Below are 55,281 nucleotides of genomic sequence, written 5' to 3'. Positions count from 1 at the left end.
CGGGTGCTGCGGCACCTGGAGCGGCTGGACGAGGCGGTGGTCGGCCTCGCCCGGCCGCTGGACGTGCCGGTGGCGGCGCCGCGGCGCTGACCCCGGGGCGCCGGTGCGCCGGGGGCGGCGCGGGACGGGCCGGGGACCGGCGGGTCAGAAGTCGGTGGACAGTCCGCTGGCCTCGGCGATGCCGCGCAGTTCCTCGTTCTGGCGGTGGCGGTCCTTGAGGTAGTCGGCGATCTCGCCGAGGCGTTCGGGGTCGGCCGCGGTGGCGGCGTCGGTGACCACTCTGACCGGTCCGGTCTCGTCGGTGCTGATCTCGACGACCTCGTTGTCGAGCCGGCCGGTGACGGCGGTGGCGATGACCAGGGCGGCCTCGTCCCGTATCTCCTGGGGCAGGGTCTCGGCCCCGTCGCCGTCCAGCGAGAAGTCGATGGTCGGCATCTGGTGCTCGTCGATGGCCTGCAGCACGGGCTCCACGACGCTGAGCAGGAGCTGGTAGTCGGCGGTCTCCATGCGGATGCGCAGGAGGTCCAGATAGACGTCCACGGGACGTCCGTCCGGCGGAGGAATCTCGTGTTCGTTCATCCGTCCCGTGTTCCCCGTGGCGCGCGCCTCAGACCCCGCGCCCGCGTTCCGGCCCGACGGGAACCCGCGCGGGGGAAAGGCCCGCGGGGCGGGCGCGGGCGCGGCGGCGCGAAGCGGCCCGCGGCGGCGCCCGCCCCTGCGGGACCGCGCGGGCGTCATCGGGCCCCCGGCGGCCCGTCCGTCCGGGGGCGGTACGCCGTCAGGCCGTCGCGGAGCGGCCCGCCCCCGCTCGGCCGGCGCGCTGGCCCATCGCCTCGTCGCGCACCCGGGCGCAGCTCCGGCTGATCAGCCGCGAGACGTGCATCTGCGAGATGCCCAGGCGGTCCGCTATGCGGCTCTGCGTCATGTCCTCGAAGAAGCGCATGTAGAGGATGGCCCGCTCGCGCTCGGGCAGCCGGCGCAGCCCCTCCTTGGCGGACTCCCGGTCGATCACCACGTCGTACGAGGCGTCCGCCGAGCCGATCGTGTCCGCGAGGCTGTACCCGTCGTCGCCGTCGGACAGCTCGGCGTCCAGCGACAGGGTGCTGAAGCTCTCCAGCGCCTCCATCCCGGCGCTGACCTCGTCCTCGCTCAGCCCCGTGTGGGAGGCGAGCGCGGCGACCGAGGGCTCGGGGCTGCCGGGGCTCTGGGTGAGTTCCCGGCGGGCCACGCGCACCTTGTTGCGCAGTTCCTGCACCCGCCGGGGCACCCGCAGCGCCCACATGCGGTCCCGGAAGTGCCGCTTGACCTCGCCGGTGATGGTGGGCACGGCGTAGCTCTCGAAGGCACCCCGCTCCGGGTCGAAACGGTCGATGGCCTTGACCAGACCGAGGGCGGCCACCTGGCGCAGGTCCTCGATGGACTCGCCGCGGTCCCGGAAGCGTCCGGCGATGCGGTGGGCCATGGGGAGCCAGGCGGTGACCAGCTCGTCCCGGACCGCGTCACGCTCCGGTCCCTCCGGAAGTCCCGCGAGCCGGCCGAAGAGAGCCACCGTGTCGGGGGCGTCGTCGTGCCGGCGGCGCGTGGCGGACGGGGCGGAAGGGTCGGTGACGGTCCCGGGCTCGGTCCCGGACTGGGGGGAAGGGGATGCGGAACGAGTGGTGGGGGTTTCGATGAGCATGCGGATTCGCTCCTGAACGGTGGACTTCAGGGGACTGTCCGCGGGAACGGGCCTGCTCAGGACGCCCGGAGGGTCTACGCGGCCATACCGTTCCCGCTACTGCGCCTCCGGTCCGAAGCACGAGACTGCGACTGCCCCTGGGCCGCCGGACGAAACTTTGGACGGCGAAAAGTCCTCAGGACAGCGGAACGACGACGGTGATGCACTTGCCGCCGGCCGGAAGGTCTGCCACGCGCACCTCGCGCGCGAGCCGGCACACGATCGGCCAGCCCCTCCCGCCGAGCCGCCGGCGGCCCCGCGGACCGGCCCCTTCCACGACGACCGGCAGGGCGCTGCTGCGGTCGCTGACCGAGAGGCGCACGCCCGGTCCGACCACCTCGACGCGGAAGTCGGTGACGCCCCCGGCGTGCAGGATCGCGTTGGTGGTCAGTTCCGAGGCGACGAGCACGGCGTCCGAGAGGGCGCCCGCGTCGCACGGGGTGCGGCGGGCGTGACAGCACTCGGTGACCACGCGCTCCACGGTCCTGCGGGCCTCGGCGGGTCTGCGCGGCCGGGACCGGCGGCGCCGCTCGGCGCCGGGGTGGTGCGCGGCCGTTTCGGTGGGGTCGCTGTCGCTCATCGGTCGGCTCCCAGGTCGGTGGGGCGGTCCGGGTCCGGGCCGGGCCCGCGCCGCCGCGGGCCTGTCGTCTCCGGCTGACCGCGGCGGGCGGCGCCAAACCCGATGCCCTCCGTACGGCCCAACGGGCCTTCCGGCGGCCGAGCGGGGGTACGTGGAGGGCATGACGGATGTTGTGGACTCGGACGAACTGCTGCGCCGCCTGCACCGTGCGCGGGCCTGCGCCGTGGAACAGGAGCGGAACTGGCGGGAGCGGCGCGAGCAGTTGCGGGCGACCGATCCCGAGGCGGCCCGGGAGGCCGGGGTGCGGACCCTCGCGTACGAGGCGGTGCTGCGGGTGCTGGACGAGGTCGTCACCCCCGGCCGCCACGGCGGGCCGGCCTGAGAGGGCCCCGGTCCGGACGGGGGCCGGCGGCCTGTGCGCCCGCAGGGACCGGCCCGGGTGAGGCCGTGCCCGCGGGCCCGTGCGCACCGGTCCGTACGGCACCGCCCGCTCCGGCGGTGATTGACCGGGCCGATGCGGGGAACCGGGTCGGCATGGCGGTCGACCACACCCGTGCCCCGGTCCTGGAGGCCCTCGCCGACTACCGGCGCGAGGGACGCCTGTCGTTCACGCCGCCGGGACACAAGCAGGCGCGCGGCGCCGACCCGGCGGTGCGCGAGGTGCTGGGTGACGCCGTGTTCCTCGGCGACGTGCTGGCCACCGGCGGCCTGGACGACCGGCTCACCCGGGGGCGCGTGCTCCAGCGGGCTCAGGACCTGATGGCCGACGCGGTCGACGCCGAGCACACCTTCTTCTCCACCTGCGGCAGCTCCCTGTCCGTGAAGGCGGCCATGCTGGCGGTCGCCGGACCGCACGAGAAGCTGCTCATCGGCCGGGACGCCCACAAGTCGGTCGTGTCCGGTCTGGTCCTGTCCGGCGTGCAGCCGGTCTGGGTGGAGCCGAACTGGGACCCCGGGCGGCATCTGGCCCATCCCCCGTCGCCCGAGGCGTTCGAGCGGGCCTTCGCCGAGCACCCCGACGCCAAGGGGGCGCTGATCACCAGCCCCACGCCGTACGGGGCCGGGGCGGACCTGCGGTCCGTCGCCGAGGTCTGCCACCGGCGCTCGGTGCCGTTGATCGTCGACGAGGCGTGGGGCGCGCACCTGCCCTTCCATCCGGACCTGCCGTCCTGGGCGATGGACGCGGGCGCCGACATCTGCGTCACCAGCATCCACAAGATGGGCAGCGGGCTGGAGCAGGGTTCGGTCTTCCACCTGCGCGGTGATCTCGTCCGGCCGAAGCTGCTCGGCATGCGGGCGGACCTGCTCGGCACGACCAGCCCCTCGGCGCTGATCTTCGCGGGACTGGACGGCTGGCGCCGGCAGATGGCGCTGCGCGGCCGGGAGCTGATGGGCGCGGCGCTGGAGCTGGCGGCCGGGGTCCGGGCCGCCGTGGACGCCATCGCCGGGATGCGCGTCGAGGGCCGGGAGGACTTCTGCGGGCCGGGACGGGCCCACTCCTTCGATCCGCTGCCGGTCGTCATCGACCTGGAGGGGCTGGGTGTCTCCGGTTTCCAGGCGGCGGACTGGCTGCGCTCCGAGCGGGGCGTGGTGGCCCATCTGGCCGACCACCGCCGTATCGGCACCCAGCTCACCCACGGCGACGACCGGGAGACGGCGGAGGAACTGCTCGCCGCGCTGAAGGACCTGGCGCGGGCCGCCCCCTCCCTGGACCCGGCGCCGCCGGTGGCGGTGCCCTCCCCCGCCGAGCTGCGGATGGCGCAGGCCCGGCTGCCGCGGGACGCGTTCTTCGGGCCGGCCGAGGACGTGCCGCTGGACCGGGCCGCCGGGCGGATCGCCGCCGAGATGATCACCCCGTACCCGCCGGGCATCCCGGCGGTGCTGCCCGGGGAGCGGCTGACGGAGCCGGTGCTGCGGTACCTGCGCACCGGCCTGGACGCCGGGATGTACCTCCCGGACCCGGGCGACCCGTCCCTGGAGACGGTCCGGGTCACCGCCGAGGGCCTGGAGGGGTGACCATGCGGGCCGCCGCAGGACCGTCACGGACGGCGAGGGGCCGGTCCCCCTCCGGTGACGACCGGTGGTGGCCGAAGTGAAACAGGTCACGTGCCCTGGTTCCGGCTACAGGGAACCCTCACCAATGGTTTACCGTTCATCCATACGTGGCGACGGAGTCGACCCCCGCGTCCTCCGTACGTCACCGCAGACGGCCCTGGCTGGCTTCCCCCGTCCAGCCAGGGCTTTCTCCTGTCCGCGCGCACCCCCGCGAGGTCCGGCCCGCACACCCGCCCGCCGCCGAGGTGCCCGGCCGGTCGCGAGCGGCTGGAATGGGCGCAGGGAAAGCACCGGAACCGAGCCGTCGGCGAGGAGCCCCACGTCATGACCGAAGCGATCAAGCTGCTGTCCGCGCTTCCGCCGCCCCAGCGCGAACGCCTCATGGGACTGGCCAGGGAGGTGTCCTTCCCCGAGGACCACAGGATCTTCGAAGCGGGCGGGACGGCGGACCGCTTCTGGGTCATCCGCTCCGGGGCCGTCTCCCTCACCCAGGAGGTGACCCCCCTGCGGCGGGTCACCGTGGCGAGCCTCGGCTCCGGCGACCTGCTCGGCTGGTCCTGGCTCTTCCCGCCGTACGCCTGGGACTTCGGCGCCGAGGCGTTCAGCCCCGTGCGGGCCTACGAGTTCGACGCGACCTCGGTGCTCGCCCTGTGCGAGGCGGACCCGCAGCTCGGCATGGTGCTGGTGCGGAGCGTCGCCGAGATCCTCGCCCACCGGCTGGAGAACACCCGGGGCCGGCTCATGGAGCACTACGCGCTGCACGGCCGGGGCGTGCTGTGAGCGGTCAGACCCGGTAGCGGCGCAGGGCCGGCACGGCGGCGGCGAGGGCGAGCATCACGACGACCACGAGCAGCCCGCCTCCGGCGACCGCCTCGCGCGGCCCGTAGAGGGATCCGGCGCTGCCGTGCAGGACGTCGGCCAGGCGTGGACCGCCGGCCACGACCACCGTGAAGACGCCCTGCATGCGCCCGCGCATCTCGTCGGTCGCGGCGGAGAGCAGGATCGCGCCGCGGAAGACCATGGAGACCATGTCGGCCAGGCCCGCGAGGGCGAGGAAGGCCACCGCGAGCCACAGGCTGTCGCTGAGCCCGAAACCGGCGATGGCGGCGCCCCAGACGACCACCGCGCCGATCACCATCCAGCCGTGCCGGCGGGCCCGCGAGAACGTGCCGGAGAACAGACCGCCGGCCACGGCGCCGACGGGTATCGCCGCGAACAGCAGGCCCAGCGCCAGCCCCTCCCCGTAGGAGGGGTACGTCTCGGCGGCGAGCTGCGGGAACAGGGCCCGGGGCATGCCCAGGACCATGGCGACGATGTCGGCGAGGAAGGACAGGAGCAGCACCGTGTGCCCGGCGATGTAGCGGAACCCGGCCGCGATCTCGCGCAGGCCGGCGCGGCGGCGGCCTGCGGACGCCGTCAGCGGGGGCAGGGCGGGCAGCTTGTAGACGGCCCACACCGTGACGCACAGGGCGAGCGCGTCGAGGAGGTACAGCTCGGCGAGGCCGACGACCGGGATGAGCACGCCGGCCAGCAGCGGGCCGACGACCTGGCCGGTCTGCATGACGGTGGAGCCGAGCGCGTTGGCCGCGGGCAGTTCCTCCTCGGGCACCAGCCGCGCGATGGAGGCGTTGCGGGCGGGCGCGTTCAGCCCCCAGAACGCCTGCTGCACCGCGAGCAGCGCCATCAGGGTGCCGACCGACTCCAGTCCGACGGCGGCCTGCGCCCAGAAGAGCAGCGAGGTCACGGCGATGCCGGAGTTGGTGAGGAGCAGCAGCCTGCGGCGGTCCATGGTGTCGGCGATCGCGCCGCCCCACAGCGCGAACACGATCAGCGGCACCAGTCCGGCCATGCTCGCGGCGCCGACCCAGGCGGAGGAGCCGGTGATGTCGTAGACCTGTTTCGGCACGGCCACGGCGGTGAGCTGGCTGCCGACGGCCGTGACGATGGTCGACGACCAGAGCCGGCGGTAGGCGGGGCGGCGCAGGGGCCGGGTGTCCATGGCCCAGCGGCGCCAGCCGCGCGGGCGGGCCGGTTCCGGGGCGGGGTGCTGTTCCCGCGGCGGAGTGCTGCTCTCGCTCGTGTCCACGCGCTTCCTACGTGCTCGATACAACGGTCGGCTGCGGGGATCACTATCGCAGCTCCCGCCCGGGGCCCGGGAGGCCGCCCGCACCGTGGAACGCCGGGCCCGGCGCCCCGCCCGGCCCGAGGCACGCGCGATCCGCTCAGGCGCCGGCGATCAGCGTCACGCCGAGCACGATCATGGTGACGGCGACGAGGGCGTCCACCACCCGCCAGGCGGCCGGCCGCGCCAGGACGGCGCCGAGCCGGCGGGCGCCGAAGCCGAGCGCGGCGAACCAGCACAGGCTGGCGCAGGCGGCGCCGATCCCGAAGGCCCAGCGCAGCGGGCCCCGGTCGGCGGCCACCGAGCCCAGCAGGAACACGGTGTCGAGGTAGACATGCGGGTTGAGCCAGGTCAGGGCGAGGCAGGTGAGCACCGCCCGGCGGCGCGACCCGGCCGCCTCCCCCTCCGCCCGCAGCGCCCCCGCCGGCCGCAGCACGCGCCGCGCGGCCATCGCCCCGTAGGCGAGGAGGAAGGCGCCGCCGGTCCAGCCGACGACGGTCAGCACAGCCGGCCAGGCCACCACCACGGCACCGACGCCGGCGACGCCGAGGCCGATGAGGACGGCGTCGGACAGGGCGCAGATGACGACGACGGCGAGGACGGCGTCGCGGCGGATGCCCTGGCGCAGCACGAAGGCGTTCTGGGCACCGATGGCGACGATGAGCGAGAGTCCGGTGCCGAAGCCTGCGGCCGCGGTGGTCAGGGCGTTGGTCATGATCTCGACGCTACGGCGCCGATCACCGTGCGTACAGCTAAAGATTCTTACGTATCCTTAGCCTTCGTGATGACGACGGTGCTCGCGGGACTCCCGCTGGATCAGGTGCGGACGCTGCTGGCCGTGGTGGACGAGGGCACGTTCGACGCGGCGGCCACCGCGCTCCACGTGACACCGTCCGCGGTGAGCCAGCGGGTGAAGGCGCTGGAGAAGCGCGCCGGCCGGGTGCTGCTGACGCGCACCAAGCCGGTGCGGCCCACGGAGTCCGGCGAGGTGCTGGTGCGCCTGGCCCGTCAGGTGACGCGGCTGGAGCGGGACGCCGCGGCCGAGTTGGGGCTGAGCGGCGCCGGGGAGCCGACGCGCGTCTCCGTCGCCGTCAACGCCGACTCCCTCGCCGTCTGGTTCCTCCAGGCGCTGACGCGGGTGCCGCCGGAGGCGGGACTCTGCTTCGAACTGCGCCGGGAGGACGAGGGACACACCGCGGCCCTGCTGCGGGAGGGCGCGGTGATGGCGGCAGTGACGTCCTCGCCGGACCCGGTGCCGGGGTGCTCGGTGCGCGCGCTGGGCCGGATGCGCTATCTGCCCTGCGCCTCGCCCGGCTTCGCGGCCCGGTACCTGGACGGCCCGCCGGCCGAGGTGATCGCGGGGGCGCCGGTGGTGGTCTTCGACCGGCGCGACGACTTCCAGGACGCCTTCGCCCGCCGTCTGGGCCACCCCTCCGCGAGCCGCGCCCGGCACCACGTGCCCACCTCGGAGGGTTTCGTGGCGGCGGTCGTGGCCGGCCTGGGCTGGGGCATGGTCCCCGAACCCCAGGCCGCCCCCTTCCTCCGCTCCGGCCGCCTCGTGGACTTCGCCCCCTCCCTGGCCACCGACGTCACCCTGCACTGGCAGCAGTGGCGCCTCGACTCCCCCGCCCTCGCCACTCTCGCCGAAGCGGTCACCCGGACGGCCACCGAGACCCTCCGCCCCTGACGCCCCGCCCGGACGGCGACGCCACGGTCACGCGCCGTCGCACAGCGCCCGGTCGACCAGCTCGCGCAGGGCCCGCTCCTGGCGGGCCTCGGCGCGGGGGTCCGCGGAGCGGCTGTGGGCGGAGACGGTGAGGGAGCGGCGGCCGTCGGGGGTCGTCGCCGCCCGGACCACGTAGCCGAAGCCGTTGCCTCCGTGTCCGAGGTAGCCGCCGCCGCAGGACAGCGGGGTGCGGAAGAGGCCGAGGCCGTCCTCGGTGCCTTCCGGGTGTCCGCTGTCCCCGCCGACGGGGACCATCGTCAGCAGGGCGGCCTGTTCGGCGGGCTTCAGCAGCCGTCCGGCGGCGAGGGCGCCGAGGAAGCGGTTGAGGTCGCGGGCCGTGCCGGTCATCGAGCCGTCGGCACCGCTGTCGAAGGGGCGGTAGGGGATCGTGGTGTCGACCATCGGGCCGCCCGCCGTGAACTGCTGGTGGTCACGGGCGTGCGGACGCGGCAGGAAGGGGCGGGTGCCGGGCGTGTCGGTGTCCCGCAGGCCGAGGGGGCGCAGGACGCGCTCGTGGACCTGCCGCTCCCAGGTGTCGCCCGTGACCTCTTCGATGATCATCCCGGCCAGTACGTAGTTCGTGTTGGAGTAGGCCCAGCCGGTCCCCGCCGGGAAGGCGGGCTCGTGGCGCAGGGCCAGGGCGACCAGTTCCGCCGGCGCGTACGCCTGCCACCGGTGGGCGAAGTAGGTCCGGGCGGTGGGCTCGGGGAACACGTCGCCGACGTAGTCCGGCAGGCCGCTGGTGTGCCCCAGCAGGTCGCGGACGGTGATGGTCCGGCCGTCGTTGCCCGCTCCCGTCACGACGCCGGGCAGCAGGTCCTCCACGCTCTGGTCGAGGCCGACGCGCCGCTCGCCCACGAGTTGCAGGAGGACGGTGGCGACGAACGTCTTGGTGGTGCTGCCCAGCCGCAGGAACCCGTCCGCCGGGACCGGGCGGCGGGTGACCGGGTCGGCGACTCCGGCGCGGGCGGTGACCGTTCCGCGCGGGGTGTCGAGGCGGACCGCCACCCCGGTGACCCCGGCGGCGTGCAGCGCGTCGGCGCCCTGTTGCAGGGTCCGGGCCCCGGGGACGGGGCGAGGCGCGGCCGAGGCCGTGGTGGAGGGCAGACAGGCGAGGGCCAGGGCCGACAGCGCGGCCGGCCACCGTAAACGGCGAAGGATCATGGTCCGAGGCTAGGGAGGACGCGAACCGGCGGCCATCCGGCGGGCCCCCGTCGTGAAGGGGGGCCCGCCGCATGGACGGCACGCCGCCGGGCACCCGCCCCCGCAGCGCCCGAACAGACCCCGTCGCGGGGTGTCCTGCGGGGCCCGGCCGTAGGGTCGCGGGGAGCGGGGGCGTGGTGTGGAAGGGAGTGTGCCGTGGGTGTTCGTGTGCGTCGGATCTACGATTCGCCCGAGCCGGAGGACGGGGTGCGGGTGCTCGTGGACCGGCTGTGGCCCCGGGGCATGGCGAAGGACGCGGCCCGCGTCGACGAGTGGCCCAAGGGCCTCACCCCGTCGTCCGAGCTGCGCCGCTGGTACCACGCCGGTGAGGGCTCCTACGAGGAGTTCGCGCGCCGCTACGAGGCCGAACTGACCGAGCCCGAGGCGGCGCGGCTCGTGGACCACCTGCGGGAGCTGGTGCGCTCGGGCGACGTGACGCTGCTGACGGCGTCCAAGTCGCCCGAGCGCAGCCAGGCGTCGGTGTTGCGCGGGGTCCTCGACGGCGGCTGAGCCCCGCGGCGTCAGGCCGTCTGGCGGGCCGCCGCCCGGCCCGCCGCGCGGCCCGAGAAGAGGCAGCCGCCCAGGAACGTGCCCTCCAGCGCGTTGTACCCGTGCACCCCGCCGCCGCCGAACCCGGCCGCCTCCCCCGCCGCGTACAGCCCCTCGACGGGCGTGCCGTCGGCGCCCAGGGCGCGGGAGTCCAGGTCGGTCTGGATGCCGCCGAGGGTCTTGCGGGTGAGGACGTGCAGCTTGACCCCGACGAGCGGGCCGGCCTCCGGGTCGAGGACGCGGTGCGGGGACGCCACCCGTCCCAGGCGGTCGCCGAGGTAGCGGCGGGCGTTGTGGATGCCCTGCACCTGGGCGTCCTTGGCGTAGGGGTTGGCCATCTGGAGGTCGCGGGCCTCGATCTGACGGCGGATCGGGGCCGGGTCGAGGAGCGGCCGTTCGGTCAGCCCGTTCATCCGGTCGACGAGGGTCTCCAGGTCGGGCGCGGTCACGAAGTCGGCCCCGCGGCGCAGGAACGCCTCCACCGGGGCCGGCGCGCCCTTGCCGAGCAGCCGGCCGCGCAGCACCCCGGCGCGGTCCTTCGCGGTGATGTCCGGGTTCTGTTCGGAGCCGGAGAGCGCGAACTCCTTCTCGACGATCTTCCGGGTGAGGATGAACCACGAGTGGTCGTGGCCGGCCAGGTCCGGCGCGGTGCGCAGGTGGCGCAGCGTGCCGAGGGTGTCGTACCCGGGCAGGTACGGCTCGGGCAGGCGGCGGCCGAGCGCGTCGAACCACAGGGGCGACGGCCCGGGCAGGATGCGGATGCCGTGGCCGGGCCAGATCGGGTCCCAGTTGCGCACCCCCTCGGTGTAGTGCCACATGCGGTCGCGGTTGACCAGGCGCGCGCCCGCGGTCTCACTGATGCCGAGCATCCGGCCGTCGACGTAGGCGGGGACGCCGGTGACCATCTCGGCGGGCGGGGTGCCGAGCCGCGCGGGCCAGTGCCGGCGCACGGTGTCGTGGTCGGCGCCGATACCGCCGGAGGCGACCACGACGGCCTGGGCGCGCAGCTCGAACCCGCCCACCGCCTCCCGGCCGGAGGCGACCCCGCGGGGCGAGGGGTCCGCGGCCAGGAGCGTGCCGCGCACCCCCCGCACCGCGCCGCCCTCGACGACGAGCGCGTCGACGCGGTGCCGGTGGCGGAAGGTGAGCAGCCCCTCGCGGGCCGCCTCCCGGGCGTGGCGGACGAAGGGTTCGACGACGCCGGTCCCGGTGCCCCAGGCGATGTGGAAGCGGGGCACCGAGTTGCCGTGCCCGCCCGCGCCGAGGTCGCCGCGCTCCGCCCAGCCGACGGTGGGCAGGAAGGTGATCCCGTGCCCGGCCAGCCAGGACCGCTTCTCCCCCGCCGCGAACTCGACGTAGGCCCGTGCCCAGCGCACCGCCCAGGAGTCCTCGTCCTCGGTGCGGTCGAAGGCGGCGCTGCCCTGCCAGTCGCTCCAGGCCAGCGCGAAGGAGTCCCGGACGCCGAGGCGGCGCTGCTCGGGCGAGTCGACGAGGAAGAGCCCGCCGAAGGACCAGAACGCCTGGCCGCCGAGGTTGGCGGCGTTCTCCTGGTCGACGAGGACGACCTTGCGGCCGCGGCTGGTCAGCTCGTGGGCCGCGACCAGTCCCGCGAGTCCCGCTCCGACCACGATGACGTCGGCGTCCATGGCGCCCGTCCCTTCCTTGGCATCGGCGAATCGACATGTCGCTGTACCGCTGTGCCGCCCTCCCGGGTGGCGCCGTGCCGCCCTCCCGGCGCGTCGGCTCAGCGGGTTCCGGCCTCCTCCGGGCCCCCGGCGCCGGTGAGCAGCGCCGTGAGGAGCCGGCGCAGCCAGGCACGGGCGTGCCCGGTGTCCCGGTCCAGGAGGAGCTGGGTGGTCACCCCGTCGTAGGCGGCGACCACGGCGTGCGCGGCGCCGTCGGCGTCGCCGAGGACGGCGGGGAGCGGGAGGCGGTCGCGGGCCCGGTCGAGCCGGCCGGCGATCGCCCGCCGCAGCCGCGCCCGGTGTTCCAGGAGGGTGCGGGCGACGTCCGGGTCGCGGGCGGCGTGCACCAGGAAGTCGGTCTTGACCAGCAGCCAGTCCCGGTCCAGGAGCAGCACCTCGGTGACGCGGTCCGCGGCGGTGGCCACGTCCAGGTCGGGCCCGTCGACGGCGAGCGCGCCGGCCACCTGCTCGGCGATGAGGCCGGCGCGCTCCCGGTAGAGGGCGAAGAAAAGCTGGTCGAGGCTGTCGAAGTTGGAGTAGAAGGCGCCGCGGCTGTAGCCGGCGGCGGCGCAGATCTCCTCGATGGACACGCGCCCGAAGCCCTTCGCGGCGAAGACGCCGAAGGCGGCGGACAGCAGGTCGGCGCGGGTGCGGGCGCGGCGCCGGGTGACCCGGGGGGCCGGCGCCGCCGCGTCCGCGCGCTCGCCTCCGTCCACGGGGCACCTCCTCGTCCGTGTGCCGGTCACGCCCGCGGCCTGACCGGTACGCGAATGTATCCGATGCGCCGGCGTATCGGGAACACCCGTGACGCGGACACCCGGCGGGACGCCCCCGGGACCCCTTTATAGAACACCCATTCGATCCAGGAGTACGCTGGACGCATGGCCACGCACCACCTCCAGGGATCGCTCTTCGACCAGACGGACGAGATCCGGCTCGGCCCGCTCGACGGGATCACCCGCACCCCGCTCGCCTCCGGGGCCTGGATCGACGTCCTGCCCGGCTGGCTGAGCGGGGCCGACGCCCTCTTCGAACGACTCGCCGCCGACGTGCCGTGGCGCGCGGAGCGGCGCGCCATGTACGACCAGGTCGTCGACGTGCCCCGGCTGCTCGCCTTCTACGGGACGGACGACCCGCTCCCCCACCCCGTCCTGGACAAGGCACGCGACGCGCTGTCCGCCCACTACGCCGGCGAACTGGGCGAGCCCTTCCGCACCGCCGGCCTGTGCCACTACCGGGACGGCCGGGACAGCGTCGCCTGGCACGGCGACCGGATCGGACGCGGCGCCCGGCAGGACACGATGGTCGCCATCCTCTCCGTCGGCGCCGCGCGGGACCTGCTGCTGCGCCCGCTGCGCGGCGGCGGGACGACGGTGCGCCGGCCGCTCGGCCACGGCGACCTGATCGTGATGGGCGGCTCCTGCCAGCGCACCTGGGAGCACTGCGTCCCCAAGAGCACCCGGGCGGCGGGCCCCCGCATCAGCGTCCAGTTCCGGCCGTACGGCGTACGGTGACGCCGAGGGCGCGCGGCGCCGGCCCCCGGTCTGGTTGACTGACTCCCCTCGAAGCGGCGCCTGGAGCACGGGGAGAGCGATGCGCGCGGACGTACGACAGGTCGCGGACGGCACCTACCTGGTGCACCGCAGGGACGTCAACTGGGTCATCGTCACCGAGGGCGACGCGGTGACCCTCGTCGACACGGGCTACCCCGGGGACCGGCAGGCGCTGCTGGACTCCCTGGCCGCCGTGGGCAGTGCGCCGGAGGCGGTGGCGGCGGTACTGGTCACCCACGCCCACGCCGACCACCTGGGCTCCGCCGCGCACCTCCGCGCCGTCCACGGCACGCCCGTCCTGCTGCACGAGGCCGAGGTCCCGCACGCCCGGGGCGACTTCCTCCAGCAGATCACCGTCCCCACGGTGCTCCGCAACCTCTGGCGGCCCGGTGTGCCGCCCTGGGCGGTGCGCGTGCTCCGCTCCGGCGGCACACGCCGGGTCCCGGTGGCGGACCCGGCGCCCTTCCCCGCCGAGGGCGCGCTCGACCTGCCCGGCCGCCCCGTGCCGGTGCCCACCCCCGGGCACACCGACGGCCACTGCGCCTACCACCTGCCCGGGGCCGGCGTGCTGATCTCCGGTGACGCGCTGATCAGCGGCCACGCGACCTCCCGGCTGCGCGGGCCCCAGATGCTGCCCGACATGTTCCACCACGAGCGTGCCCGCGCCCTCGCCTCGCTGGACCGCCTCGCGGACGTCGACGCCGACGTGCTCCTCCCCGGGCACGGGCCGGCGCACCACGGCCCGGTGAAGGACGCCGTGCGCCGCGCACGGGAACGGGCGCGGTAGCGCGGCCCGTACCGCGGCCCCGGGCCCCCCTCCCTGATCCGGCGTGATCCCAACGAAAGGCCCTGGCAGCGAAAGGCCCTAGAGTCGGGGCCATGGCCTTGCAGATCAGTGCCACCAACCCCGAACACCCCGCGCTGCTGCTCCGGCTGCCCTGGCACCTGCCGCTCGAGGAGTGGCCGCCGGAGCACTTGGTGCCGCTGCCGCGCGGCATCTCCCGCCACGTGGTGCGCTACGCCCGCGCCGGCGACGAGGTCGTCGCCGTCAAGGAACTCGCCGAGCGGCCCGCCCTGCGCGAGTACCGGCTGCTGCGCGACCTGGACCGGATCGGCATCCCCGCCGTGGACGCGCTCGGCGTGGTCACCGGCCGCACCGACGACGCGGGCCGGCCGCTGGAACCGGTGCTGATCACCCGTCACCTGGGCGGCTCTATGCCCTACCGGTCCATGTTCGAGACGACGCTGCGTCCGGCCACCATGCACCGGCTGATGGACGCCCTGGCCGTGCTGCTGGTGCGGCTGCACCTCTCCGGGTTCGCCTGGGGCGACTGCTCCCTGTCCAACACGCTCTTCCGGCGCGACGCGGGCGCGTACGCCGCCTACCTCGTCGACGCCGAGACCGGGGAGCTGCACCCCCGCCTCAGCGAGGGCCAGCGCGCCTACGACCTGGACCTCGCGCGGGTCAACATCAGCGGCGAACTGCTCGACCTGGAGGCTTCCGGGGCACTGCACCCCTCCGTCGACCCGGTGGGCTTCGGCACCGAGATCTGCGTGCGCTACGAGCGGCTGTGGGAGGAGCTGACCCGCACCTCGGTGTACCCGGCGGGCAAGCACCACTACATGGAACGCCGCATCCGGCGTCTCAACGACCTCGGTTTCGACGTGGCCGAGATGCAGATCGAGCGCGCCCCGCACGGCGACACGGTCACCTTCGTGCCCAAGGTGGTCGACGCGGGCCACCACCAGCGCCAACTGCTGCGGCTGACGGGGCTGGACACCGAGGAGAACCAGGCGCGGCGGCTGCTGAACGACCTGGAGTCCTGGATGGCCACCCAGGACGACCACGCACCGCCCGGCGCCGCCCGGGGCGCCCGGCCGGAGGTCCTCGCCCACCGCTGGGTGCGCGAGGTCTTCCGGCCGACCGTGCGGGCCGTGCCGCCCGAGCTGCGCGGCACCATGGACGCGGCCGAGGTCTACCACGAACTGCTGGAGCACCGCTGGCAGCTCTCCGAGCGGGCCGGCCGGGACATCGGCCTGGAGACGGCCGTCGCCGACTACGTCGCGCACCTCCCGCCGGAGGCCGCCGCCGTCCCGGGCCAGGCGGGCGAACCGCACGGCTCCGGCCCCGGACCGGCGGCCGGCCCCACGACCGGGCGGCCCACGGCGGACCGTCCCCAGGGCTGACCGCCCCGGGCCGGGGCCGCGCCGGCCGCGCTCAGGCGTGCGGGACCACCGCCACCGGGCAGGGCGCGTGGTGCAGCACCCCGTGCGCCACGGAGCCGATCCGCGCGCCGACGGCCGTACGCCGCGCCCGGCGTCCGACCACCACCAACTGCGCGCCGTCGGCCACCGACAGCAGCACCTGCCCGGCGCTGCCCATCTCCACGTGCTCGACCACGGGGACCTCGGGGAACCGCTTCCGCCACGGCTCCAGCGCCTCGGACAGCGCCGTCCGCTCGTACGGCTCCAGGCCGCCCGCCTCGTCGAGCAGTCTCATCGACCCCGGGCTGTAGGCGAACACCGGCGGCAGCGTCCACGCCCGCACCGCGCGGACGGTGGCGCCCCGCGCCGCGGCGGCCTCGAAGGCGAAGCCGAGCGCGTCGGCGCTGTCCTGCGGCTCCCCCTGCTGGCCGACGACGACCTCACGCCCCCCGGCCTCGGCGTCGGCCCGGTCGCCGGCCCGGACGAGGACCACGGGCCGCTCGCTGCCGGCGATCACCTGGCGGCCGACGGAACCGAGCAGGAAGCCGACGAGGGCACCGTGCCCGCGCGAGCCGAGCACCAGCGTGCCGGCCGCGGCGGCCTCCTCCAGCAGCACGGCGGGGGCGTCGCCCTCGCGCACCCCGGTGTCGGTCCGCAGGTTCGGGTGGCGTTCGGCGACGGTACGCACCGCGGCCGCCACGCTCTCGCGCACCCACCGCTCCTGGGCCGCGCGGTCCCCGGCGTCCACGCCCTGCCGCGTCTGGAAGTGCCAGGCGTGCACCACCCGCAGCGGCGCGTCCCGGCGGACCGCCTCCCTCGCCGCCCAGGCCAGCGCGGCCAGGCTCTCGTCGGTTCCGTCCACCCCGGCGGTGATCGGGCGCGTCATCGGTTCCCTCCCTGTCGTCGCATCATGTCCATCGGGGCCAGTCTTCACCACCCGCGCCGCCCCGCCGCGCACCGGGAGCCCGCACCGGCCGCGGACGGGTGCGGCGCGGACGGGAACCCGGCCCGGCCGGCGGACGTTCACACGGCACACCCCCACCGCGGCGCCCCACCGCAGCAGCGACGACGACCACGAACGAGGGCGGCACTATGAGCGAGTTGGCAGCCGGTGGCAATCTGACGGTGCCGGACGGGCCCCTGGAGGTGCGGGTGCCCGGCGCGTTCGACATCTCGGCGCTCGTGACGGACGACGGCGGCAAGGTGGCGGGCGACGAGGACTTCGTCCTCTCCAACCAGCCGGCCGCGCCCGGTGTCCGGCTGCGGGGGGACACGCTCACCCTGGATCCCGCCGGGCTGCGGCCCGGCGCCACGCGGGTCACCGTCGCCGTCACCTCCGCCGACCCCGGCACCCCGCTCGCGGCCCTCCCCTCCCCCGCCCTGCGCGTGAGCGGCCCCGGCGGAGCGCGGGTGGCCCGGTTCACGCCGCCGGACGCGGGTGCGGAGACGGTGCTGCTGCTCGCGGAGTTCTACCGGCGCGGCGACCGGTGGAAGCTGCGCGCGCTCGGCCAGGGGTACGCCGACGGACTCGCCGGGCTCGCCCGGGACTTCGGCGTCGACGTCGGCGACGACGCGGAGCCCGCCGCCGGCGCCCCGCCGCCGGCCCCGGCCGGGCCCACCCCCACCGTCACGGCCACCGCCACGGTCGTCGACGCGGACCCCGACGGTTTCCTCCCCCTCGTCAACGCGGCTCGGGCCGCGGCCGGTTCGCCGCCCGTCACGCCCGACGCCCGGCTGGCCTCGGCGGCGCGGGCGCACGTGGAGGCGATGGCCGGGGCGGACGCGCTCGCCGTCGAGAGCCGCGACGGCGTCTCGGTCCACCAGCGCGTCGTCGCCGCCGGGTACGCGTACCTCACGGTCGGCGAGCACCTGGTCCTCGGCCCGCGCACCGCCGCCGAGTTCGTCGGCTCCTGCCGGGAGAGCGAGGGCGCCCGCCGCACCCTGGGCGAGCCCGCCTTCACCCACGCCGGGTGGGCCCGCGCCATCGGGCCCTCGGGCGGCACCTACTGGACGGTGCTGTGGGCGGTGCCGCTGACGCCGGACGGGCTGGACCGCGCCACGGCCGAGGTCGTCGCGCTCACCAACCGGGAGCGGTCGGCGGCCGGACTGCGCCCGCTCGCCCCCGATCCCCGGCTCACGGCCGCCGCGCGGGCACACAGCACGGCCATGGCCGAACGCGACTTCTACTCCCACACCGGTCCGGACGGGGACGGGCCCCGGGACCGCGCCGCCGCCGCGGGCGCCGCGCACCGCGCCGTCGGCGAGAACATCGCCTGCGGGCAGCGCACCGCCTCCGCCGTCGTGGAAGGGTGGATGAACAGCCCCGGGCACCGCGCCAACATCCTGAGCGGCGACTTCACCCACATCGGCGCCGGTCTGGCCGGCGGCGGGCGGGCCGCCACGTACTGGACCCAGCTCTTCGGCGGCTGACCGCGCCACGCCCCACTCGGCACGAGAACGGAAGCAGCCGCTCGAAAATGGGCACGGATCTTGGCAGAACCGGACCATCCAGGTCAGGATGCCCGCATGAAGGGTGACCTGTTTTCCAGCCGGCACATGGTCCATCCGGCCACCGCGCCGGGCATGACCGTCGAGAACCCCAAGTGCGTGCGGTACGTCGTGAACGGCGAGATGCTCGCCCGCCAGGGCGCGATGATCGCCTACCGCGGGGGCCTCCAGTTCGAGCGCAAGGGCCAGGGCGTGGGCGGCATGCTCAAGCGGGCGGTCACCGGGGAGGGGCTGCCGCTGATGACGGTGCGCGGCCAGGGCGAGGCGTGGTTCGCGCACGAGGCGCACAACTGCTTCATCGTGGAGCTGGAGCCGGGCGACGAGTTCACCGTCAACGGCCGCAACGTGCTGTGCTTCGACCCGTCGCTGTCGTACCGCATCTCCACCGTCAAGGGCGTGGGGATCGTCGGCGGCGGGCTGTTCAACAGCGTCTTCACCGGGCACGGCAAGCTCGGCCTGGTCTGCGAGGGCGACCCGCTGGTGATCCCGGTGTCCCACCAGTACCCGGTCTACGTCGACACCGACGCGGTGGTGGGCTGGTCGGCGGGGCTCGCGACGTCCCTGCACCGTTCGCAGTCCGTCGGCTCGATGCTGCGCGGCGGTTCCGGGGAGGTCGTGCAGCTCGTCCTGCAGGGCGAGGGCTTCGTCGTCGTGCGGCCGAGCGAGGCGACGCCACAGAAGCCGCAGCAGCACTGAGTCCACGCGCGGCGCCCGGCCCCGGATCCGCTGTTGACCTGGGGCGGTGCCGCGCGAAAGGCTGCCCCGGGGCGCGGAACACCGCCCGTGCCGGAAGGAAGACTGCCTTGATCGGGATCACCGGGATCGAAGCCGCGGCGGAGCGGATCGCCGGACATGTTCTACGCACCCCGACCGTGCCGAGCCCGGGCCTGTCCGCGCTGCTCGGGGTCCCCGTCACCGCCAAGCTGGAACTGCTCCAGCGCACCGGGTCGTTCAAGGCGCGCGGGGCGGTCGCGAAGCTGCTGACGCTCACGGAGGCCGAGCGGGCCGCCGGGGTCGTGGCGGTCAGCGGCGGCAACCACGGCATCGCCGTGGCCGTCATGGCCGCGGCGCTGGACGTGAAGGCCACCGTGGTCATGCCCCGCTCGGCGCCGGCCCGTTCCGTCGGCATCGCCGAGGAGGCGGGGGCCGCGGTGCGCCTGACCGACGGCATGGACGGCGCGTTCGCGCTGGTGGACCGGTTGCGGGAGGAGGGGCTGACCCTGGTCCACCCCTTCGACGACCCGGTGGTGATCGCCGGGCAGGGCACCGTGGGGCTGGAGTTCGCCGAGGACGCCGGCGAGCTGACCGACGTCCTGGTCAGCATCGGGGGCGGCGGCCTGATCGCCGGGGTGGCGGCGGCGCTGCGCGCCCGGCGGCCCGGGGTGCGGATCTGGGGGGTGGAGACCGAGGGCGCCGAGTCGATGTCCCGGGCGCTGGCGGCGGGCGGTCCGACGCCGGTGGAGCTGTCGTCGATCGTCACCACGCTCAGCGCGCCGGCCGTGTCGCGGCTGACGTACGGGATGGTGTCGGAGCTGGTCACGGAGGTGCTGGTGGTGCCGGACCGGGAGGCGGTCGCGGGATCGCTGGAGTTCGCGGAGCACGCCAAGCTGTGGACCGAGCCGGCCGCCGGGTGCCTGCTGCCCGCGGCGCGGCGCGTGGCCGAGCGGGTCGGGGAGGGCGCCCGGATCGGGCTGGTGGTGTGCGGGGGCAATGCGCAGGTCGCCGACGTGGCCGCCTGGACGGACCGCTTCGGCCTGCGCTGACGCCGGGCGGCCGGGCCGGACCCGGCACCGCCGCGTCCGCGCCTGCGGGCGGCCGTCGTTTCCGGGCGGCCGGGGCGGGGACTCGGCGGTGCATGGTGCGAATCGGATACACGATGATGACCGAGCACGCCGGTCCCCGGGAACTCGTGGACCAGGTGGTGGGGGCCGAGGAGGCCGGATTCGACTTCTCGGTCACCTCGGACCACTACTTCCCCTGGCTGCGCTCGCAGGGGCACGCGCCCTACGCCTGGAGCGTGCTGGGCGCCGCCGCCCAGGCCACGTCGCGCATCCCGCTGATGACCTACGTGACGTGCCCGACGTTCCGCTACCACCCGGCGGTGGTCGCGCAGAAGGCGGCGACCCTCCAGTTGCTGTCCCGGGGCCGCTTCCGGCTGGGCCTGGGCGCGGGCGAGAACCTCAACGAACACGTGGTCGGCGGCGGCTGGCCCTCCGTCGACGTGCGGCACGAGATGCTGCGCGAGGCCGTGCGGATCATCCGCGCGCTCTTCGAGGGCGGCCACGTCAACCACCGCGGCGAGCACTTCGACGTGGAGTCGGCCCGGCTCTGGGACCTGCCGGACACCCCGCCGCCGATCGGTGTCGCCGTCTCCGGCGAGCAGTCCTGCGCGCTGGCCGGCGAACTCGCCGACCTGGTCATCGCGACCGAGCCCCGGCCGGACCTCCTCGCCGCCTTCGACCGGCACGGCGGCACCGGCAAGCCGCGCGTCGGCCAGCTCCCCGTCTGCTACGACCCGGACCGGGAGGCGGCGATCGCCCGCGCGCACGACCAGTTCCGCTGGTTCGGCAGCGGCTGGAAGGTCAACGCGGAGCTTCCGCACCCGGACGCGTTCGCGGCGGCGACCCGGTTCGTCACGCCCGAGGACGTGGCCGCGTCGATCCCCTGCGGAGACGACCCCGCCGCCTTCGTGGAGGCCGTGCGCCCGTACGCGGAGGCCGGGTTCACCGAGATCGCGCTGGTGCAGATCGGCGGGGAGTCGCAGCCGGCCTTCCTGGACTGGTCGCGCACGACCCTGCTGCCCGCGGTGCGCGCCGCGCTGGGCGAGGGCTCCTGACACCGCCCGTGCCGGGGGGAATCACCCGGTTGCGTGAGCATCGGGCGGTCGGACGGGGTACCAGCCGCCGTGTGTCCGACCGCACCCGTTCCCCGGAGGTCTCCCCTCGTGAACTCCCCCGTGCGCACCACCCTGGTCGTGCAGCTCCAGGCGGGCGACAGTGAACGTTTCCCGGTCCTCGCCCACCTGGGCTACGACGCCGCCGACCCGTTCGCGCTGACCGTGGTCTTCGCCCACCACGGCCGGGTGCTCGCGCGGTGGACGCTGGACCGGGAGATGGTCGCCGAGGCGCTGTTGCGGCCGGTCGGCGTCGGTGACGTGCGGATGCGGCCGCAGTCGCGGGGGCTGTGGGAGGAACTGTGCCTGGAGTTCCTCGGCGACACCCGTCCCGGCGGGGAACGGCACCGGGCCGTGGTGTACGTCTGGGCGGCGCCCCTCGCCGCGTTCCTGCGGGAGACGCACGCGGTGGTACGTCCCGGGGAGGAGGAGGTCCGCCTCGACGACTTCCTCGCCCAGGTCATGGCCGAGGGCTGACGGCCCGGCGCGGGGCCGTCATGGTTTGGGCCCCGTGGGCGGGGGTTACACGGGGCGGGACCAGGCAGCGGCCGTAGGAGGTTGGAGCGGGATGACCGGCACTCAGCTCACCGTCACCCTCAGCGGGGGCGGCGTCGACGACGCGCGGGCGGTCGTCCGCGCCCTGGAGGCCGCCTTCGGGGCGGCGGACGGCCCGCCCGCGGACGACGGCGCCACGGTGCGCACCGCCACCTTCGCCGCGGGGGCGGCGGGGCGCGAGTCGCCCGGGCCGCGGGCGGCCGGGCGGCTGTCCGCGCCCGTGACCGTCACGGTGCAGGGCACCCCGCACGCCGTCGACACGGCGAGCGAGACGCTGGCCCGCGCCTTCACCGCGCGGGACGAGGGTGCCGCCTCCGGCGACCAGGAGCGGGAGAGGCAGTTGCTCCTGGTGCCGTGAGGCGGTGGCCCCGGGGCGGGGCGCCGGTCACCAGCGGTGCTCGACCTGTTCCCTGACACGCCGGTCGTAGAGGTCGCGGACGGCGTCCAGGGTCCGCGCGGACAGCTCCGGCAGCCGGGCGGCCCGCGTGTTGGCGCGGGCCTGCTCGGGTGAGCGGGCGCCGGGGATCACGGTGGTGACACCGGGCTGCTGCACGATCCAGCGCAGTGCGAGCTGGGCCGGGGTGTAGCCCTCGGGGGCGAGGGCGGCGAACTCGGCGGCGGCCTCCACCCCGGTGGCGAAGTCGACGCCGGAGAAGGTCTCGCCCTGGTCGAACGCCTCGCCGTGCCGGTTGAACGAGCGGTGGTCGTTGGCGGCGAAGACGGTGTCCGCGGTGTACTTGCCGCTCAGCAGCCCCGAGGCCAGCGGCACCCGGGCGATGATGCCGACGCCGGCCTCCCGGGCCGCCGGCAGGACCTCGCGCAGCGGCTTCATCCGGAACGGGTTGAGGATGATCTGCACGCTGGCCACGTTCGGCCGGGCGATGGCGGCCAGTGCCTCGGCGCAGGTCTCGACGCTGACGCCGTAGGCGGCGATCCGCTCCTCCTCGACGAGGGTGTCGAGGGCGTCGAACACCTCGTCGCTGGAGTAGACGGGGGTCGGCGGGCAGTGGAGCTGCACGAGGTCGAGGACGTCGACGCCGAGGTTGCGCCGGGAGCGGTCGTTCCACTCGCGGAAGTTGTCCAGTACGTAGTTCTGCGGGACCTGCTCGACCCGGCGGCCCATCTTGGTGGCGACCAGCACGTGCAGGTCGGGCCGGCCCCGCAGGAAGGCGGCGATGGTCCGCTCGCTGCGGCCGTCGCCGTAGACGTCGGCCGTGTCGAAGAAGGTCACCCCCGATTCGGCGGCGGCCTCCAGCACCGCGAGGGCCTGCTTGTCGTCGACGTCCCCCCAGTCGGCGCCCAGTTGCCAGGTGCCGAGGCCGATCACGGAGGCGTGCTGATCCGACCTGTCGAAAGTGCGCTCGTCCATGCGGGCCAGTCTGTCATCCCCGACGGCCCCGTCACCCCGCGGTGGGATGACGCGGGGTGACGACGTGCTGGGACACCGTTCGGCGGCCGGGAGGGGCTACCGGCGGTGGGTCAGGGCGCGGGACTGCACCGTACGCGCCACCCGGGGGCCCAGCCAGCGCTTGGCCCGCCGCAGGGGCTCCAGCCGTCCGGCGGCGCGGTCCAGCCGGTAGTACAGCCGGGGCGGGACGTACGGCAGCAGGGGCGAGTGACGCTGGCCGAGCAGGGCGAACATCTCGTGCGGCGGCAGCCCCAGATAGCGCGGCAGGTTCTCGTACCAGCGGGCGCTGTAGCGGGCCGCGCTCTGCACCGGGAGGAGGGCGGCCTTGCGCTCGCGTTCGTAGGCGCCGAGGGCGGCCGGCAGGCCGGTGTCGGCGCGCAGGGCGCCGGCCAGGGAGATGGCGTCCTCCAGGGCGAGGGTGGTGCCGGCGCCGATGGAGTAGTGCGTGGTGTGGGCGGCGTCGCCGAGCAGGACGAGGTTGTCCTTGGACCAGGTGCGGTTGGTGAGGGTCCGGAAGGTGAGCCAGGGGGCGGGCGGGGCGGTGGCGGTGGGCCGTGCGGTGAGCGGGTGGCCGTCCAGGACGCCGGCGAAGAGCTTCTCCAGCAGGATCAGGCCCTCGGCCTCGTCGGCCCGGTCCAGTCCGAGGCCGGTCCAGGTCTCGGGGGCGCACTCGACGACACAGGTGCTGCCCTCGGGTCCGTAGCCGTAGCCGTAGGCCCAGATCCAGCCGTGGTCGGTGTCGGCGAAGGCGAAGGTGAAGGCGTCGAAGACCTTCGGGGTGCCGAGCCAGGCGTAGTGGTTGCGGCCGGCCCGGATCTCGGTGCCGAAGTGGCCGGCGTACCGGGTGCGCAGCGCGCTGCGCACCCCGTCGGCGGCCACCACGAGGTCGGCGCCGGGCAGGTCGTCGCCGGTGACCTCGTGGCCGAACTCCAGGCGGACGCCGAGCGCGCGGGCGCGGGCGGCGAGGACGTCCAGCAGGCGGTGGCGGCCGATGCCGAAGCCCTCGTCGCCGCGGTGCCGGGTGGTCAGGTCGCGGACGTGGGCGACGCCGTCGCGCCACCGTACGGAGTGTTCCTCGACGGCGCGGGCGGACTCCGGGTCGTGTTCGTGGAGCCGGTCGAGGAGCCCGCGCCAGTAGGTCACGCCCCAGCCGTAGGTGCAGCCCTCCGGGTTGCGCTCGAGGACGGTGACGTCGTGGGACGGGTCCTGGAGCTTGAGCAGGATCGAGAGATACAGGCCGGCGGGCCCGCCGCCGACGCAGACGACCTTCACACACACCCCTGAATACGCTCAAAACGGTCATTTGATGACGCAGGACCGCAGAGTAGCAGTCAAGGGGTGGGGCGCCGGTGCGCCGGGGCAGCGCGATTCGCCCCCGCCCGGCAGCGGGGCGGGGCCGGAGGTGGAGCGGGCTCCGTCGTCGGCTACGGCTGTGCCGCGGCCACCGTGCGGCACTCCGGGTGGCCCCAGCCCCGGTCGTTCTTGGCGATGGTCTCGCCGGCCGCGTACGAGCGGCCGCAGACGCAGCGGCCGGGGAACTTCGCCTTCAGGGTGCGTGAGGAGGAGCCGTCGCCCTTGCCCGCGGGCTTGCGGCGCGGGGCCTTGCGCGCGGCGGGCACGTCCGGTGCCGCCGGGGGCTCGGGCGAGCCGAGCGCGCTGCCGGCCTCCTCCTGGGCGGTGGCCGCCTGACTGGCGGCACGGTCGGCGAAGTCGTTGAGGGGGTCGCCGTCGACCTGGTGGGCGGGGACGTAGCGGAACTCGACCGCGCGGCCGTCGAGCAGCCGGTCGATGCGCACGACCAGCTCCTGGTTGGCGACCGGCTTGCCGGCGGCCGTCTTCCAGCCGTTGCGCTTCCAGCCGGGAAGCCAGGTGGTGACGGCCTTCATGGCGTACTGGGAGTCCATCCGGACCTCCAGCGGCACCTCGGGGTCGGTCGACTCCAGCAGGCGTTCCAGGGCGGTGAGTTCGGCGACGTTGTTGGTGGTCCGGCCGAGCGGCCCCGCCTCCCAGCGGACCGGAGCCTGGGAGGCGTCGGCGACGACCCAGGCCCAGCCGGCCGGTCCCGGGTTTCCCTTCGAAGCGCCGTCGCACGCGGCCACCACACGTTCACGCATGGGACCGATCATGCCACGGCGTGGCGGGCACTCGGACCGCGCTCAGTCGACCTGGCGCAGCTTGGGCATCTCCCCCTCGGTCCTGGAGGTGTCGATCACCGAGAAGTTGGCGCCCTGCGGGTCGCTGATGGCGGCGAAGCGGCCGAAGGGGGTGTCCATCGGCCCGAACCTCAGCACGCCGCCCAGCTCGGTGGCCCGGGAGACCGCCGCGTCGCAGTCGGCGACCCCGAAGTAGACGTTGATGTAGGGCGGCATCCCGGCCGGGAAGTCGTCCGTCATCGCCATCCGGCCGATGACGGGCCGGTCGCCCAGCTCGAAGACCCGGAAGTCGACCGCGTCGTCGTCCATCTGCTTGGCCGCGTAGGAGAAGACCGTGGGGAAGAAGGTGTCCGACGCGCCGGTCTCACGGGTGAAGATCTCCGCCCAGCAGTACGCCCCGGGCTCGCCCATCAGCTGGAAGCCCTCATGGGTGCCGCCCTGCCAGACGCCGAAGAGCACCCCGCCGGGGTCACGGGCCAGGCACATGGTGCCGAACTCGCCGACCTGCATGGGTTCCATCAGCATCTCGCCGCCGGCGTCGCGGATCTGCGCGGCGGTCGCGGCGGCGTCGCGGGACGCGAAGTAGAGGCACCACTGCGCGTGGCTCTCCTGTCCCGGCATGGGCGGCACGACGGCGGCGACCGCCTTGCCGTCCTTGTAGCACTGGGTGTAGTCGCCGTACTCCGACGAGGACTCGCCGAAGGTCCAGCCGAGGACTTCCCCGTAGAAGTTCTTGGCCGCCTCCAGGTCCGGGAACATCGCGTCGGCCCAGCACGGGGCGCCTTCAGGTTGTACGGCCATGGCTGCCGCCTCCGTTCGAGGAATCGCTGTGCTCTGTCGGGGACTGGCCCCTCTTCTCACGCTAGCCATCCCGGCGCGGACGCGCGCGGGGACGGGATCCGGGCAGGACCGCGCGGGTGCGGGACGCCCGGCGGGCCGGGGCTCCCGTACGGGCGCGGGGCCGTCACGCGCCGGCGTAGGCGCGCTCCAGGGCGGCGATGTCGAGCTTGCCCATCGTCAGCATGGCGGCGGTCGCCCGGGCCGCCTTGCCCTGGTCGGGGTCGCGGACCATCTCCGTCAGGACCTGCGGGACGACCTGCCAGGACACCCCGAACCTGTCCTTCACCCAGCCGCAGGGCCCCTCCTCCCCGCCGTCCTCGGTGAGCCGCGCCCAGTGGTAGTCGACCTCCGCCTGGTCCGCGCAGGAGATCTGGAAGGAGATCGCCTCGGTGAAGCGGAAGTCGGGGCCGCCGTTGAGCGCGATGAACCGCTGTCCGTGGGCCGTGAACTCCACGGTCAGCACGGAGCCGGCCGGACCCGGTCCCGCCTCGGTGTAGCGGGTGACGGGGCCGAGGCCCGCGTCCTTGAAGACCGACACGTAGAACCGGGCCGCCTCCTCCGCCCGGCCGTCGAACCAGAGACACGTGATGAAGCCGTCGGTGGTCATGGGTTTCCTCCCGGAGAGTGGAACACCGTCACCCATGGAGACCCTCCGGCGCCCGGGAACTCATCGGCGGCCCGGGAAGCGGCCGGGGAAGCGGCCGGGGAACCGGGTGCGAAGGGGGTGGGGTGCGGGGGTGAGGGGCGGCGGCCGGACGGCCGGCCGCGCGCCGGGGCGACATGTCGCCGGGTCGCCGTGTCGGCATGACGCCGTATCGCCACTCTGCGCCCCGGAGGGGCTTCTTTCAGCCGGAGCCGCCGCCCGCCCGGGTGCTCCTCCGGTCCCCGGAGGCGGCCTGGGGGCACTCGTGCGGTCCCGGGCGGCGCGCGCGGGGTCGCGTTCCGGTCACCCGCGCACGCCGGGGGCATGGGCGGTGACGGTCCGGGTACCCGCACACGGGAAAGGCCCCGGCAGGAACGGGCGGACCGTGGATTTCGTGGGAGAGGCAATGGAGAGCGCCGTGATCCGGCCCAGCGCGCAGGTCGTCGAGGAGACCACCGGGAGCACCACGGGCGAGGGATCACTGCCGGGTGTCGAGGACCCCCGTGCCGTGGCGCCCCGCGACGCCCGGCACCTGTCCCGCCCCTTCTTCCACCGTCTGGCCGAACTCGAGGAGGGCACGCACGAGTACCAGTACGCGCGCAACACCCTCATCGAGATGAACATGTCCCTGGTCCGCTTCGCCGCCGGACGGTTCCGCGGGCGCGGCGACGACATGGAGGACATCGTCCAGACCGGCATGATCGGCCTGATCAAGGCCATCGACCGGTTCGAGCTGTCGCGCGAGGTCGAGTTCACCTCCTTCGCGCTGCCGTACATCGTCGGCGAGATCAAGCGCTTCTTCCGGGACACCACCTGGGCCGTGCACGTGCCGCGCCGGCTCCAGGAGCTGCGGGTGGAACTCGCCAAGGCCCGCGAGGAACTGTCCAGCCGTCTGGACCGCGAACCCACCGTCGCCGAGCTGGCCACCCTGATGAACATCGACGAGAGCGAGGTCGTCGAGGGACAGATCGCCTCGAACGGCTACAACTCCTCCTCCCTGGACGCCGCGTTGACCGGCGACGGGCCCGAGCACGGCGAGTCGGTCCTCGCCGACTTCATCGGCGTGGAGGAGGGGCTGCGGCTGGTGGAGGACTTCCACTCGCTGGCCCCGCTCATGGCCGAGCTGAGCGAACGCGACCGGCGCATCCTGCACATGCGGTTCGTGGAGGAGGCGACCCAGGCGGAGATCGGGGAACGGCTCGGCTGCTCGCAGATGCACGTCTCCCGGCTGATCAAGCGGATCATCACCCGGCTGCGGGAGGGCATGCTCGGCGAACTGGGCTGCGCCTGACCGGGGGCCCCTGCCCGCCCGCACGCGCGCGCCGGACGGCGCAGACCGCCGGAGGCACGGATCGGCGGCGGACGGCGCAGACCGCCGGAGGCACGGATCGGCGGCGGACCGGACGGCAGGGGGCCGGGGCCGGAGTCCGTCCCGGTGGCCGGTCGGCCCTTTCGCCGGCCGGGCCGGCCTTCCCGGCCGGTCAGCCGGTCGGGAAAGTCACTCGGCGGAGAGCCGCACCAGGGCGCGCACCCGCTTGCCCACCGGCACCCGTTCGACGACGACGGCCTCGGCCAGGGCGTGGACGATCTCCAGTCCGTGCCGGCCGACGCGCTCGGGGTCGCGGGGAAAACGCCGGGGCACCGACCCGCTGCTGTCGTAGACGCGCACCTCGACCGAGGTGTCGGTGCCCTCCAGCTCCAGGATGTACGGGCCGCTGCTGTGCCGGTCGGCGTTGGTGACCAGTTCGCTGACGACCAGGAGCACCGCGCCGTCGGAGCGCCGGCCGATCTCGGCGCACCATTCGGTCCGGAGCTGTTCGAGGAAGAGCGAGGCGAAGGAACGGGCCTCGGCGATGCTGCCCTGCTCGCCGGAGTAGTGCGCCGCCCGCCTCAGCGGTTCCACGGGTACGTCGAAGCCAGTCGGTATCACTGCCCCGTCCAGGTATTCGGTCATGCGTTTCTCTCTCGGAAGCCGGACTGGCCGGACGCTACTGCACCTGTCCTCGTACCCCGAGCGCGGCCCCCCAGTCCCCCCGCGCCGGCAGTGCGTGCATCGTCACAGCCGGACGGGGAACCCGGGGTCGCGGGAGGGTGCGCGATGGACGAACTCATGGCCGCGCGGAGCCTCGGCACCCGGCCGGTGGTGACCCTCGGCGGTGACGCGATCGCCCATGTGAGGGACACGCTCTTCGACGCGGACGCCCGCCGGATCACCGGGTTCACCCTGACCGGGCGGCGGTTGCTGTCCGGTCCGCTCCCCCACGCCCTGCCCTGGCCGTCGGTGCAAGCGCTCGGCCACGACGCCGTGATGATGCGGGACGCGCTGGGGCTGGTCTCCGAGGACGCGCTGACCGGCCCCCGGGGCAGTCTGCGGGCCCGGGTCCTGGGCGCGCGGGTGCTGACGGAGGCGGGCGAGACCGTCGACACGGTCCTGGACGTCGTGGTGGAGGGCGGTGCCAGCGGCCGGGTCGTCGGCTTCCGGATCGCCGCCGAGCCGCGGTTCGCGCCGGGCCGCTCCGGGCACCGGCGCCGGGTGTACGTGGTGCGCGGCCCGTCGCTCACGGTCGCCGGGCGCACGCTCGTCCTGCCCGGGGAGACCGTCCGGCACGTCGCCGACGACCTGGCGGGCCTGACCGCGCTGGCGCGAGGCGTCCCGGGGCCGGGGGCGCCGCCGTGATGCTGCTCACCGAGGTGCGCGGGCTGCCCGTGACGGGCCCGGACGGGCACACGCGGCTGGGTGCGGTGGCGTCCCTCTCGGTCGACGCCGCGGCGGGCACGGTGCGCCGGGTACGGGTCCGGCGGGGCCCCTTCCGCAAGGAGACCGAGGTGTCCTGGGACGCGGTGCGCTCGGTCGGCCCGGACGGCGTCCGGCTGCGGGCCGGCGCCGTTCCCGGCCCGCCGGGACGCCCGCGCGACCCGGTGGGCAGCCTGGTGCTGACGGAGGCGGGACAGGAGCGGGGCAGGGTGCTGGACGCCGCCTTCTCGCCCGGCACCGGCCGGGTGCTCGCGGTGTTCACGACCCGCGGCGAGCTGTCCCCGGCGCGGCTGCTGGGGCTCGGCGACCACGCCCTCGTCGTCCGCTCCGGCTGAGCCCCGGCCCGCCACGCGACCGGGAACGGCACCGGCTCGCCGGACCCCGCGGCACCCGGCGACGCGGACGGACCCACCGGGCGGGCGCGGCACCCGGCGACGCGGACGGACCCACCGGGCGGGCGCGGGGCGCGGAGGCTGCTTAGCGTGGCGGGGTGAGCGCGCGAACCCCTCTCCGCCCGGCGGTCGCCCGGCACGGCTGGGCGCAGGCCCTCGGCACGGTGCTGGCCGGGCTCGTCGCCATGGGCGTGGTGGCCGCGCTGGGCCTGTGGGCCGCCGGCGCAGGCGATCTGCCCGTCGGCGCCTTCCCCCGGGTCGTCACCGCGACCGTCGTGACCGCGGTCGGCGGCGCCCTGGAGGTGACCGGAAACGCCGACGCGCTGGTCGGCACCGACGCCGCGCTGTCGGTGCTGCCGCTCTCCGTGACGCTGACGGGCGCCCTGGTGATCGGCTGGGGTTTCCTGCGCCCGCTGCGGCACCGGGCCGTCGCCGGCGCGGGGGAACTGGCCGGCTGGGCCGGGCGGATCGCCTTCCTGTGGCTGCTCGCCCTGATCGGCATGGCGTACGCGGCCCACCAGACGTTCGAGATCTCCCTCGGCCAAGGGCTGCTGAACGACCTCGGGGACCTCCTCGGCATCCACCCGAGGATCGGCTTCACGACCGACCTCGGGGCGAGCGTCCTCTACGGGCTGCTGTGGCTGGCGGGGGTGCTGCTGCTGGCGCTGCTGGTGTCGCCGGGGGCGCCGCTGCCGGGGCGGCTGCTGCGCTACCGGGAGTCGGTGCGGCCGGCCGCGTTCGCGATGGTGGCGCTGCTGCTGGCCTCGCTCGTGATCGGTGTCGTCATCTGCCTGGTGGTCGCCGGGACGCGGGGACACGCCTCCCGGACGCTGGCGGTGCTGCTGCTCGGCCTGCCGAACGTGGCGTGGCCGGCCCTGACGATCGGCATGGGCGCGACCTGGGACGGGCGGGTGGAGGGGCCGTTCGGCTTGCCGATGCCGCACGTCCTCGACCAGGTGATGCGCACCCCGGGCCTCTCGACGGTGAACCTGGGCACGCTCGCCGAGCACGACGGGCGCGTCTGGTGGCTGCCGGCCGCCGACGTCGTCCTGCTGCTCGCCGCCGGCTTCCTGCTGGCGGCGCGGTCGCCGGCCCGGACGCCGCCCTGGCGCCTGGCCGTGCACATGGCCGTCGCGCTCGCGCTCACCGTGCTCATGATCGGCCTGCTCGGCCGGATCTCGGCGCACTTCGGCCTGTCGGTGCTCGGTATCGGGAACCTGGGCGGGGAGTTGTCCGGCCGGGTGTTCCTGCGGCCCCGGCTGTGGGGCGCGGTGGGTCTCGCCGCGGCCTGGGGGCTGGTCGCCGGGTTCCTGGGGGCGCTGCTCGCCCGCGCGGTGGGCCGGCGCACCGGCGCGGTGCGGGGCCGGGTGCCCGGACCGGACGCCTGAGCGGAGCGCGGCACCGGGTTCGCCCCGGGCCCGGCTCAGGCGACGGTGACGACCGGCGGCGGGGCGGCCCGCTGCATGCGCAGGGCGTCGACCGACTCGGCGAGCAGCTCGTACTCGGTGGTCTCGTCGCCGGTGGCGATGCGGACGAGCCGTCCGGCGGCCAGTTCCTCGGCGACCGATTCCTGTCGCACGACGTCGGCGCACCAGGCGCGCAGCACGGCGGGGACGTCGGGGGCGTCGTCCGCGAGCGGTGTCAGGGCGCCGCGCGGGAGGTGGGCGGTGTCGGGCTGGGGATCGAGGCGCTCGGCGATCCAGGAGGCGCGGTCGCGCAGCCACCACAGGGCGAGGGCGAGGGTGGGGGCGCGGTAGGTGCCGAGGGGGACGCCGATCCGCCGGCCGTCACAGACCCCGTAGGCGGTGACATGGCACAGGAATTCGTCGTGCACGGCTCCCCTCCCCCGTCGTCCGGCACGCCCGCCGGTCGGGCGGACGGCGGCCACGCGGCTCGTGTGCGGCGCGTGAGGGAGCTGTCGCGCGGTGTGAGACAGCCCTCAAGGTGAGTATGTTCACCGCTGAACGACTGTCACCATGAGTTTCCGGCCAGTCTCCTGGCATATTCCGGGTGATCACCGGGCCGAGACGAGGCGGGCCCCGGCCGCGGGGTGTACGGCGTGCGCGACGGGCTGTCCCCCGGCGGCCCGAGCGCCCCCGGCCCGCCGTCTCCCGGGGGAAGCGGCGGGCCGGACCCGGCGGGGTGCCGGCCGGTCAGCCCGCGACGACGCGGTCGATGCGGGCCAGCTCCTCGTCCGTGAACCCGGGCCCGCGCACGGCGGCGACGCTGTCCTCCAACTGCGCCGGGCTGCTCGCGCCGACCAGGGCGGAGGTCACCCTGCCGCCGCGCAGCACCCACGCCAGGGCCATCTGCGCCAGCGTCTGCCCGCGCGCTCCGGCGATCTCGTCCAGCGCGCGCAGCCGGCCGACCAGTTCGCCGGTGACGGCGTCGGAGCGCAGGAAGGGGCTGTCGCTCGCGGCCCGCGAGTCCTCCGGGATGCCGTCGAGGTAGCGGGAGGTCAGCAGGCCCTGCTCCAGCGGGGAGTAGGCGATGGAGCCGACCCGCAGTTCGTCGAGCGTGTCCAGCAGGCCCTCGGTCTCCGGGCGCCGGTCGAGCAGCGAGTAGCGCGGCTGGTGGATCAGGAGGGGGGTGCCGAGGCCGGCGAGGATGCGGGCGGCCTCGCGGGTCTGCTCCGGGGAGTAGTTGGAGACGCCCACGTAGAGCGCCTTGCCCTGCTGCACCGCCGTGTGCAGGGCCCCCATCGTCTCCTCCAGCGGAGTCTCCGGGTCCGGGCGGTGCGAGTAGAAGACGTCGACGTACTCCAGGCCCGTCCGGCGCAGGCTCTGGTCGAGGGAGGAGAGCAGGTGCTTGCGCGAGCCCCACTCGCCGTACGGTCCGGGCCACATCAGGTAGCCGGCCTTGGTGGAGACGATCAGTTCGTCGCGGTGGCCGCGGAAGTCGGCGCGCAGCGCCTCGCCGAACGCGGACTCGGCGGAACCGGGCGGGGGACCGTAGTTGTTGGCGAGGTCGAAGTGGGTGACGCCGAGGTCGAAGGCGCGGCGCAGGATGGCGCGCTGTGTCTCGACGGGACGGTCCGGACCGAAGTTGTGCCACAGGCCGAGCGAGAGCGCGGGGAGCCTCAGGCCGCTGTGTCCGGTGCGCCGGTAGGGCATGTCCGCGTAACGGTCGGGGTGTGCGGTGTACAACGCGACTCCTGAGGGGCTTGGTACCCGGGTACGGGTTGGGGAGGGACCGGTTCCCACTCTGGCGTGACCCGCGGGCAGTGGTCCAACAGAAGAATCCGATGGGATTCAGCGGATACGCTTCTCAATCATGGAACTGCGTCAGCTCCGGCACTTCGTGGCGGTCGCCGAGGACCGGCACTTCACCCGCGCGGCGGAACGGCTGCTGGTCTCCCAGTCCGGTCTGTCGGCGTCGGTGCGGGCGCTGGAGCGGGAGCTGCAGACGCCGCTGTTCGTCCGGACCACGCGGCGGGTGACGCTGACGGAGGCCGGGCGGGCGCTGCTGGGCGAGGCGCGGCGCGTCCTCGCCCAGGTGCGGGCGGCGCACGAGGCGGTGGCGGCCGTGCAGGGCGTCCTGCGCGGCACGCTGTCGCTGGGCACGGAGCAGTGCATCGCCGGCGTCCACGTGGCGGGGCTGCTGGCCGCGTTCCGCCGGCGCCACCCGGACGTGGAGATCCGGCTGCGGCAGGCGGGCTCGGGCGAGCTGGCGGAGGAGGTCGCGGCCGGGCGCCTGGACCTGGCCTTCGCCTACCGCACCCAGGCCGACACCGACCAGTTGTGCTCCACCTCCCTGGCGGCGGAACCGATGACCGTGCTGTGCCACCCCGGGCACCGCCTCGCGGCCGGCGGCGCGGTGCTCGCCCCCGGCGACCTCGCCGACGAGGTGTTCGTCGACTTCCACCCGGACTGGGGCCCGCGCCGGATCACCGACGCCGCCTTCGCCGCCGCGGGCGTCCGGCGCGGCGTCGCCCTGGAGGTGAACGACGTGCACGGGCTGCTCGACCTGATCGACGAGGACCTCGGCATCGCGGTCGTGCCGCGCCACTTCCGGCACAAACGGGCGTCTCTGGCCTCCCTCCCGCTCAAGGACGGCGCCGGGACGCTGTACGAGACGATCGCCCTGTCCCCGCCCCCGCCGGCCACCAGTCCGGCGGCGCGGGCCCTGTTGGCGCTGCTGGGGACGGGGAGCGACTGAGGTCCGGCTGCGCCATGGTGGAGGCATGCACGCCAAGGACATCCTCATCGAGGGCTACGGCCGCATCCGGGAAGAGGTCCACGCCGCCGTCGAGGGCCTCGGACCCGACGCGCTCCACGCCCGCCCCGACGGCCGCGCCAACTCCGTGGCCTGGCTGGTCTGGCACCTCACCCGGGTGCAGGACGACCACGTCGCCGACGCCTTCGGCCTCGACCAGGTGTGGCTCGCCGGGGGCTGGGCGGACCGCTTCGGGCTGGGCCTGCCCCGCCACGACACCGGGTACGGCCACACCCCGGCGAAGGTCGCCGCGGTGCGGGTCGGCTCCCCCGGCCTGCTGACCGGCTACCACGACGCGGTGCACGAGCGGACGCTGGGCGCGCTGCGCTCGCTGACCGCCAAGGACCTGGACGAGGTGGTGGACGAGGGGTGGGACCCGCCGGTCACCCTCGGCGTGCGGCTGGTCAGCGTCCTGTCCGACGACCTCCAGCACGTCGGGCAGGCCGCCTACGTCCGGGGGCTGGTCCTCGGCAGCGCCGCGTAGCCCGGCAGGACGACGTCCTCGATCAGCGCCCGGCGCTCGTCGTAGGGGATGAAGGCGCTCTTGAGGGCGTTCACCGTGACCGTGCGCAGGTCGTCCGCGGTCCAGCCGGCCTCCTCGACCAGCAGGGACATCTCGCGGGTCATCGTCGTGGCCGAGACCAGCCGGTTGTCGGTGTTGAGGGTGACGCGGAAGCCGAGGTCCTTGAGCGCGGTGATCGGGTGCTCGGCGATGGACGTGGCCGCGCCGGTCTGGAGGTTGGAGGTCGGGCACATCTCCAGGGCGATACGGCGGTCGCGGACCCAGCCGGCGAGCCGGCCCAGCTTGCCGCCGGCGAGGTCCGGGATGTCGTCGGTGATGCGCACGCCGTGGCCGATGCGCTGGGCGCCGCACACCTGGAGGGCCTGGTGGATGCTGGGCAGCCCGTGCGCCTCGCCGGCGTGGATGGTGAAGGGCACGTTCTCGCGCCGCAGGTACGCGAAGGCGTCGAGGTGGTCGGCGGGCGGGAAGCCGTCCTCGGCGCCGGCGATGTCGAAGCCGACGACCCCGGCGTCGCGGAAGGCGACCGCGAGCTCGGCGGTGGCGCGGGTGCGGTCGAACATGCGCATCCCGCACAGCAGGGTGCCGACCCGGACCGGCGTGCCCCCGGCCGCCGCCTTCGCCATGCCGGCGGCCAGCCCCTCCTGGACGGTCTCGACGACCTCGGCGAGGGTGAGGCCCCCGCGGAGCATCAGCTCGGGGGCGTAGCGGACCTCGGCGTAGACGACGCCGTCGGCGGCGAGGTCGAGGACGTACTCCTCGGCGGTGCGCAGCAGCCCCTCGCGGGTCTGCATCACGGCGAGGGTGTGCTCGAAGGTGGCGATGTAGCGCACCAGGTCGCCGGAGTTGGCGGCCTCGTAGTACCAGGCGGCCAGTTCCCCGGGGTCGGTGGTGGGCAGGGTGTGGCCGACGGCGTCCGCCAGCTCGACCACGGTCGCGGGGCGCAGGCCGCCGTCGAGGTGGTCGTGCAGGACGGCCTTGGGCAGGGCGCGGAGGGTGGCGGTGTCGATGCGGGGCGCGGTCATGCGGGGGTTTCCTCGGCAGGTCGTTCGGGGGTCTCGCGGCGGGGCCGGGCGGGGGTGGGGCGCCGGAGCCGTCGGGACGGCGGTGACGGGAGAGGTTATACGTAAAACTGCCTGGAGACCAGTCCGGGCCCCGGCCGTGCCCCGGCCGGAAACGTGCGGGGCGCGCCGCGGACGCGAGGGCGGCGCCGCCCGTCCACCGCGGTGGGCCGGGGCCCGAGCGGGGGACGGACGGCGCCGCCGGTGCCGTGGGCCGGGTCAGCAGTAGAGGTTGCCGCCCGGGTCGACACCGAGGATCTGCGCGAACCGCTGGTAGGTGCCGACGCGGCTCTGGACCTGCGCGGGGTTGCGGCCGTCGCACTCCAGGGAGCCGTTGATGGAGCGGATCGTCTGACCGAAGCCGGCCCCGTTGACCATGGCGTTGTGGCCGGTCATGCTGCCGGGCCCGGACTGGGTGTTCCAGTACCACAGCGCGGTCTTCCAGGCGACGGCCGAGTCGTTCTGGACCAGCCAGGGGTTGCCCAGCAGGTCGATGCCGAGGGCGTCGCCGGCCGCCTTGTAGTTGAAGTTCCAGCTCAGCTGGATCGGGCCGCGCCCGTAGTACGCGTCCTGTCCGGCCGGGCAGCCGTACGGCTGGCCCCAGTCGCAGTAGTGCGGGTAGTTGGCGGTGTTCTGCTCGACGACGTGCACGAGTCCGCCGGTCTCGTGGCTGACGTTGGCGAGGAAGGCCGCCGCCTCCTGCTTCTTCGTCACGTCGCTGCCGGTCTTGGCGAAGCCCGGGTAGGCGCCGAGCGCCGCGGTCAGCCCGCCGTAGCTGTAGAAGGAGTTCCGGCCCGGGAACATCTGGTTGAACTGGGCCTCGCTGACCACGAAGTCGCCGACCGGCGTCTGGGAGCCGCCGTCCTCACAGGCGTACGGCTTCCAGTACCAGGTACTGATGACCGGGTCGTAGCCCGGGTTCGCGTGCTCGGCGATGTACGCCTTGCCGTCCGTGTAGCGGACGATGTCGCCCGCGTTGTAGTGGGTGCCGGCCGACCAGTTCGGATAGCCGGAGCACGACGCGGCGGACGCCGGGGCGGCCGGCAGCAGCGCGGGCACGGCACCGGCGAGGGCGAGCACGGTCACCAGGGCGGAGATACGGCGTCTCGACACAGGTACTGCCTCCTTGTCGGAGCACGGTCGCTCCCGCGCCGGGGGAAGGGCGCGGCGACGGCCTCGTACGCACGGACCGGCCGGGCCGGCCACGGCGTGGGGCGACCGTGGTGGGGGGGTGGGGAGGACACTCAACCGCGTTGGTCTGTACCAGTCAAGGGTGTAGACCAATTCCGGCCGCATCGCCGGAGCGAGGCCGAACGGACCCCGCCACGGGCCCAGTTGGCCGACGATCCCCCCGACCGGTGCGCACCGGGGAGCGGGTGACCGTTTCGCACGGGATCACGGGCACCTCTCCTTATCCCCAGCTCTACACATAAGGGGTGAATAAGAGCACAATGGACGTGCGTGGCGTGAGTTCGGACCCTCCGCCGCGTCAGGCCCCGTACGTCACGAAGGAGACGAGTCATGGCCAACGTCTCGCACTCAAGAGGTGACATCGCCACTCATCCCGACGCCCCGGAGATGCGGGCCCGCTACGCCCGCATGCTCGGCGGCCGCGACGTGGCACTCGTGGACGGGCCGGTGTTCCTGCTCGGCCTCTACTGTGCCGTGTCCCCGTGGATCGTCCACTTCACGGCCAACCAGCCGTCACTGGTGGCACACAACCTGATCATCGGCGTCGCCATCGGTCTGCTGGCGCTCGGCTTCACCCGGGCCCCGGAGCGCATGTACGGCCTGAGCTGGGCGATGTGCGCGGTCGGCGTGTGGATGATCATCTCGCCGTGGATCGTCGGCACCCACCCGGACGCCGGCGTGATCTGGAACAACGCCGTCATCGGAGGTCTGGCCCTGGCGCTGGGGCTGGTCTGCGCCGGGACGGCCGCCAGGAGCGCCCCCAGGCACTAGGTGTATTGATCACGAGCGTTGTTGACACTGCTGGATCTTGAACATGGCGAAGACCTCCGGTGTGGTGGGAGCTGTCTAGGAACTCACCGCACGGAGGTCTTCGTGCCCCACCGTAATGCCCGGCTGACCGTCTTCGGTAGAAGACTGCTGGTCGAACGTGTCTGCTCAGGCCGTCCGGTCGCTCACGTGGCCGCCGAGATGGGTATCTCCCGGGCCACGGCTCACAAATGGATCCGCAGGTGGCGGGCTGAAGGCGAGGCGGGCCTGCACGACCGGTCGAGCCGGCCTCACACGACGCCGCACCGGACCGCGGCCTCGGTCGAAACCCGCGTCTGCGACCTGCGACAGAGCCGCAAGCTCGGGCCGGCCAGGATCGGCCCGATCCTGGGCCTGCCCGCCTCGACCGTCCACCGGATCCTGACCCGCCACCGGCTCAACCGCCTGGCCTGGCTCGACCGCCCCACCGGCACGCTGATCCGCCGCTACGAACGCGAGCGTCCCGGGGAACTCATCCACGTCGACGTGAAGAAACTCGGCCGGATCCCCGACGGCGGCGGTCACAAAGCGCTGGGCCGCCAGGCCGGCCGGGCCACCCGCAACAACATGGGCTTCGACTACGTCCACTCCGCCGTCGACGACCACACCCGCCTCGCCTACAGCGAGATCCACGGCGACGAGAAGACCGCGACCTGCGCGGGCTTCCTCACCCGCGCGGCCACGTTCTTCCACAGCCAGGGCATCACCCGGATCGAGCGGGTGCTGACCGACAACGCCTGGGCCTACCGCAAGGGCCTGGCCTGGAAGGCAGTCCTGGCCGAGCTCGGCGCGACCGGCAAGCTGACCCGGGCCTACCGGCCGCAGACCAACGGCAAGGTCGAACGCTTCAACCGCACCCTGCTCGACGAATGGGCCTACCTGCGGCCCTACACCTCAAACACCGAACGGACCGAAGCCCTGGCAGACTTCCTCCACACCTACAACCACCACCGCTGCCACACCGCACTGGACGGACACCCGCCCATCAGCCGTGTCAACAACGCTGCGGGTCAATACAACTAGGACCTCTCGCTTCAGACGAAAGACCCTGGGCCGGGTGCGCGCTCCCGGCCGCGGGCCGGTCCGGACCGCCGGGCCGGCCCGCGGCCCTTTCTGTCAACGGCCTTCACAGGCAAGCGGGTTGGACGTCGGCGGACTGCCGTCGCCGCCAGCGGGCACACGTCATCCCGCGGGGGTCTTGACGGAGAGGGGTGGAAGTGGAGATCGACGGCATCATCAGTGCCCTCGTCATCGGCGTCGTCATCGGTGTCCTGGGCCGGCTGGTGGTCCCGGGGCGCCAGCGCATCGGCGTGCTGTGGACGATCCTGGTCGGCATCGTGGCCGCGCTCATCGGCTCGTGGATCGCGAACGCCTTCGGGGTGGCCGACACCAAGGGCGTGGACTGGATCGAGTGGCTGATCCAGATCGGTCTGGCGGCGGTCGGCGTGGCCGCCCTGGACCGGTCCAGGGCGGGCGGCTGAGGGGCCCCGCCCTCGGGGAGGGCGCGACACGGTGCCTGGCGGCACGCCGGTCCGGCCGGCGTGCCGCTCGGCGTGTCCGGGTCTGCGGGCGGGCCGCGGGGGTGCCGGGGGCCGGCTCCGGTGCGGTGGTGCCGGGCGCGCGGCGCGGCGGGTCGGTGGTGCCGGGGGTTCGGGCGCGGCGGGTCGGTGGTGCCGGGGCCCGGGGGCCGGCACCACAGGACGTAGGGTTCGCGGCGGAGAACGACACCCCGAGGAGGGCCCTGCGCCATGGTCGTGAAGGACACCGAACTGACGTATCTGCGCCGCTGCGTGGAACTGGCCGCCGAGGCGCTGGAGGCGGGGGACGAGCCGTTCGGCTCGGTGCTGGTCGGTGCCGACGGCACCGTGCTGGCCGAGGACCACAACCGGGTGGCCTCGGGTGACCGCACCCGGCATCCGGAGTTCGAGCTGGCCCGCTGGGCGGCGGCCCACCTGAGCGAGGCCGAGCGGGCGGCGGCGACGGTCTACACGTCCGGCGAGCACTGCCCGATGTGTGCCGCGGCGCACGCGTGGGTCGGCCTCGGGCGCATCGTGTACGTCGCCTCGTCGGAGCAACTGGTCGGCTGGCTCGACGAGCTGGGCGTGGGACGGCCCCCGGTGCGGACGCTGCCGGTCGGCGAGGTCGCGCCCGACGTGGTGGTGGAGGGTCCGGTGCCGGAGCTGACGGCGGAGATCCGCGCCCTGCACCGCCGCTTCCACGGCGCCTGAGCCACGGGGTCCGGCACGGCGGCGGACCGGCGCGGGGGGCCGCGCCGTCCCGTGTGGGGCCGGGACCGGCGCGAGGGGCGGGTCGGTCAGGCCGCCGCGTGGGGGCGGAAGCGCCGGTAGAGGACGGCACCGCCGAGGACCAGGGCCGCGCCGCCCGCGAGCAGCGGCAGCGCCTCGTCCGCGCCGGTGTGGGCGAGCGACGCCGTGGTCTGCGGCGCCGCCGCCTCCGGGGCCGGCCGGGGCACCGCGCGGTGCTCGGCGGGCGCGGACGGCTCCGGCTCCGGACGCTCCGGTACGCGGGGCCGCTCGGGACGTTCGCCGGTGGTGTTCACCGACTCGTTGCCGAAGACCGGGTTGCCGATCCCGACCACGTTCACGCTGTTGCCGGTCGCGTTGACCGGGACGTGCACCGGGAGCTGCACCCCGTTGCCGGAGAGCACGCCCGGCGAGTCCTCGGCCGCGCCCTCGGCGACCGCTCCGCCGGAGCTGCCGCCCCCCGCCCTGGCGCCGCCGTCCGAGACGTTGGCGCAGCGGTTGCCCATGGCGGGGTTGAGCAGTCCCACCACGTCGACCGTGTTCCCGCAGACGTTCACCGGGATGTCCACCGGGAGCTGGACGGTGTTGCCGGAGAGCACTCCGGGGGAACCGGCCGCGGTACCGTCCGCCGAGGCTCCGTCGGCCGCGAAGGCCGCGCACGCCGGAAGCGTCACGGCCATGGCCCCGGAGGCGGCGACGGCGAGGACACCGGTACGGGTCACCCTTCTCATCAGGTCCCTGCCTTCCAGACTTGGCTCACGGGCACTCGCCCGCACCGGGTAAACGCCGGGGCCCGGCGCCGGGTTATGGCCCCTCGGCCTTTCACCCCATCGGGTGGCCGGCTTCGAACCTGCCGTGAAGACCGACCGGCGCGGGACGCCGCAGGGGACCGGCGCACGGGGCGGCCGGGACCGGCCGGACGGCCGCCTCGGACGCCCGGAGGCGGCCCGCGCGGGCCCCGCTTATGGTGAGCGAGGGCGTCGACGACCGGTCCGCGACGGGGCGCCCGGGAGGCATCGATGCCGGCCAAGCTGTCGATAAGGTCCTCGGTCCGGCGCCGCGCGGCCACCGGCGCGCTCGGCCTGGCCCTGCTCGGCACGGGCGTCGCGCCCGCCGCCGCGCGGGACGGGGGCCCCGATCTGTCCCGCTTCTACGACCAGAAGGTCCGATGGTCGGCCTGCCGGGGGCTGGAGGTGCCGAAGGACCTCCAGTGCGGCAAGGTCACCGTCCCCCTGGACTACGCGCGGCCCGGCGCGGGCACCCTCGACCTGGCCCTCGCCCGCTACCGGGCGACGGGGCCCGCGCGCGGCTCGGTGCTGCTGAACTTCGGCGGTCCGGGCGGTTCCGGGGTCAGCGCGCTCGCCTCCGCCGGCCAGGCGTTCATGCCGCTGACCAACGGCTACGACGTCGTCGGCTTCGATCCCCGCGGTGTCGGCCGGTCCTCCCCGGTGACCTGCGGCCCGGCCACCGAGAAGATCATGGAGGCCACCGACGGGGACCGGGACATGGCCGACGCGCGGGCCGTGCTGGCCCGGCTGCGGGACGCCGCCGCCGAGTGCGCCCGGCACTCCGGGCCCGTCCTGCGCCACATCGGCACGGTCGACTCCGCCCACGACATGGACGTCATCCGCGCCGCGCTCGGCGACGACCGCCTGACCTACCTGGGCTTCTCGTACGGGACGCGGCTGGGCGCGGTGTACGCGGCCCGCTTCCCCGACAAGGTGGGCCGGATGGCGCTGGACGGTGTGGACACGCTGACGGAACCGCTGGCCGAGCAGGGACTCGCCGGGGCACGGGGCCAGCAGACGGCGCTGGAGCACTTCCTCGACTGGTGCGTCGAGGACATCGGCTGCCCGTTCGGCCGGGACGCCCGCGACGCGCGCCGCCAGGTGGTCCGGCTGGTGCGCTCGCTCGACGCGGACCCGGTGCCGTCCTCCCTCGGCCGCGAGTTCACCGGGCAGGACCTGGTGGGCGCGATGGTGCAGGGCCTGTACAGCCGGGAGCTGTGGCCCTCGATGCAGCGGGCGATCGGACAGCTCACCGACGACGGCGACACCCGGGGGCTGGAGAACTTTGTCTCGGGCGGCGTCGGCTTCCCCGTCCGGGCCGCCGGGAGCGGGCGGGACGGCGGGCTCACCGACGAGGAGGACGTCCCCCGCGACAACCTGCCCTCCGCCCTGATGGCGGTCAACTGCGCCGACGATCCCGACCGGCCCGGCGCCGAGCGGGTGCTGCGCTCGCTGGGACCGCTGCGCGAACGGTACGAGGCGGCGTCCCCGGTCTTCGGCCGCTACCGGCTCACGCAGGTCCTCATGTGCTACGGACGCCCCGCGGGCACGGACTACATCCGCGAGCGGGTGAAGGACGTGGACACGGCGAAGATGCTGCTCGTGGGCACGCGCGGGGACCCGGCGACGCCGTACCGCTGGACCGTGGAGACCGCCGAGCGGCTCGGGTCCCCGGCCGTCGTCCTCGACAACCGCTCCGAGGGCCACACCGGCTACGCCTCCTCCCGCTGCGTGCACCGCAAGGTGGACGACTACCTGCTCTACGGCACCCTGCCGCCCGACGGCAGTTCGTGCGGGCCCGAGGACGCGCGGGAGGGCACCGGCTGACCCGCCGCCGGCCCCGCGCGCACGCCGCACCGCGGGCCGCTGCCGCCCCCTGCGCCCGCGGGCCCGCGCCGCAGGCCGCGCGGGCACCGGTCCGCCGGGCCGGACACCACCCGGCGACTGCCCCGAATGCCCGATACGTCCGCCCGGCCTATGGTGCTGACATGGAGCACGAGCTGAGTCCCGCCACCCTCGCCGAACTGCGCCGGCCGCGCCCCTACCCGGCGGTGTCCCTGCTGACGCCCACCCACCGGCGCGCCCCCGACAACTCCCAGGACCCGGTCCGGCTGCGCAACGTCGTCGCCGAGGCCAAGCGGCGTCTGGAGGAGGATCCGGCGGTCACCCGGGAGCGCCGCACCGAGGTCTCCCGGGAACTGGACCGCGCCCTGGCCGAGGTCGACCTGACGTACGCCGAGGACGGGCTGGCGATCTTCGCCGCCCCGGGCGAGCACCAGGTCTGGACCCTCACCCGTCCGGTGCCCGAGCGCGTCGTGCTCTCGGACACCTTCCTGACCCGCAACCTCGTCGCCGCGCACGCCGCGGGTCGCCCGTACTGGGTGCTGTCGGTCGCCGCCGACCGCGTCACCCTCTGGAGCGGGGGCCCCGAGCGGGTCGTCGAGGAGCACACCGCCGGCTTCCCGATGGACCGCCCGGATCCGAACTTCGACCCCGAGCGCGTGGAACGGATCGGCGACACGCCGAGCGCCTTCCGCGACGAGGACACCCGCGCCTTCCTGCGGGAGGCCGACACGGCGATGGACCGGGTGCTGCGCGCCGACCCGCGCCCGGTCTACGTCACCGGGCCGCAGCCCGCGCTCTCCCTGCTGGAAGAGGCCGGCACCGTCCTGCGCGACGCGGTGCCCGTGCCGCACGGCGGCCTCGCCCACGGCACGCCCGACTCCGTGTGGCAGGCGGTGCGCCCGGTGCTGGAGGCCGAGGCGCGCGGCGCGGCCGACGCGGTGGCCCGGGAGCTGGAGGCGGCCCGGGGGCGCAAGGACTTCGCGGCCGGCGTCGACGAGTTGTGGCGCAGCGTGCGCGAGGGCCGGGTGCGGCTGCTGGCCGTCGAGGAGAACTACCGGGTGACCGTGCGGGACGACGGCGACCACCTCGTTCCGGCGGACGACGGCGATCTGGACGCCCGGGAGGACATCGTCGACGAGATCGTCGAACAGTGCCTGGAGACCGGGGCCGAGGTCCGCTTCGTCCCGGACGGCGCGCTCGGCGCGGCCGACGGCATCGCCGGCGTGCTGCGCTACTGACGCCCGGCCGCCGGCCGTGGCATCCGGCCGGCGGCCGTGGCACCCTGTCCGCCACAGCCGCACCGCCGCCGCGGGCCCGCCGGACCGTCGCCCCGGCGCCCCTGACCGCGCTCTGCCGCCCGGCGTCACCGCATCCGGGCGGGCCGGGAGGCAGCGGCGAACACCCGTACCCCGAACGCGTGAACGAACCCGGCCGCCGCCTGCCGCGCCGACGTCATGTCGCGTAGGCCGCCTACGCCGTGACGGGCTTCGCGCGTACGCCGTTCACGCGCGGAAGTCACTCCGGGGAGACGGTGGCATATGCCGAAAGCACCCCCGTATCGTGTGTCGCCAAATCCCTTACAGGGCGTCGGGGGCTGTGCCACAGTCGTAGCGGCCCTTCCGCCAGCACCGGTCCCGCCCTGGTCGTACCCTCAGCACATCGGAGTGCGTCATGCCGTCCCACCTGTCCGCGGACCGTCCGGCCGCCCAGCCCCCGGGGCGCGGCTCGGTCGAGGCCCTGATATCGCAGGCGCGGCGGCTGCGGGGCGAGGTGGACGCCGTACGGCGGGACAGCCAGGGCGACGGTACGGACCCGCGCGGGCGCTGGCAGCGCGCCCTGTGCGATCTGGCCCTGCACCACCTGCGGGACCTCGACGACCACCTGGCCCGGCTGCGTGACGGTCCAGCGCCCCTGCCCCGGCCCTCCTCCCTGCTCAGCCGGGTCGGCAGCGCCGAGTGGAACCTGCTGACGGACGAGGCCGACTGGTCCTCCGAGCTGTACCTCATCCTCGGCCGTGACCCCGCCGAGGCACCGCTCAGCCTGGACGCGCTGCCCTCGCTGGTGCTGCCCGAGGACCGGCCCCGGCTGACCGCGATGGTCACCGACTGCCTGGTCGACGCCCGGTCGATCGAGGGCGAGTTCCGCATCGTGCGCCCCGACGGCGCCGTACGGACCGTGCACATGATGGGCGAGCCCGTGCTCGACGCCGACGGCGGCACCGCCTCGATGTGGGCGGTGCTGCGGGACGTCAGCGAACTGCGGCTGACCGAGCGGGCGGTGAGCGAGACCCACGCCTCGCTCCACCTGCCCGCGGCGCCGGTGCCCGACGCGGCCGGTGCCGAACCGGCGCCGTGGCAGGGCCTGCTGCCCTTCCCCGAGGACGGGCGGCCGGGCCTGGAACTGGCCGCCGCCCGGCTGCCGGGCCCGGCCGGCGTCACCGGGGGCACCTCCTGGTACGACGCCTGCGCGCTCACCGGCGACGACACCCTGCTGGGCGTGGGCCGCCTGGCCGCCGGGGCCGGACACCCACCGGGGCCCGCCCTGGCGATCGGGGCGCTGCGCGGCATGGCGCTGGCCGGTGTCCGGCCCGAGGAGCTGGCGGACCGGCTCGGCCTCCTGCTCGGCACCCCCGCCGGGCCGGCCCCCGGCACCGCCCTGTGCTGCGGCTTCCGCCCCGGCTCCCGCAGCCTGGTGTGGGGGCACACGGGACACCCCGCCCCGCTGCTCTTCCGCGGCGGAACGGGGCGGGTGCTGGACGGGCCGGCCACGGCCCGCCTCCACCCCGGTGACCTGCTGCTCCTGCACAGCGGCGGACCGGCGGCGGAGCATCCCGGGCACGCCTCGGCCGCCCTCGCCCACCGGCTGCTCGCCCTGGCCCCCCGGCTCCGCGGGGCCCGCTCGGCACGGGAGGTCGTGCGCTCGGTGACGCGGGAGCTGGGCGGCACGGGCGGCGGCACCGGCGGCGCGGTCGACGCCTGTGTGCTCGCCGCCCGGGTGACGGCCTGACGGACCCGGCGGCCGGCCCGCGGGACGGGGCCCGGAGCCGGCGTCCCGTCCGGGGACCGGTCACGCCGGGTCAGGCCGGGGCGGTACTGCCGCTCCCCCCTCCCCCGGGCTGCCGGGTCCTGGGCAGCGCCAGCTCGATCTCCTCGCGCAACTGCCGGATCCTCGGGTACCCGGCGTACTCGGCGGTGAGCCGGTACATCTGGCGCAGCCGGTCCCAGGTGCGCTGGGAGGAGTTGGAGCCCATCGACACCAGGGCGAGCCGCGCGTACCGGTCCGCCTGTTCGGGATCGTCGGCGATGAAGCAGGCGGAGGCCATCGACAGGTAGTCGAAGATCTTCGACCGCTGGCGGCCGTCGATCCGCAGGGCCAGCGCCTTCTCGGCGAAGTGCCGGGCCTGCGCCGCGGCCGCGGGCTCGAACTCGGCGAGCGTCCGGTAGGCCAGGGCCTGCATGCCGTAGAGGTCCTCCTCCTTGAAGGTCTGCATCCAGTCGGGGGCGGGTTCGTGCGGCCGGTCGGAGACGAAGAGGTCCTCGGCCTGGCCCAGGGTGCGGCGCATGGCCTGGCCCTTGCCCATCGACGCCTGCGCCCAGGCCTCGATGGTGAACAGCATCGCCCTGGTGCGCGGCAGCACCTCGTCGCCGGAACCGGAACGGGCGAGCTTCATCAGGTCGAGGGCGTCGTCGGGCCGGCCCAGGTGCACCATCTGCCGGGCCGCCCGCGACAGGGCCTCCCCGGCGCGCGGCCGGTCGCCCCCCTCGCGGGCGGCGTGGGCGGCGATGACGAAGTACTTCTGGGCCGTGGGCTCCAGGCCGACGTCGTGCGACATCCAGCCCGCGAGGACCGCGAGGTTGGCGGCGACACCCCACAGGCGCCGCTGGAGATGGGGCGGGTGGTGGTAGGCGAGCATGCCGCCCACCTCGTTGAGCTGGCCCACCACGGCCTTGCGCTGGAGACCGCCGCCGCGGGCGGCGTCCCAGGCGCGGAACACCTCGACGGAGCGCTCCAGTTCCTCGATCTCCTGCGACCCGATGGGGGCGGCCTCGTAGCGGTCGAACCCGGCGGGGTCGGCGTGCAGGGAGCGATGGATGTCGAAAGCGTCGGCGACCGGGTCAGGGTCGGTGTGCAGCCAGTCGTGCATGGCACTGGTGAGTGTGGAGCCCGCGGCGAGCGCGGCGCCCGCGCCCACCAAGCCGCGTCGGTTGAGCATGAGGTCCATTCCCGTGAATTCGGTGAGGACCGCGGCGGTCCGTTCGGGCGCCCACGGCACACCGTCGGGGCGTTCCTCGCCCCCGCCGCCCTGCCGTTTCCCCGCACGCCCGTGCCGGACCAGACCGAGGTCCTCGATGGTCACGACACGGCCGAGACGCTCGGTGAACAGCACCGCCAGCACCCGCGGCACCGGATCGCGCGGGATCTCCCCCATGTCGATCCACCGCCGCACCCGCGAGGTGTCGGTCGCCAGCTGGGGGTGGCCCATGGCCGCCGCCTGCCGGTTGACCAGCCTCGCGAGCTCGCCCTTGGACCAGCCGGCCAGGCCGAACAGGTCCGACAGGCGGGTGTTGGGTTCTCTGCTCACGTCAAGCCCCCAGGTTCTCGGCTGAGTTGACAGTAGCCCGGGGCAGGTTGCCGGGCGACTATTCGCCACCGTTCGCCAGGGTGCGCCAGATGGTGTGCCAGGGGCTCAGGGGTGTCAGGTAGGAATGCGCCACCCCGGCCCGGTCGCCGGGAGCCACTCCCCAGGGTGGCCGCCCGTCGACCGGCCGGGCAGCGCGACGCCTTTCGGACAGGCACCGCTTTTCAGGCAGGCACAGCAGGCACACGAAGGGATCTGTTCCGCCCATGTACGCAGCATCGTCCTCCGTGTCCGCGCCGCCGCGGCCGCCGCACCCCCGCCAGCCGGCGGCCGGCGGCCCCTACCTCGCCCCCGCGCGTCCCGCGGCCCCGGTGCTCGGGGCGGGCAGGGCGCGGCGCGGCCCCGGCGCCCAGCCGCCCAGCGGCCGGATCGACATGTCCGGCCCACAGGGGGCACCGTTGCGCGCGGCGATCGCCTCCGTGCACCGGATCTGCCCGGAGTTCGCCCCGGTGCAGGTCCTGCGGCGCAGCGCGCGGTCCGTGCTCCTGGTGGGCACGACCGGGCGCAGCACCGCGGTCGCCAAGTGTTTACTGGACCACTCCCCCGTGTGGACCGAGCGGATCAGGCACGAGATAGCGGCCTACCGCTCCTTCGTCCGGCACCGCCCGCCGGTCCGCGCGCCGCGGCTGATCGCGGCGGACCCGGACGACTGCACACTGGTGATCGAGCGGATGCCGGGCCGGCCGACGGCCCTGCAGCGGCACCCGGTGGAAGCCCCGCCGCGGGCGGACATCCGGGCGGCGCTCGGTGCGATCTGCCGGCTCAACGCCTGGCGTCCGCCGGCGGGCACCTTCGACGCCCCGCTGGACTACGCGGAGCGGATCTCCCGCTACCACGAGCAGGGGCTGTTCACCGACCGGGACCTGGGCGACCTGCAGAAGCTGCTGCACGGGATCGCCCACACCTCCGGCCGCCAGGGCATGGGCCAGTTCTGCCACGGCGACGCGCTGCTGTCCAACATCCTGATGTCGCCGGCCGGGCCGGTGCTGGTGGACTGGGAGCACGCGGGCTGGTACCTGCCGGGGTACGACCTGGCGACGCTCTGGTCGATCCTCGGTGACGCGCCCGCGGCCCGCCGCCAGATCAGCCAGATCGCCCAGTCCTCGGGTCCGGCCGCCCGCGACGCGTTCCTGGTCAACCTGATGCTGGTGCTGACCCGGGAGATCCGTACGTACGAGACGGCCGTGCAGCGGTCGATGCGGGACACCGCCCCGCCGGCGCCCGCCCACCCGGGTGCCGTGGCCACCGGTGAGGAGCAGCGGCTGCTGCTGCGGCGGCTGCACGACGACTGCCAGACGGCCCGGCGGGCCGTGCGCGCGGCGGTCGGCACGCGCTGACGGACGGACGCGCGCGGGCACGACCGCGGGGCGCCCCCTGGGAACGGGGGGCGCCCCGCGGTCTTCCGCGTGCGGGGCCGGTCCTCGGCCCGCCCCCGAACGCGCCCCGGGGCCGCGCGGCACCACGGGAATCCGGTGCCGCGTCGGCATGATTGACGGATCGTCGGATGCCGGGTACCACTGACGCACGCTCGGCCCCGCACGCCCCGCTCCGCCCCGACCGTCACTGGAGGCCGCATTGCGAGGATCCGTCACCGTCACCGAGCCCACCCCCGCCGGCCGGCGCCTGCGCGCCCCGGCCACGGCCCTCGCCGCCGCCGCGCTCCTGGTCCCGCTGCTCGGCGCGGCCCCCTCCACTGCCCGCCCGGCCGCCGGGCCCGCCGGCCCGCCGGACCGGCTCCAGCGGGCGTTCGCCGCGGCGGCGGCCGAGTACCACGTGCCGCAGAGCGTGCTGCTCGGCGTCTCCTACCTCCAGTCCCGCTGGGACGACCACGGCGGAGCCCCGAGCGTGACCGGCGGCTACGGCCCGATGCACCTCACCGACGCGCGGACCGCGACGACCGCCGGCTCCCACCACGACCGGGGCGGCGAGGACCCGCGCGGCGACGACGCCCGTCCCCGGCTCAGGCCCCGTGCCGCTCCGCTCCCGGCCGACCTGCCCGCCCGGCTGACCACCCTGCCGAGGGCGGCCGGGCTGACCGGCCGGGACCCGGCCGAGCTGCGCACCGACCCGGCCGCCAACGTGGCGGGCGGCGCGGCGCTGCTCGCCGCCGCCCAGCGCGAACTGGGCCGGGAGCCGAGCGGGGACCCGGCCGACTGGTACGGGGCGGTGGCCCGGTTCTCCGGCGCGGACGACACCGCGTCGGCCGCCGCCTACGCCGACGAGGTGTACGCCGTGATCCGCGCCGGGGAGCGGCGCACCACCGACTCCGGCCAGCGCGTCGCCCTGCCGGCCCGGCCCGCGCTCGCCCCCGACACCGCGCAGCTCGCCCGCGCGGGGCTGCGGGCGGCCTCCCGGGCCGGGACCGAATGTCCGGCATCGGTCTCGTGCGAGTGGGTCCCGGCGCCGTACCAGGAGCTGGGGGGCGACGACTACGGCAACCACGACCTGGGCGACCGGCCCGCCTCGCAGCGCATCCGCTACATCGTCGTGCACGACACGGAGGGCACCTGGGACGGCGTCCTGAACATGGTGCGGGACCCGTCGTACGTCTCCTGGAACTACACGCTGCGCTCCACCGACGGCCACGTCGCCCAGCACGTCAAGGCGAAGGACGTGGCCTGGCACGCGGGCAACTGGTACGTCAACGCGCACTCGATCGGCCTGGAGCACGAGGGCTTCCTCGCGGAACCGGACTCCTGGTACACGGAGGCGATGTACCGTTCCTCCGCGCGGCTGGTGGCCTACCTGGCCGGGCGGTACGGCATCCCGCTGGACCGGCAGCACATCATCGGCCACGACAACGTGCCGGGCCCGACCGCCGCCACCGTCCCCGGCATGCACACCGACCCGGGACCGTACTGGGACTGGCGGCACTACTTCCGGCTGCTGGGCCGTCCCTTCGAGGCGACCGGCGGCGGGAACTCCGGCGTGGTCACGATCCGCCCCGACTACGCCGCCAACCGCCCCGAGTACACCGGCTGCGAGACGGCCGGCGAGCCGTGCGCGCCGCACGGCTCGGGCGCGGTGCGGCTGCACACGGACCACGACGCGTCGTCGCCGCTGGTCGAGGACATCGGGTTGGGCAGCGCCCCCACGACCGACGTGAACGACCTGTCGTCCCGGGTGTCCACCGGCCAGCGGTTCGCGGTGGCCGACCGGTGGCGGGACTGGACGGCCATCTGGTACCTCGGGCAGAAGGCGTGGTTCCGCGACCCGTCGTCCCGCCCGGCGGCCGTGCCGGGCACGGGCCGCACGGTGACCCCGCGCGAGGGGCTGGAGAGCGTCCCGGTGTACGGGCGGGCCTACCCCGAGGCGGCGGCCTATCCGGCGGGCGTCCCCGTGCAGGAGGTGGCGCCGCTGCCCTACACCCTGCCCCGGGGCCAGCGGTACGTGGCCGGGGACAAGGTGCCGGGCCAGTACCTCTGGGCCGCCACCTTCGATCCGGCCTCCCACCGGGTGGTGACCGGGAAGGACCTCTACTACGAGATCCAGTTCGGCCACCGGATCGCCTACGTCCGCGCCGCCGACGTGCGCGTGGTGGTGGGCGGTGCCTGAGGGCGGTTTCCGAGGTGGTGCCTCAGCCCTGCTGGAACAGCTCCGGCGGAAGCGGCTTCAGCAGGGCGTACAGGTCGTCGGTGATCGGGCGGTCCCAGGCGGCGATGGTCACCAGGACGTCGTCGCTGCGGTCGAACTGCACGCAGGAGACACGGCTCTCGGAGAGTTTGAGACGGCGCACGATCAGCAGGTTGTCCCCCTGCATGACCGGCACGTCCTCGGAGCCCACGACGGTCACCTCGTCGTCGTTCTCCAGCGCCAGCAGGAGCTGGCCGACCTCGAAGGGGGCCTCCCCCTCGGGCAGGTCGCGGGCCGGTGACCCCTGCGGCAGATTGCCGATGATCATCGCGGGTCCGCGCCCGCCGAACAGGTCGTAGCGCAGGAAGACGCCCTGGCAGCTCCCGTCGGGCGCCGGCAGCAGACCGGCGCCCAGATTCCCGGGCCAGTCACCCGGATCCATGGCCAGTACGTCGAAGTCGGGCCCGGCGGGGGTGGCGCTGCGGCGGCGGAGGAACGACATGCCGCCATGGTACGTGGCCGGGCCCGGCGCGCGGCGTGCGGGCGGCGCACTCGGCGGACGTCTTCCGCGCCCCCCGGGGAGGCCCGCCGGGAGGACCCGGCGGGCCGTCGCGTCACTCCTCCGCGGGGGCGGGCGGCACGACCGCGATCGGGGCCGCCGCGTGCAGCAGGACGGCGTGGGTGACCGAGCCCATCATGCGGGCGGGGGCCAGCAGGCGCCGCCGGTGCCGGCCGACGACGACCAGGTCGGCGTCGCGGGACGCCTCGACGAGGTGGCCGGCGGCGTCGCCGGGCACGGGCAGCGCCTCGGCGCGCACCTCGGGGTGGCGTCCGCGGTAGGGGGCGAGGAGTCCGTCGGCGAGGGTGCGGGTCTCGCTCGCGAGGGAAGCCTCGTCGACGGCCGGGGCGACGATCTGTCCGGCGGCGGCCCAGCTCTGCACCGGCCAGGGGTAGGCGGCGACGACCTGGAGCCGGGCGCCGCGCCGGGACGCCTCCTCGAAGGCGAAGGTGAGGGTGGCCTCGTCGGGGCTGTCGACGTTGAGGCCGACGACCACCCGGGGGCCCTCCTGGGCGGGGGCCTCGCCGTGCACCTCGCGGCCGGGGCGGGGCACGACGACGACCGGGCAGGCGGCGTCGCGGGCGGAGGCCAGGCCGTTGGAGCCGAGCAGGAGGCTGGCGAAGCCGCCGCGGCCCCGGGAGCCGAGGACCAGCAGTTGGGCGCCGGCGCCGAGTTCCGGCAGGACCCCGCCCGGGACGCCCTCCAGGGCGATGTACTCCATCGGGGGGAGCCCGGTGCGCTCGGCGAGGTGGTGGCGGGCCTCGTCGAGCACCGGGTCCTCCCCGGTGTCCGGCGGCCCGGCCACCAGGACGTCGGCCTGCGGCCAGGCCGCGTACTGGCGCACGTGCACCACCCGCAGCGGCGCCTCGCGCAGCAGGGCGCCGTCCACGGCCCAGTCCAGGGCGCGCAGGCTGTCGTGCGAACCGTCGACCGCCGCGATGACCGGCAGGGTGCTCATGGGGTCCTCACCTCCGGAGTGCGTTCTTCCGTTCATCATCCCCCGTCCGGCGCCGCCCCCGCTCGGATGCGGGCACGCCGGGAGGGTGCCGAGGAGCCCGTGTCCGCGAAGCCCGCGGCGACACCCCTCGGGTGAGGTCGCAGCCGCCCTCGCACACGCCGGACACGACGGCGCCCCTCGTCCGGCGTGAAGATCGGGGACGGTGCCGCTCAGGCGCCGGCCAGGCCGTCCCGCAGCGCGCGTTTGAGGATCTTGCCGCTGGCGTTGCGGGGCAGCGCCTCGGCGAACAGCACCCGCTTGGGCGTCTGGAAGGCGGCGAGCCGGCCGCGGACGTGGGCGATCAGCTCCTCCTCGGTGACCTCGCCGCGCGGCACGACGACCGCGGTGACGGCCTCGATCCACCGTGCGTCGGGCAGGCCGACCACGGCGGCCTCGGCGACCGCCTCGTGGGTGTAGAGGACGTCCTCGACGTGGCGGGAGGCGACCAGGACGCCACCGGAGTTGATGACGTCCTTCACCCGGTCGACGATGGTGAAGTAGCCGTCGGCGTCCCGGACGGCGAGGTCGCCCGAGTGGAACCAGCCGTCGCGGAACGCCGCCGCCGTCTCCCCGGGCAGGCCCCAGTAGCCGTCGCACAACTGCGGGGAGCGGTAGACGATTTCGCCGGGGGTGCCGTCGGGCACGTCCGCGCCGTCCTCGTCGACCACGCGGGCGTCGACGAAGAGGACGGGCCGGCCGCAGGAGTCCATGCGGCCCTCGTGCTCGTCGGGTCCGAGGACGGTGGCCAGCGGGCCGATCTCGCTCTGGCCGAAGCAGTTGTAGAAGGCGAGGTCCGGCAGCCGGGCGCGCAGCCGCTCCAGGACCGGGACGGGCATGACGGACGCCCCGTAGTACGCCTTGCGCAGGCCGCCGAGGTCGCGGCTGTCGAAGTCGGGGCGGTTGGCCAGCCCGATCCACACCGTGGGCGGCGCGAAGAGGCTGTCCACCCGGCCGGACTCGACGAGGTCGAAGAGCACGTCGCCGTCGGGCGCGTCGAGGATGACGCCGCTCGCCCCGACCGCGAGGTAGGGCAGCAGGAAGACGTGCGTCTGCGCCGAGTGGTAGAGGGGCAGCGCGTGGGCGGGGCGGTCCCCGGCGCTCAGGTCCAGGGCGGTGATGGCGCTCAGGTACTCGTGGACCAGGGCCCGGTGGGTCATCATCGCGCCCTTGGGCAGGGCGGTGGTGCCGGAGGTGTACAGGAGCTGGACCAGGTCCTCGCCGCCCGGCTCGGGGCCGTCGTAGGGGTCGGCGCCGGCCTGCCGGGCGAGCAGCGAGTCGTCGGTGTCGCGCAGCGCCAGGGCGCGGACGCCGCCGGGCAGGCGTCCGGCGAGGGCGGGGTCGGTGAGGACGAGGGAGCTGCCGGACTGGCCGAGGATGTGGGCGAGGTCGTCGCCGGTGAGGTTCTGGTTGACGGGCACGTGGACGAGGCCGGCGCGGGCGCAGGCGAGGAAGGCGATGAGGTAGGCGTCGGAGTTGTGGCCGTAGGCGGCGACGCGGTCCCCGGGGGACAGGCCCCGCCCGCGCAGGACGGTCGCCGCGCGGGAGACGGCGGCGTCGAGTTCCTCGTAGGTCCAGGAGCGGTCGCGGTACTCGATCGCGACGCGGGCGGGGGTGCGGCGGGCGCTGCGCCGGAGCACCCCGTCGACCGTGCTGCGGTGTCCGGGCGTCATGCCTGCCGATCTTCGGTGGCCGCGGGCGCCGGGTCAAGGGATGTGCGGCGCGCGGCGCGGCCGGGGCTCCCGCGCCGCACCGCCGGGCGGGCGCGGCGGCCCGGGTGTCATCCGCCGGTGGTCTCCAGGACGGCCATCGCCGCGTTGTGGCCGGGGACGCCGCTCACCCCTCCCCCGCGCACCGCGCCCGCGCCGCAGAGCAGCACGTTGGGCCGGTCGGTCTCCACGCCCCAGCGGCCGGTGCCGTCCCCGGCGTGGGGCCAGGACAGTTCGCGGTGGAAGATGTTGCCGCCGGGCAGCCGCAGATCGCGTTCCAGGTCGAGCGGGGAGCGGGCCTCGACGCAGGGGCGGCCGTCGGCGTCGGTGGCCAGGCAGTCGGCCAGCGGCTCGGCGAGGTGGGCGTCGAGCTGGGCGAGGGTGGCGGCCAGGATGTCCTCGCGGACCCGGTCGTGGTCGTGGGCGAAGAGCCGGGCGGGGGTGTGCAGTCCGAAGAGGGTGAGGGTGTGCAGGTCCCGGGCCGTGGGGCCGAGGATGCCCGGGTCGGTGAGCGAGTGGCAGTAGATCTCGCTCGGCGGGGCGGCGGGCGGGCGGCCCGCCGACGCCTCGGCGTGGGCGGCGGCGAGGCTGCCGTACCCCTCGGCGACGTGGAAGGTGCCGGCGAACGCCTCGCGGGGGTCTGCGGCCGGGTCGCGCAGGGCCGGGAGCCGCCTCAGCACCATGTTGACCTTGAGCTGGGAGCCCTCGGCGGGCGGGGGCGGCTCGCTGCCGGTCAGGGCGGCCAGTTCGTGCGGGGAGGCGTTGACCAGGACGTGCCGGGCGGCGGCGACCCCCTCGCCGGCCGCCGTGCGGAAGGTGACCTCGGCGGTGTGCCCGTCGCTGTCGATACGGACGGCCTCGTGGCCGGTGGCGAGGACCGCGCCGGCGGAGCGGGCCGCGTCCGCGAGGGCGTCGGTGACCGCGCCCATGCCGCCGACGGGCACGTCCCAGGCGCCGGTGCCGCCGCCGATGACGTGGTAGAGGAAGCAGCGGTTCTGCCGCAGACCGGGGTCGTGGGCGTCGGCGAAGGTGCCGATCAGCCCGTCGGTGAGGACGACGCCGCGCACCAGGTCGTCGGCGAACCGTTCCTCGATCGCCCTCCCGAGCGGTTCCTCGAACAGGGCGCGCCAGGCGTCCTCGTCGTCGACCCTGCGGCGCAGCTCGGCGCGGGTGGGCAGCGGTTCGGTGAGGGTCGGGAAGACGGCTCGGGCGACGCGGCCGGTCATCGCCTGGAAGCGCCGCCACGCCTCGTACTCGCGGTCCGATCCGGTGAGCCGGGCGAAGGACTCCCGGGTGCGCGCCTCGTCGGCGCCGACGAGCAGTCCGGTGGGCCGGCCGCCGCGTTCGACGGGTGTGTACGAGGAGACGGCGCGGGCGCGCAGCCGGACGTCCAGTCCGAGGTCGGCGAGGATCTTCCGGGGCAGGAGGCTGACCAGGTAGGAGTAGCGGGAGAGGCGGACGTCGATTCCGGGGAAGGGCCGGGTGGACACGGCCGCGCCCCCGGTGTGGTCCAGCCGCTCCAGCACCAGGACGGAACGTCCGGCGCGGGCCAGGTAGGCGGCGGCGACCAGGCC

Annotated in this window: 55 protein-coding genes (2 of these 55 running past the window's edge); 30 read left to right on the top strand and 25 right to left on the bottom strand. The window is 75.0% G+C overall.

Features of this window, described 5'->3' with window-relative positions:
* A protein-coding gene (locus tag VM636_RS28440) for an FUSC family protein (protein WP_030419229.1) crosses the window boundary here: on the top strand, positions 1-90 show its 3' end. It extends 2,157 nt beyond the left edge of the window; 90 of the gene's 2,247 nt are visible here — the last part of the coding sequence; the start codon falls outside the window, past its left edge; it ends in the stop codon at positions 88-90.
* 54 nt (positions 91-144) lie between these two features.
* On the opposite strand, the gene VM636_RS28435 is transcribed toward VM636_RS28440, so the two are convergent.
* The 3 genes from VM636_RS28435 to VM636_RS28425 all read right to left on the bottom strand — a co-directional run bounded on the left by VM636_RS28435 (position 145) and on the right by VM636_RS28425 (position 2,297).
* Complete coding sequence (locus VM636_RS28435) at positions 145-579, bottom strand: hypothetical protein (RefSeq protein ID WP_030419228.1); 435 nt, start codon at positions 577-579, stop codon at positions 145-147.
* Between the two features lie 199 nt (positions 580-778).
* Complete coding sequence (locus VM636_RS28430) at positions 779-1,678, bottom strand: SigB/SigF/SigG family RNA polymerase sigma factor (protein ID WP_030419227.1); 900 nt, start codon at positions 1,676-1,678, stop codon at positions 779-781.
* A 175-nt stretch (positions 1,679-1,853) separates the two neighbouring features.
* On the bottom strand, positions 1,854-2,297 hold the full coding sequence (locus VM636_RS28425; RefSeq protein WP_030419226.1) for an ATP-binding protein: 444 nt from the start codon (positions 2,295-2,297) through the stop codon (positions 1,854-1,856).
* A 160-nt stretch (positions 2,298-2,457) separates the two neighbouring features.
* Here VM636_RS28425 and VM636_RS28420 point away from each other — a divergent pair, with 160 nt between their 5' ends.
* The 3 genes from VM636_RS28420 (at position 2,458) to VM636_RS28410 (ending at position 5,132) form a co-directional block, all read left to right on the top strand.
* Positions 2,458-2,679: a hypothetical protein gene (locus tag VM636_RS28420; protein WP_030419225.1), complete on the top strand. Its 222-nt coding sequence runs from the start codon at positions 2,458-2,460 to the stop codon at positions 2,677-2,679.
* Positions 2,680-2,831: 152 nt separating this feature from the next.
* Complete coding sequence (locus tag VM636_RS28415) at positions 2,832-4,313, top strand: ornithine decarboxylase (protein WP_030419224.1); 1,482 nt, start codon at positions 2,832-2,834, stop codon at positions 4,311-4,313.
* A 363-nt stretch (positions 4,314-4,676) separates the two neighbouring features.
* Positions 4,677-5,132, top strand: coding sequence for a cyclic nucleotide-binding domain-containing protein (locus VM636_RS28410; protein ID WP_030419223.1), 456 nt, complete (start codon positions 4,677-4,679; stop codon positions 5,130-5,132).
* Positions 5,133-5,136: 4 nt separating this feature from the next.
* On the opposite strand, the gene VM636_RS28405 is transcribed toward VM636_RS28410, so the two are convergent.
* A complete protein-coding gene (locus tag VM636_RS28405) occupies positions 5,137-6,438 on the bottom strand; it encodes an MFS transporter (RefSeq protein ID WP_030419222.1) in 1,302 nt (433 codons plus the stop codon).
* Positions 6,439-6,574: 136 nt separating this feature from the next.
* Positions 6,575-7,189 carry a LysE/ArgO family amino acid transporter gene (locus VM636_RS28400; protein ID WP_030419221.1) on the bottom strand — a complete coding sequence of 205 codons (615 nt, stop codon included), beginning with the start codon at positions 7,187-7,189 and terminating at the stop codon, positions 6,575-6,577.
* Positions 7,190-7,258: 69 nt separating this feature from the next.
* Between VM636_RS28400 and VM636_RS28395 the strand changes: the two genes are divergently transcribed.
* On the top strand, positions 7,259-8,161 hold the full coding sequence (locus VM636_RS28395) for a LysR family transcriptional regulator ArgP (protein ID WP_030419220.1): 903 nt from the start codon (positions 7,259-7,261) through the stop codon (positions 8,159-8,161).
* Between the two features lie 27 nt (positions 8,162-8,188).
* Here VM636_RS28395 and VM636_RS28390 read toward each other — a convergent pair whose 3' ends face one another.
* Positions 8,189-9,364 (bottom strand): serine hydrolase domain-containing protein, encoded by a 1,176-nt coding sequence (locus VM636_RS28390; protein ID WP_030419219.1) that lies wholly within the window; start codon positions 9,362-9,364, stop codon positions 8,189-8,191.
* Positions 9,365-9,559: 195 nt separating this feature from the next.
* Here VM636_RS28390 and VM636_RS28385 point away from each other — a divergent pair, with 195 nt between their 5' ends.
* Positions 9,560-9,913, top strand: coding sequence for a DUF488 family protein (locus VM636_RS28385; protein ID WP_030419218.1), 354 nt, complete (start codon positions 9,560-9,562; stop codon positions 9,911-9,913).
* Between the two features lie 11 nt (positions 9,914-9,924).
* Here the strand turns inward: VM636_RS28385 and VM636_RS28380 are convergent, their stop codons facing one another.
* Both VM636_RS28380 and VM636_RS28375 read right to left on the bottom strand, forming a co-directional pair.
* Positions 9,925-11,598: an FAD-binding dehydrogenase gene (locus VM636_RS28380; protein WP_030419217.1), complete on the bottom strand. Its 1,674-nt coding sequence runs from the start codon at positions 11,596-11,598 to the stop codon at positions 9,925-9,927.
* Between the two features lie 98 nt (positions 11,599-11,696).
* Positions 11,697-12,353, bottom strand: coding sequence for a TetR/AcrR family transcriptional regulator (locus VM636_RS28375; protein WP_030419216.1), 657 nt, complete (start codon positions 12,351-12,353; stop codon positions 11,697-11,699).
* A gap of 165 nt (positions 12,354-12,518) precedes the next feature.
* Here VM636_RS28375 and VM636_RS28370 point away from each other — a divergent pair, with 165 nt between their 5' ends.
* The 3 genes from VM636_RS28370 (at position 12,519) to VM636_RS28360 (ending at position 15,377) form a co-directional block, all read left to right on the top strand.
* Positions 12,519-13,151 (top strand): alpha-ketoglutarate-dependent dioxygenase AlkB, encoded by a 633-nt coding sequence (locus VM636_RS28370; protein WP_030419215.1) that lies wholly within the window; start codon positions 12,519-12,521, stop codon positions 13,149-13,151.
* A gap of 79 nt (positions 13,152-13,230) precedes the next feature.
* Entirely contained in the window at positions 13,231-13,977 is a 747-nt protein-coding gene (locus tag VM636_RS28365) for an MBL fold metallo-hydrolase (protein WP_338485971.1), read from the top strand.
* Between the two features lie 92 nt (positions 13,978-14,069).
* Positions 14,070-15,377, top strand: coding sequence for a DUF4032 domain-containing protein (locus VM636_RS28360; protein WP_078962859.1), 1,308 nt, complete (start codon positions 14,070-14,072; stop codon positions 15,375-15,377).
* A gap of 31 nt (positions 15,378-15,408) precedes the next feature.
* Here VM636_RS28360 and VM636_RS28355 read toward each other — a convergent pair whose 3' ends face one another.
* Complete coding sequence (locus VM636_RS28355) at positions 15,409-16,281, bottom strand: universal stress protein (RefSeq protein ID WP_338485968.1); 873 nt, start codon at positions 16,279-16,281, stop codon at positions 15,409-15,411.
* Between the two features lie 206 nt (positions 16,282-16,487).
* Here VM636_RS28355 and VM636_RS28350 point away from each other — a divergent pair, with 206 nt between their 5' ends.
* From VM636_RS28350 to VM636_RS28325, 6 genes are all read left to right on the top strand, one after another.
* Positions 16,488-17,825 (top strand): CAP domain-containing protein, encoded by a 1,338-nt coding sequence (locus tag VM636_RS28350; RefSeq protein ID WP_053914783.1) that lies wholly within the window; start codon positions 16,488-16,490, stop codon positions 17,823-17,825.
* Positions 17,826-17,921: 96 nt separating this feature from the next.
* Positions 17,922-18,599 carry an AIM24 family protein gene (locus VM636_RS28345; RefSeq protein WP_030419210.1) on the top strand — a complete coding sequence of 226 codons (678 nt, stop codon included), beginning with the start codon at positions 17,922-17,924 and terminating at the stop codon, positions 18,597-18,599.
* Positions 18,600-18,706: 107 nt separating this feature from the next.
* Positions 18,707-19,666: a threonine/serine dehydratase gene (locus VM636_RS28340; RefSeq protein ID WP_053914784.1), complete on the top strand. Its 960-nt coding sequence runs from the start codon at positions 18,707-18,709 to the stop codon at positions 19,664-19,666.
* A 92-nt stretch (positions 19,667-19,758) separates the two neighbouring features.
* Positions 19,759-20,739, top strand: coding sequence for an LLM class F420-dependent oxidoreductase (locus tag VM636_RS28335; RefSeq protein WP_338485966.1), 981 nt, complete (start codon positions 19,759-19,761; stop codon positions 20,737-20,739).
* A 108-nt stretch (positions 20,740-20,847) separates the two neighbouring features.
* Positions 20,848-21,273, top strand: coding sequence for an SsgA family sporulation/cell division regulator (locus VM636_RS28330; RefSeq protein WP_030419207.1), 426 nt, complete (start codon positions 20,848-20,850; stop codon positions 21,271-21,273).
* A 91-nt stretch (positions 21,274-21,364) separates the two neighbouring features.
* Entirely contained in the window at positions 21,365-21,709 is a 345-nt protein-coding gene (locus VM636_RS28325) for a hypothetical protein (RefSeq protein ID WP_053914786.1), read from the top strand.
* A gap of 27 nt (positions 21,710-21,736) precedes the next feature.
* Here the strand turns inward: VM636_RS28325 and VM636_RS28320 are convergent, their stop codons facing one another.
* The 5 genes from VM636_RS28320 to VM636_RS28300 all read right to left on the bottom strand — a co-directional run bounded on the left by VM636_RS28320 (position 21,737) and on the right by VM636_RS28300 (position 26,359).
* Positions 21,737-22,720, bottom strand: coding sequence for an aldo/keto reductase (locus VM636_RS28320; RefSeq protein WP_030419205.1), 984 nt, complete (start codon positions 22,718-22,720; stop codon positions 21,737-21,739).
* A 96-nt stretch (positions 22,721-22,816) separates the two neighbouring features.
* Positions 22,817-24,037, bottom strand: coding sequence for an FAD-dependent monooxygenase (locus tag VM636_RS28315; protein WP_338485965.1), 1,221 nt, complete (start codon positions 24,035-24,037; stop codon positions 22,817-22,819).
* 146 nt (positions 24,038-24,183) lie between these two features.
* Complete coding sequence (locus VM636_RS28310) at positions 24,184-24,885, bottom strand: ribonuclease H (RefSeq protein ID WP_053914789.1); 702 nt, start codon at positions 24,883-24,885, stop codon at positions 24,184-24,186.
* A 30-nt stretch (positions 24,886-24,915) separates the two neighbouring features.
* Positions 24,916-25,713, bottom strand: coding sequence for a VOC family protein (locus tag VM636_RS28305; protein ID WP_030419202.1), 798 nt, complete (start codon positions 25,711-25,713; stop codon positions 24,916-24,918).
* 163 nt (positions 25,714-25,876) lie between these two features.
* Positions 25,877-26,359 (bottom strand): VOC family protein, encoded by a 483-nt coding sequence (locus VM636_RS28300; protein WP_338485964.1) that lies wholly within the window; start codon positions 26,357-26,359, stop codon positions 25,877-25,879.
* Between the two features lie 442 nt (positions 26,360-26,801).
* On the opposite strand from VM636_RS28300, the gene VM636_RS28295 reads away from it, so the two are divergent.
* On the top strand, positions 26,802-27,686 hold the full coding sequence (locus VM636_RS28295; protein ID WP_338486478.1) for an RNA polymerase sigma factor SigF: 885 nt from the start codon (positions 26,802-26,804) through the stop codon (positions 27,684-27,686).
* Between the two features lie 207 nt (positions 27,687-27,893).
* On the opposite strand, the gene VM636_RS28290 is transcribed toward VM636_RS28295, so the two are convergent.
* Positions 27,894-28,349 carry an ATP-binding protein gene (locus VM636_RS28290; RefSeq protein WP_030419199.1) on the bottom strand — a complete coding sequence of 152 codons (456 nt, stop codon included), beginning with the start codon at positions 28,347-28,349 and terminating at the stop codon, positions 27,894-27,896.
* 144 nt (positions 28,350-28,493) lie between these two features.
* Between VM636_RS28290 and VM636_RS28285 the strand changes: the two genes are divergently transcribed.
* From VM636_RS28285 to VM636_RS28275, 3 genes are all read left to right on the top strand, one after another.
* Positions 28,494-29,072 (top strand): PRC-barrel domain-containing protein, encoded by a 579-nt coding sequence (locus tag VM636_RS28285; protein WP_338485963.1) that lies wholly within the window; start codon positions 28,494-28,496, stop codon positions 29,070-29,072.
* Complete coding sequence (locus VM636_RS28280) at positions 29,072-29,485, top strand: PRC-barrel domain-containing protein (protein WP_078855793.1); 414 nt, start codon at positions 29,072-29,074, stop codon at positions 29,483-29,485. Before VM636_RS28285 ends, VM636_RS28280 begins: the two co-directional genes overlap by 1 nt.
* A 155-nt stretch (positions 29,486-29,640) precedes the next feature.
* Positions 29,641-30,930 carry a streptophobe family protein gene (locus tag VM636_RS28275; RefSeq protein WP_030419196.1) on the top strand — a complete coding sequence of 430 codons (1,290 nt, stop codon included), beginning with the start codon at positions 29,641-29,643 and terminating at the stop codon, positions 30,928-30,930.
* A 35-nt stretch (positions 30,931-30,965) separates the two neighbouring features.
* Here VM636_RS28275 and VM636_RS28270 read toward each other — a convergent pair whose 3' ends face one another.
* Entirely contained in the window at positions 30,966-31,376 is a 411-nt protein-coding gene (locus VM636_RS28270) for a hypothetical protein (protein WP_030419195.1), read from the bottom strand.
* A gap of 319 nt (positions 31,377-31,695) precedes the next feature.
* A complete protein-coding gene (mgrA, locus tag VM636_RS28265; protein WP_053914792.1) occupies positions 31,696-32,688 on the bottom strand; it encodes an L-glyceraldehyde 3-phosphate reductase in 993 nt (330 codons plus the stop codon).
* 127 nt (positions 32,689-32,815) lie between these two features.
* Between mgrA and VM636_RS28260 the strand changes: the two genes are divergently transcribed.
* Together VM636_RS28260 and VM636_RS28255 are read left to right on the top strand one after the other, a co-directional pair.
* The gene (locus VM636_RS28260; RefSeq protein WP_030419193.1) at positions 32,816-33,700 is read left to right on the top strand and encodes a LysR substrate-binding domain-containing protein; all 885 of its coding nucleotides are present in this window, start codon (positions 32,816-32,818) and stop codon (positions 33,698-33,700) included.
* A gap of 25 nt (positions 33,701-33,725) precedes the next feature.
* Complete coding sequence (locus VM636_RS28255; protein ID WP_030419192.1) at positions 33,726-34,241, top strand: DinB family protein; 516 nt, start codon at positions 33,726-33,728, stop codon at positions 34,239-34,241.
* On the opposite strand, the gene VM636_RS28250 is transcribed toward VM636_RS28255, so the two are convergent.
* Positions 34,205-35,302 (bottom strand): adenosine deaminase, encoded by a 1,098-nt coding sequence (locus tag VM636_RS28250; protein WP_030419191.1) that lies wholly within the window; start codon positions 35,300-35,302, stop codon positions 34,205-34,207. The genes VM636_RS28255 and VM636_RS28250 overlap by 37 nt on opposite strands.
* Positions 35,303-35,557: 255 nt before the next feature.
* On the bottom strand, positions 35,558-36,451 hold the full coding sequence (locus tag VM636_RS28245) for a glycoside hydrolase family 19 protein (protein ID WP_030419190.1): 894 nt from the start codon (positions 36,449-36,451) through the stop codon (positions 35,558-35,560).
* 408 nt (positions 36,452-36,859) lie between these two features.
* Here VM636_RS28245 and VM636_RS28240 point away from each other — a divergent pair, with 408 nt between their 5' ends.
* The 4 genes from VM636_RS28240 to VM636_RS28225 all read left to right on the top strand — a co-directional run bounded on the left by VM636_RS28240 (position 36,860) and on the right by VM636_RS28225 (position 39,564).
* Positions 36,860-37,300 carry an SPW repeat protein gene (locus VM636_RS28240; protein WP_030419189.1) on the top strand — a complete coding sequence of 147 codons (441 nt, stop codon included), beginning with the start codon at positions 36,860-36,862 and terminating at the stop codon, positions 37,298-37,300.
* A gap of 102 nt (positions 37,301-37,402) precedes the next feature.
* Entirely contained in the window at positions 37,403-38,359 is a 957-nt protein-coding gene (locus VM636_RS28235; RefSeq protein WP_338485962.1) for an IS481 family transposase, read from the top strand.
* A gap of 194 nt (positions 38,360-38,553) precedes the next feature.
* Positions 38,554-38,817 carry a GlsB/YeaQ/YmgE family stress response membrane protein gene (locus VM636_RS28230; RefSeq protein ID WP_030419188.1) on the top strand — a complete coding sequence of 88 codons (264 nt, stop codon included), beginning with the start codon at positions 38,554-38,556 and terminating at the stop codon, positions 38,815-38,817.
* A 267-nt stretch (positions 38,818-39,084) separates the two neighbouring features.
* Entirely contained in the window at positions 39,085-39,564 is a 480-nt protein-coding gene (locus VM636_RS28225; protein WP_030419187.1) for a nucleoside deaminase, read from the top strand.
* An 86-nt stretch (positions 39,565-39,650) separates the two neighbouring features.
* Here the strand turns inward: VM636_RS28225 and VM636_RS28220 are convergent, their stop codons facing one another.
* Positions 39,651-40,331 (bottom strand): chaplin, encoded by a 681-nt coding sequence (locus tag VM636_RS28220; protein WP_030419186.1) that lies wholly within the window; start codon positions 40,329-40,331, stop codon positions 39,651-39,653.
* Between the two features lie 288 nt (positions 40,332-40,619).
* On the opposite strand from VM636_RS28220, the gene VM636_RS28215 reads away from it, so the two are divergent.
* The 3 genes from VM636_RS28215 (at position 40,620) to VM636_RS28205 (ending at position 45,239) form a co-directional block, all read left to right on the top strand.
* Positions 40,620-42,215: an alpha/beta hydrolase gene (locus VM636_RS28215; protein ID WP_338485961.1), complete on the top strand. Its 1,596-nt coding sequence runs from the start codon at positions 40,620-40,622 to the stop codon at positions 42,213-42,215.
* 161 nt (positions 42,216-42,376) lie between these two features.
* Complete coding sequence (locus VM636_RS28210; RefSeq protein ID WP_053913103.1) at positions 42,377-43,471, top strand: chemotaxis protein; 1,095 nt, start codon at positions 42,377-42,379, stop codon at positions 43,469-43,471.
* A gap of 433 nt (positions 43,472-43,904) precedes the next feature.
* Positions 43,905-45,239, top strand: coding sequence for a PAS domain-containing protein (locus tag VM636_RS28205; RefSeq protein WP_030419183.1), 1,335 nt, complete (start codon positions 43,905-43,907; stop codon positions 45,237-45,239).
* 70 nt (positions 45,240-45,309) lie between these two features.
* Here the strand turns inward: VM636_RS28205 and VM636_RS28200 are convergent, their stop codons facing one another.
* A complete protein-coding gene (locus VM636_RS28200; RefSeq protein ID WP_030419182.1) occupies positions 45,310-46,815 on the bottom strand; it encodes a hypothetical protein in 1,506 nt (501 codons plus the stop codon).
* A 263-nt stretch (positions 46,816-47,078) separates the two neighbouring features.
* On the opposite strand from VM636_RS28200, the gene VM636_RS28195 reads away from it, so the two are divergent.
* Entirely contained in the window at positions 47,079-48,209 is a 1,131-nt protein-coding gene (locus tag VM636_RS28195) for an aminoglycoside phosphotransferase family protein (RefSeq protein ID WP_030419181.1), read from the top strand.
* A gap of 286 nt (positions 48,210-48,495) precedes the next feature.
* A complete protein-coding gene (locus VM636_RS28190) occupies positions 48,496-50,427 on the top strand; it encodes an N-acetylmuramoyl-L-alanine amidase (protein ID WP_338486476.1) in 1,932 nt (643 codons plus the stop codon).
* Positions 50,428-50,449: 22 nt separating this feature from the next.
* Here the strand turns inward: VM636_RS28190 and VM636_RS28185 are convergent, their stop codons facing one another.
* From VM636_RS28185 to VM636_RS28170, 4 genes are all read right to left on the bottom strand, one after another.
* Positions 50,450-50,947 (bottom strand): hypothetical protein, encoded by a 498-nt coding sequence (locus tag VM636_RS28185; protein ID WP_030419179.1) that lies wholly within the window; start codon positions 50,945-50,947, stop codon positions 50,450-50,452.
* 112 nt (positions 50,948-51,059) lie between these two features.
* Complete coding sequence (locus tag VM636_RS28180) at positions 51,060-51,962, bottom strand: universal stress protein (protein ID WP_030419178.1); 903 nt, start codon at positions 51,960-51,962, stop codon at positions 51,060-51,062.
* A 209-nt stretch (positions 51,963-52,171) separates the two neighbouring features.
* Positions 52,172-53,671, bottom strand: coding sequence for an acyl-CoA synthetase (locus VM636_RS28175; protein ID WP_030419177.1), 1,500 nt, complete (start codon positions 53,669-53,671; stop codon positions 52,172-52,174).
* 107 nt (positions 53,672-53,778) lie between these two features.
* Positions 53,779-55,281, bottom strand: the 3' portion of a protein-coding gene (locus tag VM636_RS28170) for an NAD(P)/FAD-dependent oxidoreductase (protein WP_338485960.1). 60 nt of this gene lie beyond the right edge of the window; the window shows 1,503 of its 1,563 coding nt (coding positions 61-1,563); its start codon lies off the right edge, out of view; its stop codon occupies positions 53,779-53,781.

This window comes from Streptomyces sp. SCSIO 75703 (assembly GCF_036607905.1).
In the GTDB taxonomy this organism is placed as follows: Bacteria; Actinomycetota; Actinomycetes; order Streptomycetales; family Streptomycetaceae; genus Streptomyces.
Note: the sequence above shows the minus strand (reverse complement) of the source record. Positions and strands in the feature narration are given on the sequence as shown.

Excerpts from the sequence above, each read along its gene's own strand:
- VM636_RS28435 (WP_030419228.1), bottom strand. The coding sequence starts at position 579 with ATGAACGAACACGAGATTCCTCCGCCGGACGGACGTCCCGTGGACGTC.
- VM636_RS28430 (WP_030419227.1), bottom strand. The coding sequence starts at position 1,678 with ATGCTCATCGAAACCCCCACCACTCGTTCCGCATCCCCTTCCCCCCAG.
- VM636_RS28425 (WP_030419226.1), bottom strand. The coding sequence starts at position 2,297 with ATGAGCGACAGCGACCCCACCGAAACGGCCGCGCACCACCCCGGCGCC.
- VM636_RS28420 (WP_030419225.1), top strand. The coding sequence starts at position 2,458 with ATGACGGATGTTGTGGACTCGGACGAACTGCTGCGCCGCCTGCACCGT.
- VM636_RS28415 (WP_030419224.1), top strand. The coding sequence starts at position 2,832 with ATGGCGGTCGACCACACCCGTGCCCCGGTCCTGGAGGCCCTCGCCGAC.
- VM636_RS28410 (WP_030419223.1), top strand. The coding sequence starts at position 4,677 with ATGACCGAAGCGATCAAGCTGCTGTCCGCGCTTCCGCCGCCCCAGCGC.
- VM636_RS28400 (WP_030419221.1), bottom strand. The coding sequence starts at position 7,189 with ATGACCAACGCCCTGACCACCGCGGCCGCAGGCTTCGGCACCGGACTC.
- VM636_RS28395 (WP_030419220.1), top strand. The coding sequence starts at position 7,259 with ATGACGACGGTGCTCGCGGGACTCCCGCTGGATCAGGTGCGGACGCTG.
- VM636_RS28390 (WP_030419219.1), bottom strand. The coding sequence starts at position 9,364 with ATGATCCTTCGCCGTTTACGGTGGCCGGCCGCGCTGTCGGCCCTGGCC.
- VM636_RS28380 (WP_030419217.1), bottom strand. The coding sequence starts at position 11,598 with ATGGACGCCGACGTCATCGTGGTCGGAGCGGGACTCGCGGGACTGGTC.
- VM636_RS28370 (WP_030419215.1), top strand. The coding sequence starts at position 12,519 with ATGGCCACGCACCACCTCCAGGGATCGCTCTTCGACCAGACGGACGAG.
- VM636_RS28365 (WP_338485971.1), top strand. The coding sequence starts at position 13,231 with ATGCGCGCGGACGTACGACAGGTCGCGGACGGCACCTACCTGGTGCAC.
- VM636_RS28360 (WP_078962859.1), top strand. The coding sequence starts at position 14,070 with ATGGCCTTGCAGATCAGTGCCACCAACCCCGAACACCCCGCGCTGCTG.
- VM636_RS28355 (WP_338485968.1), bottom strand. The coding sequence starts at position 16,281 with ATGACGCGCCCGATCACCGCCGGGGTGGACGGAACCGACGAGAGCCTG.
- VM636_RS28350 (WP_053914783.1), top strand. The coding sequence starts at position 16,488 with ATGAGCGAGTTGGCAGCCGGTGGCAATCTGACGGTGCCGGACGGGCCC.
- VM636_RS28345 (WP_030419210.1), top strand. The coding sequence starts at position 17,922 with ATGAAGGGTGACCTGTTTTCCAGCCGGCACATGGTCCATCCGGCCACC.
- VM636_RS28335 (WP_338485966.1), top strand. The coding sequence starts at position 19,759 with ATGGTGCGAATCGGATACACGATGATGACCGAGCACGCCGGTCCCCGG.
- VM636_RS28325 (WP_053914786.1), top strand. The coding sequence starts at position 21,365 with ATGACCGGCACTCAGCTCACCGTCACCCTCAGCGGGGGCGGCGTCGAC.
- VM636_RS28320 (WP_030419205.1), bottom strand. The coding sequence starts at position 22,720 with ATGGACGAGCGCACTTTCGACAGGTCGGATCAGCACGCCTCCGTGATC.
- VM636_RS28310 (WP_053914789.1), bottom strand. The coding sequence starts at position 24,885 with ATGATCGGTCCCATGCGTGAACGTGTGGTGGCCGCGTGCGACGGCGCT.
- VM636_RS28305 (WP_030419202.1), bottom strand. The coding sequence starts at position 25,713 with ATGGCCGTACAACCTGAAGGCGCCCCGTGCTGGGCCGACGCGATGTTC.
- VM636_RS28300 (WP_338485964.1), bottom strand. The coding sequence starts at position 26,359 with ATGACCACCGACGGCTTCATCACGTGTCTCTGGTTCGACGGCCGGGCG.
- VM636_RS28295 (WP_338486478.1), top strand. The coding sequence starts at position 26,802 with ATGGAGAGCGCCGTGATCCGGCCCAGCGCGCAGGTCGTCGAGGAGACC.
- VM636_RS28290 (WP_030419199.1), bottom strand. The coding sequence starts at position 28,349 with ATGACCGAATACCTGGACGGGGCAGTGATACCGACTGGCTTCGACGTA.
- VM636_RS28285 (WP_338485963.1), top strand. The coding sequence starts at position 28,494 with ATGGACGAACTCATGGCCGCGCGGAGCCTCGGCACCCGGCCGGTGGTG.
- VM636_RS28280 (WP_078855793.1), top strand. The coding sequence starts at position 29,072 with ATGCTGCTCACCGAGGTGCGCGGGCTGCCCGTGACGGGCCCGGACGGG.
- VM636_RS28260 (WP_030419193.1), top strand. The coding sequence starts at position 32,816 with ATGGAACTGCGTCAGCTCCGGCACTTCGTGGCGGTCGCCGAGGACCGG.
- VM636_RS28255 (WP_030419192.1), top strand. The coding sequence starts at position 33,726 with ATGCACGCCAAGGACATCCTCATCGAGGGCTACGGCCGCATCCGGGAA.
- VM636_RS28250 (WP_030419191.1), bottom strand. The coding sequence starts at position 35,302 with ATGACCGCGCCCCGCATCGACACCGCCACCCTCCGCGCCCTGCCCAAG.
- VM636_RS28240 (WP_030419189.1), top strand. The coding sequence starts at position 36,860 with ATGGCCAACGTCTCGCACTCAAGAGGTGACATCGCCACTCATCCCGAC.
- VM636_RS28225 (WP_030419187.1), top strand. The coding sequence starts at position 39,085 with ATGGTCGTGAAGGACACCGAACTGACGTATCTGCGCCGCTGCGTGGAA.
- VM636_RS28220 (WP_030419186.1), bottom strand. The coding sequence starts at position 40,331 with ATGAGAAGGGTGACCCGTACCGGTGTCCTCGCCGTCGCCGCCTCCGGG.
- VM636_RS28215 (WP_338485961.1), top strand. The coding sequence starts at position 40,620 with ATGCCGGCCAAGCTGTCGATAAGGTCCTCGGTCCGGCGCCGCGCGGCC.
- VM636_RS28210 (WP_053913103.1), top strand. The coding sequence starts at position 42,377 with ATGGAGCACGAGCTGAGTCCCGCCACCCTCGCCGAACTGCGCCGGCCG.
- VM636_RS28205 (WP_030419183.1), top strand. The coding sequence starts at position 43,905 with ATGCCGTCCCACCTGTCCGCGGACCGTCCGGCCGCCCAGCCCCCGGGG.
- VM636_RS28195 (WP_030419181.1), top strand. The coding sequence starts at position 47,079 with ATGTACGCAGCATCGTCCTCCGTGTCCGCGCCGCCGCGGCCGCCGCAC.
- VM636_RS28185 (WP_030419179.1), bottom strand. The coding sequence starts at position 50,947 with ATGTCGTTCCTCCGCCGCCGCAGCGCCACCCCCGCCGGGCCCGACTTC.
- VM636_RS28180 (WP_030419178.1), bottom strand. The coding sequence starts at position 51,962 with ATGAGCACCCTGCCGGTCATCGCGGCGGTCGACGGTTCGCACGACAGC.
- VM636_RS28175 (WP_030419177.1), bottom strand. The coding sequence starts at position 53,671 with ATGACGCCCGGACACCGCAGCACGGTCGACGGGGTGCTCCGGCGCAGC.